Annotated in this window: 36 protein-coding genes; 2 read left to right on the top strand and 34 right to left on the bottom strand. The window is 47.8% G+C overall.

The features are described from left to right. A partial coding sequence (locus GXO76_03335; protein NOY76887.1) for a DNA alkylation repair protein occupies positions 1–536 on the top strand: 536 nt, incomplete at its 5' end. A 558-nt stretch (positions 537–1,094) separates the two neighbouring features. Here the strand turns inward: GXO76_03335 and GXO76_03330 are convergent. The 9 genes from GXO76_03330 to GXO76_03290 all read right to left on the bottom strand — a co-directional run bounded on the left by GXO76_03330 (position 1,095) and on the right by GXO76_03290 (position 14,785). Then, positions 1,095–3,350 (bottom strand): S8 family serine peptidase, encoded by a 2,256-nt coding sequence (locus tag GXO76_03330; protein NOY76886.1) that lies wholly within the window; start codon positions 3,348–3,350, stop codon positions 1,095–1,097. 9 nt (positions 3,351–3,359) lie between these two features. Further along, entirely contained in the window at positions 3,360–3,707 is a 348-nt protein-coding gene (locus tag GXO76_03325; GenBank protein ID NOY76885.1) for a hypothetical protein, read from the bottom strand. A 128-nt stretch (positions 3,708–3,835) separates the two neighbouring features. Next, positions 3,836–6,325, bottom strand: a complete 2,490-nt coding sequence (locus GXO76_03320) for an NTP transferase domain-containing protein (GenBank protein NOY76884.1) — start codon at positions 6,323–6,325, stop codon at positions 3,836–3,838. A gap of 41 nt (positions 6,326–6,366) precedes the next feature. Further along, entirely contained in the window at positions 6,367–6,831 is a 465-nt protein-coding gene (locus GXO76_03315) for an ATPase P (GenBank protein NOY76883.1), read from the bottom strand. Between the two features lie 426 nt (positions 6,832–7,257). After that, complete coding sequence (locus GXO76_03310; protein ID NOY76882.1) at positions 7,258–8,748, bottom strand: radical SAM protein; 1,491 nt, start codon at positions 8,746–8,748, stop codon at positions 7,258–7,260. A gap of 223 nt (positions 8,749–8,971) precedes the next feature. Next, on the bottom strand, positions 8,972–10,411 hold the full coding sequence (locus GXO76_03305) for a radical SAM protein (protein ID NOY76881.1): 1,440 nt from the start codon (positions 10,409–10,411) through the stop codon (positions 8,972–8,974). 72 nt (positions 10,412–10,483) lie between these two features. Further along, the gene (locus GXO76_03300) at positions 10,484–10,804 is read right to left on the bottom strand and encodes a hypothetical protein (protein ID NOY76880.1); all 321 of its coding nucleotides are present in this window, start codon (positions 10,802–10,804) and stop codon (positions 10,484–10,486) included. Positions 10,805–11,150: 346 nt separating this feature from the next. Continuing rightward, the gene (locus GXO76_03295; protein NOY76879.1) at positions 11,151–12,560 is read right to left on the bottom strand and encodes a sigma-54-dependent Fis family transcriptional regulator; all 1,410 of its coding nucleotides are present in this window, start codon (positions 12,558–12,560) and stop codon (positions 11,151–11,153) included. 83 nt (positions 12,561–12,643) lie between these two features. Further along, complete coding sequence (locus GXO76_03290; protein ID NOY76878.1) at positions 12,644–14,785, bottom strand: GHKL domain-containing protein; 2,142 nt, start codon at positions 14,783–14,785, stop codon at positions 12,644–12,646. Positions 14,786–15,213: 428 nt separating this feature from the next. Here GXO76_03290 and msrA point away from each other — a divergent pair, with 428 nt between their 5' ends. Further along, positions 15,214–15,732, top strand: coding sequence for a peptide-methionine (S)-S-oxide reductase MsrA (msrA, locus tag GXO76_03285; GenBank protein NOY76877.1), 519 nt, complete (start codon positions 15,214–15,216; stop codon positions 15,730–15,732). Between the two features lie 48 nt (positions 15,733–15,780). On the opposite strand, the gene GXO76_03280 is transcribed toward msrA, so the two are convergent. From GXO76_03280 to GXO76_03160, 25 genes are all read right to left on the bottom strand, one after another. Then, on the bottom strand, positions 15,781–16,689 hold the full coding sequence (locus tag GXO76_03280) for a hypothetical protein (protein NOY76876.1): 909 nt from the start codon (positions 16,687–16,689) through the stop codon (positions 15,781–15,783). 40 nt (positions 16,690–16,729) lie between these two features. Beyond that, on the bottom strand, positions 16,730–17,749 hold the full coding sequence (locus tag GXO76_03275) for an MCE family protein (GenBank protein ID NOY76875.1): 1,020 nt from the start codon (positions 17,747–17,749) through the stop codon (positions 16,730–16,732). Between the two features lie 167 nt (positions 17,750–17,916). Continuing rightward, positions 17,917–18,645 (bottom strand): ABC transporter ATP-binding protein, encoded by a 729-nt coding sequence (locus GXO76_03270; GenBank protein ID NOY76874.1) that lies wholly within the window; start codon positions 18,643–18,645, stop codon positions 17,917–17,919. 3 nt (positions 18,646–18,648) lie between these two features. Then, positions 18,649–19,470, bottom strand: a complete 822-nt coding sequence (locus GXO76_03265; protein ID NOY76873.1) for an ABC transporter permease — start codon at positions 19,468–19,470, stop codon at positions 18,649–18,651. Between the two features lie 178 nt (positions 19,471–19,648). Next, the gene (locus tag GXO76_03260) at positions 19,649–20,029 is read right to left on the bottom strand and encodes a phage holin family protein (GenBank protein NOY76872.1); all 381 of its coding nucleotides are present in this window, start codon (positions 20,027–20,029) and stop codon (positions 19,649–19,651) included. 197 nt (positions 20,030–20,226) lie between these two features. Then, on the bottom strand, positions 20,227–20,730 hold the full coding sequence (locus GXO76_03255; protein ID NOY76871.1) for a methylated-DNA--[protein]-cysteine S-methyltransferase: 504 nt from the start codon (positions 20,728–20,730) through the stop codon (positions 20,227–20,229). Positions 20,731–20,742: 12 nt separating this feature from the next. Continuing rightward, complete coding sequence (locus tag GXO76_03250) at positions 20,743–22,167, bottom strand: DUF2851 family protein (GenBank protein ID NOY76870.1); 1,425 nt, start codon at positions 22,165–22,167, stop codon at positions 20,743–20,745. Between the two features lies 1 nt (position 22,168). Continuing rightward, a complete protein-coding gene (locus GXO76_03245) occupies positions 22,169–23,305 on the bottom strand; it encodes a glycosyltransferase family 4 protein (protein NOY76869.1) in 1,137 nt (378 codons plus the stop codon). Between the two features lie 89 nt (positions 23,306–23,394). Next, on the bottom strand, positions 23,395–24,090 hold the full coding sequence (locus GXO76_03240) for a VTT domain-containing protein (GenBank protein NOY76868.1): 696 nt from the start codon (positions 24,088–24,090) through the stop codon (positions 23,395–23,397). Between the two features lie 245 nt (positions 24,091–24,335). Continuing rightward, complete coding sequence (locus GXO76_03235) at positions 24,336–25,070, bottom strand: cytochrome c biogenesis protein CcdA (protein NOY76867.1); 735 nt, start codon at positions 25,068–25,070, stop codon at positions 24,336–24,338. A gap of 35 nt (positions 25,071–25,105) precedes the next feature. After that, the gene (locus GXO76_03230; GenBank protein ID NOY76866.1) at positions 25,106–28,177 is read right to left on the bottom strand and encodes a BamA/TamA family outer membrane protein; all 3,072 of its coding nucleotides are present in this window, start codon (positions 28,175–28,177) and stop codon (positions 25,106–25,108) included. A gap of 20 nt (positions 28,178–28,197) precedes the next feature. Beyond that, entirely contained in the window at positions 28,198–28,725 is a 528-nt protein-coding gene (locus tag GXO76_03225; GenBank protein NOY76865.1) for a hypothetical protein, read from the bottom strand. A 63-nt stretch (positions 28,726–28,788) separates the two neighbouring features. Further along, positions 28,789–29,259, bottom strand: coding sequence for an SPOR domain-containing protein (locus tag GXO76_03220; protein NOY76864.1), 471 nt, complete (start codon positions 29,257–29,259; stop codon positions 28,789–28,791). A gap of 165 nt (positions 29,260–29,424) precedes the next feature. Continuing rightward, the gene (locus GXO76_03215) at positions 29,425–30,678 is read right to left on the bottom strand and encodes a SpoIID/LytB domain-containing protein (protein NOY76863.1); all 1,254 of its coding nucleotides are present in this window, start codon (positions 30,676–30,678) and stop codon (positions 29,425–29,427) included. 318 nt (positions 30,679–30,996) lie between these two features. After that, positions 30,997–31,647 carry an energy transducer TonB gene (locus tag GXO76_03210; GenBank protein ID NOY76862.1) on the bottom strand — a complete coding sequence of 217 codons (651 nt, stop codon included), beginning with the start codon at positions 31,645–31,647 and terminating at the stop codon, positions 30,997–30,999. A gap of 11 nt (positions 31,648–31,658) precedes the next feature. Then, the gene (locus GXO76_03205; GenBank protein ID NOY76861.1) at positions 31,659–32,171 is read right to left on the bottom strand and encodes a biopolymer transporter ExbD; all 513 of its coding nucleotides are present in this window, start codon (positions 32,169–32,171) and stop codon (positions 31,659–31,661) included. Between the two features lie 91 nt (positions 32,172–32,262). After that, positions 32,263–32,664 (bottom strand): biopolymer transporter ExbD, encoded by a 402-nt coding sequence (locus tag GXO76_03200; protein NOY76860.1) that lies wholly within the window; start codon positions 32,662–32,664, stop codon positions 32,263–32,265. A gap of 24 nt (positions 32,665–32,688) precedes the next feature. Further along, positions 32,689–33,312, bottom strand: coding sequence for a MotA/TolQ/ExbB proton channel family protein (locus tag GXO76_03195; protein ID NOY76859.1), 624 nt, complete (start codon positions 33,310–33,312; stop codon positions 32,689–32,691). 173 nt (positions 33,313–33,485) lie between these two features. Next, positions 33,486–35,069, bottom strand: a complete 1,584-nt coding sequence (locus GXO76_03190; protein NOY76858.1) for a S41 family peptidase — start codon at positions 35,067–35,069, stop codon at positions 33,486–33,488. Positions 35,070–35,081: 12 nt separating this feature from the next. Beyond that, positions 35,082–37,226, bottom strand: a complete 2,145-nt coding sequence (locus GXO76_03185) for a DUF1926 domain-containing protein (protein ID NOY76857.1) — start codon at positions 37,224–37,226, stop codon at positions 35,082–35,084. A gap of 175 nt (positions 37,227–37,401) precedes the next feature. Further along, a complete protein-coding gene (locus GXO76_03180) occupies positions 37,402–38,298 on the bottom strand; it encodes a PorV/PorQ family protein (protein ID NOY76856.1) in 897 nt (298 codons plus the stop codon). Between the two features lie 107 nt (positions 38,299–38,405). Then, positions 38,406–39,365 (bottom strand): hypothetical protein, encoded by a 960-nt coding sequence (locus GXO76_03175; GenBank protein NOY76855.1) that lies wholly within the window; start codon positions 39,363–39,365, stop codon positions 38,406–38,408. 34 nt (positions 39,366–39,399) lie between these two features. Then, entirely contained in the window at positions 39,400–40,836 is a 1,437-nt protein-coding gene (locus tag GXO76_03170; protein NOY76854.1) for a hypothetical protein, read from the bottom strand. Continuing rightward, the gene (locus tag GXO76_03165) at positions 40,833–41,996 is read right to left on the bottom strand and encodes a hypothetical protein (protein NOY76853.1); all 1,164 of its coding nucleotides are present in this window, start codon (positions 41,994–41,996) and stop codon (positions 40,833–40,835) included. The genes GXO76_03170 and GXO76_03165 overlap by 4 nt, the downstream gene beginning before the upstream one ends. Continuing rightward, positions 41,980–42,129: a hypothetical protein gene (locus tag GXO76_03160; protein NOY76852.1), complete on the bottom strand. Its 150-nt coding sequence runs from the start codon at positions 42,127–42,129 to the stop codon at positions 41,980–41,982. Before GXO76_03160 ends, GXO76_03165 begins: the two co-directional genes overlap by 17 nt. Between the last annotated feature and the right edge of the window lie 60 nt (positions 42,130–42,189).

Here is a 42,189-nt window from a genome sequence, read left to right as displayed (position 1 = left end):
TACAAAAACCCTTTTTTGCCAAAGACTATTTACCGCCTAAAAATAATTTAGAAAAGATTGTAAAAATCCTTTGGGAAAAGCCTGAAAGAGAATATCAATATTTTGCACAAGAATTAACGGAAAAATACAACAAACAGTTTGATAAAAACGACATTAAACTTTTTGAATTTATGATTACTCATAAATCGTGGTGGGACACAGTAGATTTTATTGCACCCAAATTGGTGGGTGAATATTTTAAAATTTATCCTGACCAAAGAAATACAAATATTGAGAAATGGATTGCTTCTGATAATATTTGGTTGCAAAGAACTTCAATTCTTTTTCAACTGAATTACGAAAATGAATTAGATACAGAGTTTTTAGCCTATATAATCAATTCCCTGCTTGGTTCAAAAGAGTTTTTTATCAATAAAGCTATCGGTTGGATTTTAAGGCAATACAGCAAGGTTAATTCCAATTGGGTTATAGAATTTACAAAACATACACAACTTGATAAATTGAGTTATAAGGAAGCCTTGCGTTTAATAAATTAGGCTCTACTGGAATTTTTGTGGATTTGTTTCCACGAAATCTAATCAATGAAATTCTTTGTCAGACAGAAAACAGGCATTTCTTACTTTCCCCTCCAGTAAAATTTCCTCGGACAACCCTCCCTGTTACTTCGAAAGCCTAAATTCAAAAGATGGTTCTATTGGCTTTTTTATGGAAAAGACACTCTCTTTGGAAATAGAACCGGGCCTTTTGAACCCACCCCCTGACTCTCCCTCCCTGATCTCAGGGAGGGGGCCGGAGGGAGGGTCGGAAATAGAATGCTTTTCGTGTTTCAAGAAAAAAGATTCACAAAAATTCCAGTAGAACCCTAAATTTTTCAAATACGCAATCTTCTGAAAGAATGGTTTTTTTTGCAGTCGCTTCGACTCCGCTCAGCGACCCGTAAAATCTCACATAACTCAGCGACCCGTAACATCTCACATAACTCAATGACCCGTAACATCCCACATAACGACCGGTAAACTTTCGCGTAACGATTGATTGATCGCGCCCTGAGCGAAGTTGAAAGGCTCAATGATCGTTGCAGCTTGTTACCTGTTCTACCGTACCAGCACCATTTTTTTGATCTGATGCACGTGTCCCGCAGTGAGTTCGTAAAAATAGATTCCCGAAGGCACGATCTGATCCTGTTCGTTTCGGCCGTTCCAAAAAATACGGTGCCTTCCTGCGGCCTGTTTTCCCGGCGTAAACATCCTTACGGTTTGCCCCAGAAGATTCACCATTCGAAGCCGAACCGTTCCTTCCCGCGGCAGGTCGTAAGAAATTACGGCCAGCTGTTGCCCAACAGCCGAAAACGGGTTGGGATACGCCTCCATCAGGTTCAGTTTTTCGGGAATAGCGGCTTGTTTTGGGTTCTGGACATTCGTGGCCAGAAAGGACATGACCCGAAACGCATTTACTTTACCATACCCCCAATCGTTGTTGGGAGGCGTTCCGGTGTAGGTATCGGATGAAGCCGTCTGTTTGAGAAAATTTTTAATCAGCGAAGCCGTTAATCCGGGGTCCTTTTCCAGCATGAGAGCCGCAACCCCCGCCACGTGAGGAGAGGCCATACTGGTGCCCTGTAAAACCAGATACTTTTCGCCGGGCAAAACCCTTTGCGGAGAGGTCGTCATCAGGTTGGCATCTGCAGACATAGCGGAGGCAATGACTTCACCGGGTGCCATAACATCCGGTTTGATGCGGCCGTCCCGGGTGGGTCCCCGGCTGGAAAACGGGGAGATGTCGCCTATGAGGGGTGCGTTGCTCACCTGGTACGTATTCCCGTCCTGGCTTGTCCACCGGGTTTTGGTGACAAATGACCCCACCGCAATCAGGGCATCGGATGTGGCCGGCATTCCAACACTACACCGGTTATCACCGCCGACAAAGGTTAGGCCGTTCATCGTCCCGGAGAAGGAATCAAATTCTCCGTTATCCCCGTAAACCCAGGCGTTGAGCGTACCGGTTCCCCGCGTTTTCAAGACCCAGGTAATGACATCCGACGTGAAATCATAGGATCCGTTGGCATTGGTAATTTCAATATACACGTGACGGAGTCCGTTAAACGGATTGTTGGTCTCTGTGGCATCAATGGTGTAAATACCGTAGGTTGTGCCGTTAGCAGAAAAGGTTCGATTGGCAATCCGCCCCCCCGGACTGACCCATGCACTGGATGTCAAGACGTTTAAATTCTCATCCAGACCTGCCAGAGCGACATCGATATTTCCGCCGGAATACCAAACATCCACATCCACGTCGTGTGTATCGTTGGAATAGGCCACAAACCCGGTGGCTCTTTCCTGGTTGGCAATTGAGTAGGAGACATGTACATTGATGTTCCCTTCATTGGAAGCCGCCGCCACAATAACCCGGCCTTTGCCTATTTTACTTGCCAGCATCTGCTCAGGGGTGGTGGTACCATCGTGGGGCCCTTGCTGAGTGGCCAGACTCAGATTTACCACAGCCGGTTTCCCCAGTGCCCCCGCACGCCGGAATACGTATTCGACCGCATCGATAATGTGATTAAAATCGAAATCCGTTTTCACCACAATAATATCGGCCTGAGGCGCGATTCCCACATATTTTTCATCGGGACGCCCATTCCCGGCGGCAATTCCCGTCACGTGGGTTCCGTGTCCCGAACTGCCGGGTCCGTCAATTTCCGTGCAGTTACCGGCATTGATTTGACTGGAGGTCCACTCGGTTCCATAATTGAAAAAGGCTGGTTTTGTTCCTGACGCGGTTTGGTCCCAAATATAAAGAATCCGCGTGGTGCCGTCGGCATTTTTGAACCCCGGATGGGACCAATCCACACCGGAATCCACAATTCCAATAATAACATCCTTCCCCTTGTATCCGCGTGAAAGCGGCGATTGCCCGTCGTGCACCCAATTGGCCTGAATCACCCGGGAACTTACATCCAGCACCGGACGCGCCGGCAAGTAGTGGGTGATGTAAGCAATATCATCCCATCCGGCAACATCTGCCACACGGTTTTCCGGAATGTATGCGGTTAAGAATTTTCCATCTTCCGATCCCACATCGCCCCCGATCGATTGGATTTTTGCCCGCAGAGAAGATTCATCCGTTTTGGTCAGAAGAAGGGAAATCCTTAAACCGTGTTCCGCTTTTTCCAATCCAAGGGCGCTGTAATCGGACACGGAAATATTTTTCTGTTCCAGACGATCCATCAACACTTTTACGTAAGGAGATACTTTTGAATTTTTGGATAACGTCCCCGCGAAAAGCGTGGTAAAACCAAAAAATAAAAAAATGGCCAGGGCTGTACCTCTTTTAAGACTCAGTATCATCATTCATCAACCTTATTTTGTGGGTTTTGCTTTGGGTGCCAATTGTAAGTAGCGTACTTCAGAAAGTGAGGCTATTTTTTCCAATTTTGATCTCGGAATGTCCGCCGTGAAAAACCGTCCGCTAATCGTTCCCACGCGTGCACCGGCCTTTTCCAGAACGGCTCGTAGCGAATCGGTGATTTCCGAAGAACACGTTCCGATGATGGGGATAGACGTCCCGGAAGACGATTCAATTGAGGCCGATTCCAAAAGATGCCTCAGGGCCGGATCATATTTTTTCGACATGTGTGCGTCCTTTTTGCACGAGAATGAAACGAGAACGGCCATTGCCATTGCGGCCACAACCAGTCTATTTTTCATGATTATTCCTTTTTTCGTCCGAAAAATACCTTTTCTTGAACCCGCGCGTTTCGGAGGCTCCCTTCCACTCCAACACCATCCGCCAACCTCCGGTTTTTTCGATTGGGACAGGCACCCGTGCAGCAGGGCTACACGTTTTGCCATTCCTGAATTTTGGCCTCATATTCCACAAGAAGGGCATCCACACGATCGCGGTTTTGGGCCTCTGCCGTGATGTGAAATTGCGGTGTTTCCTGATCCGGAACAACCAGTACCCACGCATCATCACAGATAATTTTTACGCCGTCAACCAGTTCTCTTTTTTGATGTTTGGTATCCTCAATCAGCCGCCTCATGACACGCCCTTTTAATTCCCAGCTGCAGGCGACTTCTTTACGTCCCATAATGGGCGGAGGAATGCTTTTTGCGAGGTCTCCCAGATGGATCTTGTTCAACGCCATTAATTCCAGAATTTTCGCCATCGAAAACATGGCATCTGCCGCAAAATGAAAATCCGAAAAAATAAATCCCCCGCGCGTACCGCCCACAAATTCTGCCTTCTCCTTTAAACTTGCCTCAATCATGGAACGGTGATCGGCACGGATTTTTATAACCTCCGTCCCGGAATCTTTTGCTATTCGATCGATGGCTGCGGGAGCATTTACCGGAATGGCAATTTTCTTCGGGTGGTAGGTTTGAAGGAACAATTTCGTCACCAGAAGCAGCAAATATTCATTGCTGAAATACTTTCCGTTTTCATCCACCGCCGTCAGACTTTCGGCATCCGCATCAATCAAAAACCCCACATCTGCTTTTAGAGAGGTGACGATATTCGAAAGCTGAAGCATCCCGTAGCGAAAATCCTCCCACCGCCGGTACACCCGATGGGCATCCAAATAGGCGTTCACCGAAATGACTTCGCAATCCATCGAGCCCAAAATCGACGGCAGAACCAGCCCAGACGCTCCGTAGGAATAATCGATAACAATTTTGTAGCGCGCCTGTTCGATGGCATCCGTGTTGATGTGTTTCAGGTAATCTTCCGTGTAGGATTCCATCACGCGCACGGGAAAATCCAACTTCCCCACTTCCCGAAAGGAGGCGCGCGGAAAATCCTCCTGCATAAACAATCGTTCAACGGATTTGGTCTTATTTACCGGCAAATCCTTTCCATCAAAATCGAAAAAGATAATATCCACTTTTCGCTCGTCCTTCGGGGATTGCCGGACATGAATGCCCCCCTGTTCTTTTCCCAGATGAAGCTGATAGCGCACAATCGGAATCGGAGCAATGCGGAGGTCATCCACGTGGACACCCGACGACATAAACCCGCAAATAAGCGACCGATTGATCATCCGGGCGCCTTCGGAGGAATCGCGGCTGGAAAGCACATGTTTCCCCTTGCCCAGGTAGGCCCCGTACGCTGCCCCCAATTTGGCGCCAAACTCCGGCGACATCTCCAGATTGATGATCCCGGTGACGCGGGAATTGGCAAAAAGCTCCCGAAGCCAGCGATCGCCCCAGATAAAACTGGACGTGAGTACGGCACCTTCTTCAATCTCCTTGTTCGGCCAGATTTTAATATTGGCTTTAAGCAGAGAACGGGCACCGATTTTGGAATGATCGCTTACGAATACATTTTCTTCAAGAATGGCCTCATTCTCGATGGTCGAATGATCCGCCACCACGTCCGCCAGAAGCGATGCATGGGGACCGACCGTTACATTTTCCCACAGGACGGTGTCGCGCACCTGAGCCCCGTCTCCGACGAAACTGTTGCTGCCGATAACCGAGCGGGAAACAAACGCCCCATCCCTGATTTCACAATTGTCGCCGATAATGGCGCCCTTTTCGATAACCGCTTTTTCGCCGATTTTGCAATTCTTACCAAACCAGTTTTCCCCGATTTTTGTACCGTTAATGGTTATCTTTACTTTCCCCTCCAACACATCCAATTGTGCCGTTTGGTACTGCTTCAAATCCCCCACATCCTGCCAGTAACCCTCGGCAATGTAGCCGTAGATGGGTTTTCCCTCCGACATCAAAAGGGGAAACAGATTCTTGCTGAAATCGAAATCCGATTTTTCCGGGATGTAATCCAGCACGCTTCGTTCCAGAATGTAAATGCCCGTGTTGACCGTATCGCTGAACACCTGCCCCCAGGTCGGTTTTTCCAGAAAACGCTCCACCCGTCCGGATTCATTCGTAATGACCACACCAAACGGCAAAGGATTGGTAACGCGGGTCAGAACCAGAGTGGCCAGACTTTTCTTTTCTTCATGAAAGCGAATGGCTTTTGAGAGATCAAAGTCGGTTAACACATCTCCGGAAATCACCAGAAAACGGTCGTCCAAGAACCATTCGGCATTTTTCACGCTTCCGGCCGTGCCGTAATCATCATTGGAGAGATTGTAATTCATTTCTACGCCGAAAGCAGAGCCATCCTTGAAATAGCTCCGGATTTTTTCGGGCTGGTAAAAGAGCAGAGAAATGATTCTTGTGAGCCCGTGTTTTTTGAGCAATTCAACGATGTGCTGCATCATTGGCTTGTTTGCAACCGGTACCATGGGTTTGGGAAGGTTGTTGGTCAGGGGTTTTAGCCGTGTGCCAAATCCGCCCGCCATGATGACTGCTTTCATGCGTCCTCCCGGAGATTCATTTTATGTCGATTTTTTGTTTTTTATGTGCGAAGTGTCGCCGTAATCCGTTTCGGATGAAGCAATAAATCCAGAGCATCCTCAATGCGCGAAGCGATAATATCCGCATTCAAAAGGGCAAGGGGATGCGTTCCTTCGGGCCCCAAAACAACGATGCCCAGAGCCGCCTCTTTTAACATGAGGTGATCATTAAAGCCGTTCCCAATTGCCACGGTCTGGTTACGACCCAATTCCCGAACAAAAACCAGTTTATCCAGATAGCCCTCCTGACTCACCTTTACAAACGATAAAGGCAGGTCCGATGCCTCACGCCGGGCTGTTCCAAATGTGTCGGCTGTCAACAGGTGAATTTTAAACAGAGGGGCAAGAGCCACCAACCGCTCACGCACGGAGCCGGGGATTTCCCCGTCCAAAGAGAGGGTCCCGTTCATATCCAGAACCAGATGGGTTAACTCAAGGGTTGGTTTTCCAGGGATTGCGATTGTCATTGTTTCACCTCGCGGGAAATGGGATTCTGTTTATAAAAAAGCTTCGAAAAAATCGGATTTTATTATTTAACTTTTTTCAACCCACCCCCAAGGGATGAGGATCAATAATAGAAAAACGTAACGTTATAACATATTTTTCAATTGATTGTAAAGTGACCCTATATTAATAGCAAATTAACTTTTGTCACAACTTGTTTAGCTTATTTTGTTGCGGGCAATTATCTGTGTCAGAAATCCTGATTTTTTCAAAGCTTCTTATTAAAATATTATTAAGATTCGGCAAAAATGCAAGTAAATTTTGGCACCTCTGAGAAGGCCCGAAAACGAAAAGGGAGTTCCGTTTCCGGAACTCCCTTTTCTTGAATCCCCCTGTTTTCATTCAGACCCTCCCATTTTGACTGAAATCCGGGAAAAAACAACCGGATTTTAGGCCACTTTGGGCATCTGCTCCTCCATTTGTTTTCTTCGCTTGACGGGTTCAATATAATCCTTTTCCCAGATGGGCCGGGTCAATTCGTCCACCTTTTTACCGTATTCAATCAAGCCCTTGCGGTAGCCCTCGTCTTCAAGGGCTTCGGCAGCATTCGGATCCAGGGGCTTGGCACCCGTTTTAATAATCGCCGAATAGGCCATCTTGTAATGATCACGAATCGGGCACGGCACAATGTAATTGCCAACCTTTTCCGCGGGACGCCGGTAGCCATAACTATCCTGCCAGTTCCGAATGGCCTTGAACAGCGGATGCATCAGCACATCGCTCAGATGGCCGCCATTTTGGTACAGTTCCTTCGCATCGGCCACGTAGTAGGGGAAGAACACACAGGGAGCGATGTGGCCGTTCCAGTCGATGTAAAAATAACCGCCGCTTCTTCCGGCCGAAATACAGCCGTTTGAAATCGGCCCGCCGTTCCAGAAATCCACCAGGAAAACATTCCGGTTGTAGATCATGTATTCTTCACGTTTGTACATTTCCAAACGCTGTTCGGGCGTAACCATCAAATCCAGCGTGAATTTTCGGCCAATGGGCATGTACTGGAACATCCATCCGTAAATGGCGCCCTGTTTTTCGAAATAGAAATCTACAAATTCGTCGCTCATCAGCACATCCACATTCTGCCGCGTTGCGGTGGCAGAAATTCCAAAGGGAACACCGGCATTCCGAAGATTTTCAAAAGCCTGCAGGATCTTCTTGAACACGCCTTTCCCCCGACGCTCGTCGGTTTCTTTTTCGAAGCCTTCCACTGAAATTGCCGGGGTCACATTTCCCAAATCAGCCAGTCGTTTTGCCACCTCCGGTGTGATTAGGGTACTGTTGGTGTACATCAGGAAATAGTTGTCGTTGAAATCTTCGAACAAGTCGAAAATGTCGTGTCCGTCATCCGTTTTGTACATGAGGGGTTCACCGCCGGAAATCACCGTAAAGTGAGACCCCCACTCGCGCCGTTTTTCTTCCATAATCCAGGTCAGAACGTCGTAATCCAGTTTTTCCCAGGACTTGGCATCGCTGCCGGCATAGCAGCCGATGCAGTTCAGGTTGCAGTGACGCGTGGGGCTGATGGTCAGAAAGGTCGGCGGATCGAACCCGTACTTTTCCCGAAAGGGTGCCTGCCGGTCACTTTCTCCAATAATCACATTTCCAACGAAATTGTTAATCACGGCATGGCGCACGGATGGTGAGATGCGCCCTTCTTCCAGGGCCTTGTCAACCGCCAGAAACAGGTTTTTCATTACCCGATAACGCAATTCCTGAACCTTATCCGGCCGGTCATCCGGATTCTCAATGATAAAGTTTTTGTACAACTGCCTTTCCCCCTGTTTTAAAATCCACTTTCTGAGAAGTTCCTGCCTCAAAATTGTATCCAAAAGCGCCACAGACGTGGATTTCCAAACGCGGTCGATTCTCATAAAATCCAACATTTCTTTTCCCTCCTTTTCTGTTATTTATCTGAAAAATGTGCATTTGTTTTCAATAGCCGCTGCCCACTCATTTTACGAATCTTCACGAATGCATTTTGTTAAAAATAAATTCGCACATTTTTTTACTCACGGTTTTCAGAACGAACTCAAATATTATGTACCCGCAAAGCACCCTTTTTTCAATGAACCACTAATCGATTTCCCCCTTTACTTCATTTCGCAATCAGGCTCGTCTTAATTGAAGGGCCTGTTTACCAGCCGATGGTTTGGTTAAATCGAATTTGCTTTTGCTTAGCGCTTTCATCACCCTCAGACCCGAGAAAATTTCGTCAAAATAGAACTTGAAATTTACGGGCTTTTTAAGCACATTCCAGATCAGGACAGGGATGTTTTTCCAGCGAAAATAGAGTTTTCGATAAGCCCGGATGGCCAGTTTCGGCAATTCCACGGGATCCAGATTCTCCAGTTTGATCACGCTGTGGATGCCGTCGTAATACCTCCAATCGTATGTGAGAATTAAATTCTTCGCCCGCAACTCTTCGAAAAGGCGTGTCCCCGGGTAGGGTGTCAGCACCGAAAATTGACAGGTTGCCGGGTCCAGTTCCCGGGCATAGCGGATGGTCTGTTTAATGGACTCTTTTGTGTCCTGTCGATCTCCCAAAACAAAACTCGCGTACACCCCAATACCGTTTTCCTTTAGAATTCTGACCGCTTCCTTTTGCTCGTCCACGGTAATCTTTTTCCCCCACCCGTCCAATATGGATTGATGGGCACTTTCCAGCCCCAAAAACATGGTGCGATTTCCGGCCTCTGCCATTTTTCTCACCATATCCGGATTTTTGACAATTGTGTCCACCCGGGAAAAACACCACCATCGAATGTCCCATTTGCGCCGCAGGATTTCACCGGCAAAATCCAGAACCCGGCGGGGATTGAGTGTAAAATTATCGTCAACAAACAAGAAGGATCGGTAGCCCTGGTGAATGAGGAGCGCCATTTCGTCAAGAATGGAATCAAGACTTCGTGTCCGCCACTTCAGGCCGCCAAATCGGGAAGCGGAACAGAAGGCACAATCAAACGGACAGCCCCGCGAGGTCACCATTGTGGTCATGGGGCGATTGTCGTAGGTTGAGAGATATTTGTTCTTCGGAAACAGATCGCGCCGGGGCAGAGGAATGGCATCCAGATCCTGAATAAACGGCGCGGACGGATTCCGGACACAGGTTCCATCGGCCTTGTAGGATATGCCCCTGACATGCGAAACATCGCCCGTGTGTTCCAGAGCATTCACCAGATCGCGAAGCACATATTCTCCTTCACCGCGAACCACAAAATCCACCACTCCGCTGTTAATCGCCTCACGGTCCTGGAAGGTGACATGGTACCCCCCCATCACCACAAGGGCGCCTTCTGCTTTTGCCCGTCGCGCCAGCTGCAGCGATTTTGGATACCGGGGTGTATCCGAAGAAATTCCCACCAGTTCATATTTTCCGAAATCGATTTGAGATTCCTTTTCCGGTTCGGCCATTAAATCAACCACATCCACCTGGTGCCCATCTTCCAGCAGCGATCCTGCCAGATAGGCTAACCCCAGGGGAAGAAGCTGAATCCCCAGCTGTCCGTAGAAATTTTTCGTAGGCGAATTCAGAAGCAACACCCGCATGACCCACTCACCTTCTTTCTTTAAAAAATGAGGGGATGGCCTTTTTCAGACAGACCATCCCCAAATAAGCCGTTACGCCGTTTTGTGCTGCATTTCCTTGCGTTCCGTCAGGCTCAAGAATCCTACCACAGCCACGATAATTCCAACAATCAGATCATTCCAGAAATTCGTGGTTGCTGCCGCCGGAAAAATAAACGCGGAAATGACAAACCAGATTCCGAGGATTCCGACTACCCAACCATTCCACATTTTGGTTAATGTGAAACCGGCGATAAACCATACGATCCCAAGAATGAGATCATTGATAATGTTTCCGGTTTTAGAACCGGTCAACACAAACGCGGCCACAATAGACCACAATCCCAAAATACCACTCAGCCAGCCTTGCCACATTTTTTAATCCCTCCTTTCCTCAATGAATTATTTCATTTAACCAACCATCTGTTTCTTTTATGTGCAATTGGAATGCCAGAGTTTACGTACAATCTAACCTATTGTTTTTTTGTATGTTGAAAAATGACTTGCCGCGTGTGGGAGGCGGAAGTGCGAATGGTTTATTCGCAGGTTGGATTGAGGAATGGGGGATAATGGTTTATAATTAAGTGATTAGATGTGCGAGTATTTTAATCGCAGGCCAACTGCAAATCCTAAAAAACAAGAACCGAGCGATTTGGCCGGCTCCCGGGCGAAGTCGAGGGAAGGGCGAAACACATCGGGGAAGCCCGCCGTCAATGCCTGTCTATTCTTTTATGGAAGGAAATGCAATCTTGTGGCGGCGAATCATGTTCTGAAGCTGCCGCCGATCCATTCCCACGGCGCGGGCCGTTCGGGAAATATTCCACTCATTGTCCTGAAGCGCATTTTCAAGAAAGCGTTTTTCGAGGGCCTGGATAACCTCCTGTTTCAACTTTTTCTTGGCAGCGAGCAATTCATCTTTTGTCTGCGGAATATCATGTCCCGATTCATGCCCACCGGCCCGAAGCTCCTCCGGAAGATGCTCCGGCCGGATTTCAGTCCCTTCCACAAATAAAACGGCGCGGTACACCACATTTTCCAGTTCGCGCACATTTCCCGGCCAGGGGTACTGCATCAACACCCGCTGAGCCTCCGGCGAAACAGAGGTCACGTCCTTTTTAAGCTCCTCCCGATACTTCCGCAGAAAATAATCCACCAGCACGGGGATGTCATCCGGCCGTTCTCTCAGTTCCGGCAAACTAATTTTAACCACATTTAACCGGTAGAACAGGTCTTCGCGAAACCCGCCTTCCCTGACAAGTTTCTGTAAGTCCCGGTTGGTAGCGGCGATGACCCGTACATCCACGTCGAGGGTTTGGGTTCCCCCCACCCGGCTGACCTGGTGGGTTTCCAGCACCCGCAGAAGTTTGGCCTGTAAATTGAGCGGCAGTTCGGCGATCTCATCCAGGAAAAAGGTGCCTCCATTGGCCAGTTCAAATTTCCCCTTTTTTTGATGAACCGCTCCTGTAAAGGCTCCCCTTTCGTGTCCGAAAAGTTCGCTTTCCAACAAATCCTGAGGAATGGCCGCGCAATTGACCGGTACAAACGGCCCGTCGGAGCGGTCGCTGAGCTGATGAATCATCTGAGCAATCAACTCCTTCCCCGTACCGCTTTTGCCCTGAATCAGCACGGTTGCCCCTGTGGGGGCCACATCCCGAACCCGCTTTAGAATAGCCTGCATCCGCGGATTGACGGTAATAAATTCCGGCAGCTTCATTCGAAGGGAACGGATGGTTTTTCGGAGTTCCCTGTTTTCGCGTCGAAGCGCACGAAACTGGAACGCCCTCTCCAGAACCATTTTCAGTTCTTTGATTTTCACCGGCTTTACCAGATAATCAAACGCCCCGATCTTCATGGCTTCCACGGCATTTTCCACCGTTCCAAAGGCCGTAACGAGGATAACCGGAATTTCGGGATCCTTCCGAATGGAGGCCTTCAGAATATCCATGCCCGACGCACCCGGCAAGCGGATATCCGACAGGATGGCATCAAATGACTCCTTCTGAATTTTTGAGAGGGCCTCGGTGCCATTTGAAACGGTGGTGACATCAAACTGGGATTGAAGGTTTATTTCCAGCAATCGCAGCAGCCGGGGTTCGTCTTCAACAATCAAAATGCTTTCTTTTTTGCTCATCGGACGGGTTCCTTGGTCTGAAAAACCGGAGCCTCTGAAATGGCTCGTATTTTAAGTGCCGCTACACCACGCGCGGAAACGGTCTATTCCATTTCTTTCGGATTCATTAATCGATTCTCATTCAGCGGTAAGTAGATTTTGAAAACGGTCCCTTCGGCGTTCGTATCAAATTCCACATTTCCCCCGTGTTCCTTTATAATACGTTTCACGATAGCCAACCCAATACCCGAACCCTTTTCTTTGGTTGTGAAGAAGGGATCAAACACTCTCTTTTGATCTTCAACGGCAATTCCCTTTCCCTGGTCCTCCACCTCGAGAGCCACCCACTTTTTCGAAATCGGCATCAGGCGAATAATCAACTCGCCGCCGCGGGACATCGCTTCCAATCCGTTAAGTCCCAGATTCAAAAGGGCCTGATACAATTGATCCGGATCCCCTTTGACCCAAATGGGCCGGGAACTTTTTTCGAGTCGCAGTACATGCCCCTTTTGTTGGGCTTCCCTTTCCAGCATTCGAAAAACCCGGCTCACCAGGGTCTGCAATTCCACGGGAACCCTGCGAATGGGCTGTGGTTTGGCAAATGTCAGGAAATCGGTCAAAATACGCGTGAGCCGATCGGTTTCCTGCAAGATAAACGTCAAAATCTCCTTTTGAGTTTCCGTCAGATGATCGGGTTGTTCCAGAAGCGTTTCCGCAGAGGTTTGAATGACGCCAAGAGGATTTCGGATTTCATGGGAAACGATGGCAATCATTCGTCCCAAAGCCGCCAATTTTTCGGCCTGAACCAGTTCCCGTTCTTTGGCCTGCACCTTTTGAATGGTTTGAACCCGCAAAATGGCCAATGAAATCTGGCTGGCAAAAATTTCCAGTAATTCAAGCCAATCTTCCGAGAATTTCCTTTGATTGGGAAAGAAGGACAGGAACACAAGACCCAGCACATTTTCTTCCCCAATCAACGGCAGAATAAGGGCTGTGTGGTTAAATGGCGGTTTTTCCCGTTCTTTTTGAGGAAGCAGACTGAGCAGCTCGTCGCGTCCGAGAAGCGCTTTTTTCTTCCGGATCCACTCAATCAGGGGATCGCTTTCGAAAAATTCAACCTTTTTCCGCCATCCGACAGCACACGCCGATCGATACCGCCCCATAGCCTGATCATCCGAAATGACAATCATCACCTTGGGAAACCCGATTTCCTTGGATAAAAAATCGGTTATTTTGCACGCCAGGTGGGTTTGGTCCAGGCAGCTCAACAATTCCCGCTGAAAGGAACTCATTCGCTCCCGCATCTGAAAGTATTCTTTAAAAAAGAATTGATCCAAAAATGTGCTGACCACCTTTTCCAGCGGACGCAGGAGGAAGACAAAAATAACAATGAGCCCGCCTTCGATCAGACTGGACGTGACCCCATAGGCCTCAGCCAGCATCTGGGCAATGTTTTTGATCAGAAGGATGTAAACGGACAGCAGCAGACTGGTTACAATAAAATACGTCAGACTTTTGGATATCAGCAGGCGAATGTTCAAGAGTTTGACCTTGAAAATGGCGGCCCCCAGAAACAGACTAATCAAAATGGTGTAAGAGCTTCCCAGGAAAAAGAACATTTTGCCGGTGGAAAAAAACAGCCGGGATAACCCCACCAGAATTCCAATCAAAAAAATAAGACCAACGCCGATAATAAGGTATTTTATTTTTAACTGTTCCCGGGCCGAAACCCTTTTGCGCAGGGCACGGGTCAGATTCAAAACCCCCCAGCCGTACCAAAGAAAGCTGTACGCAACAATCAGAGAAACCCGTACCAGCCCCAGCACGCTGCGAATGTTAAACGAATAGTAGCAAATATTGTCCAGTTCGGGTATGCGGTGAATTTCAATGTGTGTGCCCCAGATTGAAATCAGAAATAAAAACAGGGGAACCGTGTAAATGGGAATGAGTTCCAGTTTTTCCAGAATGGGCAAACGGATCCGACGGGGGAAAATCAGGCTGAAATGGAGAAAAAAGGCCGGGGACAAAAACATTCCGAACAGAATCAGGCGGATGCCCCAGAGGGTGATGGCATCTACCTTGCTAATAATCATGATGAATTCGCCCAGATTCCAGATGGCAAAGAAGAAAACAAAGAGGCCGAACAGGCGATTCACCAACCGATGTGGATTATAAAGAAAAACGAAAATGGCAAGTGTCAGATTTATGACAAATGCCAGACTCACCGGCAATGCAAAAATCGTCACGTTTCTGGTTCCGATGGTTACATTCGTTAATTGGCGATGGTGTTAATGGGCCATCATTTTGGATTCACGGTGAAACAACCGATTTAGGTTAACCCGTTAATAATTTAAGAAATACAAAAGAAGAAATCCAGTTTAAATAGCCGAAAGAGTTTTTAGGCGTGATGTGCTCTTTCCTTAAATTTCCTTTTTTTATATGAATGTATTGCATGCCGGATTCAATTTTATTAAATTAAACGCACACGTTAATGATGACAAATTGGATGAATTGGTCACCTATTTTTAAGATAGTCTTAAAACAGGTTTCTGATTAATAATCCTGTAAGAACCCATTTTATCGGGAGGATAACAAGACGAGCCAAAAACCTACCCCGCCGGATCAAACTGAAACCCATCATCAGGCAATTTTTGCGGGCGGCTGCTTCTGGTGCATGGACGCGGTTTTTCAACAGGTGCCCGGTGTGCTGTCAGTAACGTCCGGTTACACGGGCGGCGACAGGCCCAATCCGACCTATAAAGAGGTGTGCACGGGGGCAACGGGTCATTTTGAGGCGGTGTTGGTCCGTTACGACCCCGCGAAGGTATCCTATCAGGATTTACTGGAGGTCTACTGGAAACACATCGATCCAACAGACCCCGGGGGCCAATTTTACGATCGGGGACCTCAGTACACCACAGCTATTTTTTACATCAACGCGCAACAAAAGGAATTGGCAGAAGAATCCAGGCAGGCGCTGGCGGAATCCGGCATCTTTGAAAACCCCATTGTTACCCTGATTCTGCCCGCCCAAGAATTTTACCCCGCTGAAACGTACCATCAAAATTATTCCGGGAAAAACGCGGCCTCATTTGAGGCCTTTCATGTGGCATCGGGCAGTGAACCCTTTCTTGAAAAAATCTGGCAGAAGCACAGGGACTTCATCTTCTTCCCGAAGTCACGCAAACGCTGAATGAACATTGCGGGATCATCACGGAAAAAACACGATATTCAGCTGCCCCTAAATAAGCCAATGATGGCGTTTTTTCTTTTTCAGGGCTTTTTTGACTTCCGTAATCTTTTTCTCTGCCGTTTCCATTCCAATGCGGATCATGGTATCCGCATTTTTAAAATCGGCCCAGTGAATCCGGCCTAAATCGGGGTGGATGACAACGTGAGCCTGTTTCAATTGTTCCATGGTCAAATAATGACTGGTAATTTCGTCTGCCCGGAACATCAGTTCAAGCGCATTCCGAACATCGAGGTCCTCTTCAATCCCGGGACTCACATTGACCCCGATCACGAATGTGGCGCCCATTTCATGCGCTTCAACAACCGGAACCAGGCTGGTTACGCCCCCATCTACCAATTTCATGCCGTCCCAGGGAACCGGCGGAAATACGCCGGGGATGGTGCAGCTGGCCGCCACGGCCTTTCGAATCGGGCCCTCCGTCAAAAGAATCCTTTGTCCGGAGAGATAATCTACCGTGGCAGCGCCGAAAGGAATTTTGGTTTCGCGAATATCCGTATCTTCCAGCAGATACGAAAGAGCCTCTTCCAAAACATCGGCTTCGAAGAAGCTCATCCGAACAAAGGTCCGGGAAAGAATAAACTGCTGTTTTACAAAATATCCCACCCGCTTGAGGAGTTTTTGCCGCTCCCACTCTTTGGGCGGAACCATGAGATCCAATTTATTTTTTTTGATGAAATCCGTCCGCAGAAGCCCAAGCATTTTTTCTTCAACCGCGTCAATGCGTCCCAACTGGGCGTACATGGCCCCCGCAATCGAACCGGCGCTTGTTCCCGTAATAATCTGAATCGGAATATGATTGTCTTCCAGCACTCTGAGCACGCCCAGATGTGCAAATCCCTTGGCTCCACCGCCCCCAAGGGCCAAACCTACCTTTACCGGTTTTCCTAATCCAAACATGGTTCCGTTCCCTTTTTAAGAGATTGATTGTCGTGCTTCCCTATTTCCGCCGTTTCATCTCCTTTCGGAGAGATTCGCCTTTTTCTCGTGTCCTGGGCAAAAACCACCGCAAAAACCGATTGGATTCGACGCCGTACAGGGCATCACGCAAGGCCCAGTACATTTCCGGATCGTTTACCATCGCACCCAATGTGCCCTTGCCGGAGTCAATTTTTGCCGTAATATTTTTGAGTGACTGCAAAACATCTGCCAAATTCTTCGCAACGCTCTTCCCGTATTTCGGGTCATTCAGCAGCTTGCCGATCAGCGACTGGGAATTTTCCAGCTGTTTCGAGACCCGGTTTAAGCGTTCGCTGGTTTCCCGCAGATTTTCAACCGTTTTTGCCACATTGACGGTATCACTCAGCATGTACCCCAGGGCGCCTTTCCCTGCTTTGGCCTGAGCAAGAAGCACTTTCAAATCCCGGCTGGTCTTCTGCAAATTCGACAGGGTTTCCTGAAATTCCGGATTCGGCTGTGTGATAAGGTTTCCCAGAAGCCCCTTCCCTTCCGAGATGTTGGCAACGATCTTTTGCAAATTCTCGGCAATTGTGCCAATATTTTGAATGACCACATCACTGCTGCTCAGCACATCCTCATACCCAATTGATTTGGCTGCCCGAATGTACGATCCCGGAGGCAGGGGAGGGCTGGACGCGCTTCCCATCGACAGACTTACAAAACGCGTGGTGACCAAAGACAGCGAGCCGATCCGAGCCTCTGAATCCTCCCGAATCCGGTTGTGAATATCCTTCTGTACGCGAATCGTCACTTCGATACTCTGTTTGGACAGATCTTCCGGAAATTGAATGCGTTCCACATAGCCTACGTTGACCCCGTTCAGCATCACCGCGTCGCCCCGATGGAGCCCGTTAATATTGGAGAATAAAATCTTGTAGCGGACCTTTTCTCCGAACACCTTTTGCTGCTGACCCACTGAAAAAATGGCAATAATCAGAACAATAAAAGCCACCAAAATCAGGGCGCCCACACGAGACTCTCGAACAAATCGTCTATTCATGGAAACTCCTATTTATTTGATCCAACAGTTCTTGCCCGATAGCGGAGATTCCATTTCCTGAAAAAGCGAAATCACTTTTCCGCAGATGGAAATCCTTTAAAACAAAAAGAATTCGTTTAAGGTTCTGCAACACCCGTGCTTTCCTGCCGTTTCTAAAAATCACAAAGCTAACTTTCGATAAATTCTCTTACAATCGGATCATCTGTTGCACGGGTTTCCTCAACAGTGCCCACAAATCGGATTTTCCCCTTGTACAAAAGAGCAATTCGATCCCCAACGGTAAACGCACTTTTAATGTCGTGTGTGACCACAACCGATGTCACCCCAAGAATTTCTTGAAGATTCCGGATCATCTCATTTATTTTTTTTGCAATAATCGGATCCAGACCCGTTGTGGGTTCATCGTACAACAGCCCTTTGGGCTCGATCGCAAGGGCCCGCGCCAGGCTGACCCGCTTTTTCATCCCTCCGGACAAATCGGACGGCATCATATCCTCGGAGCCCTCAAGCCCCACCAATCGCAGCTTCTCTCGTACACGGACGGCGATTTCTTCTTCCGAAAAATGGGTGTGTTCCCGCAGCGCGTAGGCCACATTTTCGAAAACATCCAGGGAATCGAACAGCGCACCGCCCTGAAAAACCATTCCCACCTTTGTTCGCACAGGAATAAGCTGTTCTTCGGAAAAATCAGTAATGTCTTCTCCGTCCACCAGGATGCGTCCTTCGTCGGGTTTCAGGAGACCGTTGATGTGACGCAAAAGCACACTTTTTCCGGCACCGCTGCCGCCAAGAATAACAATGGTTTCTCCTTCTGCAATGGAGAGATTGATGCCTCTCAGCACCTCGTGTTCTCCAAAGCGCTTATGCAAATCCTCGAAAACAATAAAATCGTTCATCCATCAGCCGCCAATAAAAATTACAAAGAGTTTTGTCAGGAAGAAATCCGAAATCATAATCAGGATAAAACTGGCTACAACGGTATTCGTGGTCGAGTTTCCCACATCTTCGGCGCCGTGACGTACGCTGAAGCCGTTGTAGCACCCCACCATTGAAATAATAATGGCGAAAAAAACGGATTTGACGATGCCCACCGTAATATCCGAAATGGCCAGGGCGTTTATGGCCGGATTGATGTACTGGAAGGTGCTCATCCGCAGATTTAATTTGGCCACCACCAGACCGCCGACCATTCCCCAAAAATCACCCATTATTGTAAGAACGGGCATCATCACAAGCGTGGCCAAAAAGCGGGGAACCACCAATTTTTTTATGGGGCTGGCCCCAAGGGAGCGAATGGCATCAATCTGTTCGGTAACACTCATCGAGCCAATCACCGCCGTCATGCCCGACCCCACTCGTCCGCCAACCAGTAAACCGGTGAGAAGCGGGCCAAACTCTTTCACCAGGCCGGCTGCAACCGCTGCCCCCACAATAGCCCGTCCGGCAAAATTGGATCGGGAAAAGGCCACCTGCACCGTAATAACCATTCCGAGAAAAAAGAAGGTCAGCATCACAATGCCGTGAGATTTTACCCCCAGCTTTTCCAGATATTCCAGCACGGTATCCCATTCAAAAGGGCGGCGGAAACTAAAGCGAAGCGTGTCCCAAAAAAGATAGGCCAATCGCCCGGTGTGATCCTCATATTCGCGAACCTTCTCGCGAAAAAATCGCCAGGATTCCTTGACAGCCAGTGTTTCTTCTTTAAAAAATGTCAATTTCATAACCCGTAATCATTCTTTCTGCAAGCTCAATCCAACCTGCCCCAGGCGGACATCGCCGCGAAGGTACAAACAAAAAGACTGGGGGGATTCTTTCACCGGCAAACTGCCCCCTCATTATCACAAAAGGCTCATTCCTGCAGCGTCTTTTTCATGAGAGAAAAAGAGCACGGTTCAGCCGCTACTTGGACCGTCTGGCAGTGAGCGTCTCAATCTTTCCCTTATCGCTGATGAAAAGACTCAAAAGAAAGCTGATAATGCTCAGTAAAATAGCCCCAACGAAAGCGGCCCAGAAATTTTCAATGGTGAATCCGTTCACCACTTTGGCCGTCATGTAAATAAGAAAACCATTCACAACAAATGTAAACACCCCCAACGAAAGAATATTGATGGGAAGGGTAATCAAAATCAGAAAAGGACGCAGCACGGCGTTTAAAACGCCGATAACCAGTGCAGCCACAAACGGGGAAAGAATGCCCTGAAAATCCATTCCCTTAATAATCATCGCTGTCAAAATCAATGCCAGCGCATTTACAACCCAGCGAACCACAAAACCGCGCATTAGGATTCCTCCCTTTAACCAATCCACTCGTCATTTTATGACCTATTTGCCAAAGCCCAATCACAAAATGGGCTTATGGCCGCTCACCAACGTGCGGATTATTTAACGACTAAATACTTCTTTTTTAAAGATAAAAACTATTGACTGTACAGTCAAGCAATTTATGAACGCTGGAGAAAAGAAAGGAAAGAGACAAATTAAATCCGGCCTTCTATCCGCAAAAGCCGTATTTTTAGATCAATCCCCCCGGTATATCCGCCCAGACCTCCGCCTTTTCGCAGAACCCGATGGCAGGGAATAAGAATGGGAAACGGATTGCGCCGCATGACGCCTCCCACGGCCCGGGCGGCTTTGGGGTACCCGGCCTTCTCGGCCAGCCCCTGATACGAGATCGTTTCTCCAAAGGGAATTTTTTGCAACGTGCGTAAAACCCGTTTGTCAAAAGGAGAAGAAACGGCTGACCAATCCAGCGGCAGATCAAATTCTTTCCGACCGCCTTTCCAATACGACTGAATCTCTTCAAAATATGGACGGTTTCGGAGACTGTCTTCCTGGATTTTCTGATGGGTTTTTGCCTCCATTTCCCTCACCAATTGATTTTTGTCGGTTAATTGCAAAAAAATCCGATACACCCCGTTTTCTGTGGAAACGATGCCCACATTTCCCAGGCCATCCAAATAATAAATCCCATAAGTGACCATTTTATTTCCCTGTTAGATCTCAGACCCTTCCCGATTGATTTCCCGGGCCACTGCTTTTATGCACTCGGAACAGCGCCAGCTTCTGCAAAAATGCTTGAAAATGTGAATGAGACCCTGTTGACGCGCCGCCGAAACCACGACGGCCACTTTTTCTTTGTCCAGCGAAAGGATCTGTTCCTTCATCTGGCGAAGAATTTTGTTTTCCTGAAGCTTGGGTGAATGAAGATAGGTTTCTCTTATCCGCATGGCCAGTTCGCTATCGCCGGTTTCCTCGGCGAATGCGAGAAGCAGGGGGAAAATAACGTTCACCACAATTTCGTTGGCCCGTCCGTTTCCGATAAGGTGCTTTAAATGAAATTGGGGATGCGCCGTCTCTTCGCCCGCCAATTGATAATGGGTTTGCCAGTATCCCCGGGCCTCAACCACCAACAACTTTCGAATGTCCCTGGCCAATTTCCCGGGGGATGCTTTTTTATTCAAGAAGACATCCAACAGACGGGCATGAAACCCCCGGTCATGAAAAGCGACGACCAGATGCGCCATTGCCGCAATCCGAAGGGTGGGAAAGTTTGTGGGACGCAAGCGAAAAAACTGCCATTCATGCGCAGCCAGGGGCTCAAAATCGAATGTTTGCGAAAGGCGCTGCCACATTTTTTGTAATTTTCGCACATAGTCAGACGAAGACATTCGGTCTTCCCGTAAAAATCCAGCGGCCCCAAATAACAGCGACTGGGCCACCAGCTCCTGTTTTTCCGCGGCGTACGTACGAACAATTTCCCAGATGATTTCTACCGGCATTTTCAGGGACAGCTTCAGGAATTGCCGCTGATTTTTTGAATACCCCAGCGCTTCCATAATCCCCTGATAAATCAATTGATCATAATTGAAATAATTTAATTCCTCCTTGAACCGGTCTTTTTTAATCCGAAGCCGCTCCAACCCCCACTTGTCCAGCGCCACTGCAATTTCCGCCTTCTTCCGCTGCCCCAGCAGACAAACATTCGGGATTCGCTTCGTGCCAAACAATTCCCCTTCAATGGTAACCTGCAAACGCTCCAGAGACTCATCCAGGAAGTTCCCCAGAATCAGCGTGGGAATGATTCGGCCCGATTTTGTTCTGGCCGGTTTTGCGGTTTTGCTTTCCCACAGGACCGCATGAAGAATAACCTGTTCATATTTGGGGTCGATCTGATGTTTGTGGGTAAACCAATCGGCTTCCTGGGTGTGAATTTCGACGTCCCCGCGCTGCAACTGCCCATCGATTTTCAAAATAACTTCACGAAAATCAGGCCCGGCATCCACATTCCATTTGCCTTTGGAAATGATCTCAATCGGCTTGCCATCGGTCGTGCGAAGGTTTTCCTGCTTGAGATGACCACCATCCCAGATATGGTACAGAAAACTCTCTGCGATTTTCGATGTGTCGTGAACCAACATTTTAATTCAACACGTTTTGATAAAAATGGATGAGTTTCGCTGCCTCATTTTCCCACCGATAGCTTTTTCGTGCAATTTCAACACCCCGCTTGCTGATTTCTATGGAACCCTCCCGATCCCTTAACTGATGGACAATGGCCTCCACAAACGCATCCACATCTCCGGGAGGGACCAATTTCCCAAGGGAATATTTTTCAATAAACAAGCGATTCGACGGAAAATCGCTGGCAATGATGGGCATTCCGCTGGCCATATATTCCAACAATTTGGTCGGAATAAACATCTTTTCAAACTTGGGATTCTTCTCAAAAGGGATTAACCCGAGCTTCACCTGTTGGAGCCTTTGCCCAATGGATTCACTGGGAAGCACGCCATCATAAATAATGGTTTCTTCCAGTTGATTCCGGCGGATTTGCGCAAGCGCCTCTTTTTCAACAAAGGGATCACTAAACGGGCCAATCAAGAGCATCCGAAAATCGGGAATGATCGTCTTAATTTTTTTTGCAATACCGAGGAGAGTACGAACGCCTCTGGCCATGGATAATCCTCCGACGTAGGCGGCATGAATGGGACGATCTTCCCAGGGTTTTACCGGGTCGGGGAAAAAAGCCAAAATGGGATAGTTGTAAATCGGCAGGGTCTTGCAATGGGACCGCCTGAACCGCGCATCCTGATCCTCCACCACCGTAATCACCACTGTCAACCGCCGGGAAATAAAAACCTCTGCCTTATTTACGACAAAAGAAACCCATGATTTTATGCGGTCCGGAATCCAGTCTCTTGCAAAAGCGGTTGCCGCATAATTTTCGTGGGAATCGTAAATGACCGGCCGGCGTGTGCGCATTCGGAGTAAGAATCCGACGGGCAAAAGCTCCGGGTCGTGAAAATGGTAGGCATCCGCTTTTTCCGCCAAAGCCATTTTGTAGATTTTAAACAAGCTGGGCAATCGATCCGACTTGCGTTTAGGAGACGGACCAATCGCTTTTAGATAAACCCCCCGATCAACCCGGTCTCCGGAATCGTCATGAATCAACAAGACAACTTGAAACCCCGATTGGGAGAGAGAAACAGCTTCTTTATAGAAAATGCGGACATCATTGCTTCGGTGAACCGTACTCAGCATACAGATTTTTTTCATCAACTCTCACATAACTGTCTTTTCAAGAAAACCGTTTTTCAGAAATGGAATTTGTTTTCAATCGATTGTCACGCGTCTTTACAGAAACCTCAAAGCTGATCAGAGGCAGGCTGCCGTTTAAAATAAAGAATGCTTCGGCGCGCCACCTCAAACAACACGATTCCGCCAAGCAAAACCCAGACAAGCGTTTTTGCAAACGGAATTTGTTTTCCCAAATAGGCAATAATAAAGATTCTTGGAATGCGCCCGAGAAATGTGGCCGCAGCAAAACGCCATTTTGAATATTTTTGGGTAATGGCCATAATCCGAATAAAATCAAATGGTAACGGGAGAAAAGAAGCCACGAGGATACTGAAAAACGGGAATTTTTCAAAATAGCCGGCATATTTTTGGTAATGGCCATTTTTCCGGATGCGAGAAACTTTATCGAAACGGAGGAGGATGCTGAAAAAATTATATTCCATCAATCCGGAAATGGTCGCCCCGATACTGCCGAGGCCTGTAATTAAAAACGGGCTAAAATCGTGACTGATATAAATGACCAGGAGATAGGTAGGAAATGGAATAAAATTACAGGACACACTAAACACCAGAAAGAAAAAGAGCAATTCATTATAGTGGCCGGGTAACAGCTTTAAATAGTAAATCAGAAAACTGCCAAGAGCCAATCCGATGAAAAGAGCCCATTTAATAATGCTGATCTTTTTCTCTTCTTCCTCAGGAACATCAAAAGGAATAATTCCGTCGAGATAATTTGATGTATGTCCGCGTACACTGGTTTTCATAAACAAGCCTTTATAAAAATGCGGTTTAAATATAAAAAAGTTGCCCCTGAAATGCAAACAAAAATATTAAGAAACTGTAATTATTGGACGTAGCCGATAAAAAAGGGTCAGTTTTCGAGCTGACCCTTTCAAAATACGTCCCTATTTGCCACTGGCCAAACGACTCACTGTGACCCGTTCATTTCAGATCGTCGCATTAAAAAACAAATCGGATGAGTCCCTTTTTATGACGGTGTTTCCGTTGTTTAACCCACTTTTATCAGCCACGGAAACAATCGCACAAAAAGAGCGGACAACTGCGTAAACCAATTAAAGAAAAACATCACACCAATGGCAATCAAGAACAGTCCGCTGATCAATTCGACGGTCTTAAAATGTTTCTTTATGCCAGAGAATACCCGCAAAAACCAGTTCGTGGCAATGCCGGTCAGGAAAAACGGAACGCCCAGCCCCAGGGAGTACGCAACGAGCAAAAACACGCCCTTCATCACCGTATCCTGAACACTGGCCATGGCCAGAATGGCGGCCAGAATGGGCCCGATGCAGGGAGACCACCCGAAGGCGAAGGCCAGGCCCAGTGTGAACGTGCCCAGATAGCTAAGTTCCGACCCCGACGTGTGGAATCGTTTTTCGTAATTAAGAAAGGGTATTTGAAATACGCGGGCCGTGTGGAGACCAAAAATAATAATGATGACACCCGCAATTTTCATAATAATCCGCATATGGGTTAGAAGGAATTTGCCCATAAAGGTGGCTGTAGCACCCAGAAGAACGAATACGAGGGAAAATCCCAGAATGAAAACAATCGATTTAAGCATGACCAGCTTGACTTCGTCCGCGCCGCGATTCTCAGATGTCATATCCTGAAATGAAATTCCGGAAATAAACGACATGTAAGCCGGAACCAATGGAAGCACACAAGGTGACAAGAATGAAATAACTCCGCCCAGAAAAGCAGTCAGCAAGTTCAAATTCTCCATACGTACAAATTCCTCCTTCTTAAATTAGATCACATTTAGAATTCAGCACCTAACGAGACATAATATCGGGGCGAACGGCTTCTGGTGGCAATATTGGTTTTCCAGGCGGTGTCGAACCGCAGCAAGAAATAGCCCAGAAAAATGCGAACCCCAAAACCGTATCCTGCCAGCACGTCGTCCATTCTCACATTGCCAAGGGGGCTTTTGCTGAAAAAGCGAAAACTGCTGTCATTTTCCCAGGCACTTCCCATATCCCAGAAGAGCGTCCCCCGGATGTTCTGCAAGTAGAGGGGAGGGGTTCCCATGATAAAATATCGAATAAACGGAAAGCGCACCTCGAAGTTGGTCAAAAAGAAGCGGGTACCAATCTGCTCGTAATAATCATAGCCCCGCAGGGGTGTTTCGAATGATGAAAAATACACGTCATCGGCATTGTCAATTCGAAGTCCGCCCTTAAAGCGGAGGTTAATCCAATTGTCCATGCCGCCGAGGAAAAATTTTTGTGGATTTCTTCCGAACGATGCCCCCCCGGCCAGACGCCAGGCAAAGGTGTACCCCTTTTTCAGCCGGAAATACTTTCGGTAGTCCAGGCGAACCGTTTTAAAATCCATGCTGTGCGCCCAGCCCCCCGGACTGAATGTGAGGGAAAGATTCATCCGCATACCGTTATTGGGGCCCGTCCATCCCCAGAGGGCGGTATCCTTTACGTAGCTCAACCCGGATACCAGAACCCGCCGCTGGTAGAGTTTGACATCAAAATACAGGTCCCGGCGGTCAATCCCCAGAAAGGTCGTGCTGAAATCGAGCCTCTGGTAGCGATTAAAAGGATAGGACAGGTAAAAACTCCCGCCGTAATTCCGATCCCGAATAATCGTATTCCAACCGGTCACAAAAAAGTAGGCATAATGAAAGGCGCCTACGCCCACATCAATCCGGTGGGGCAAATAATAGTAGGCAAACTGGTAATCCGAATTGCGCAGGTCGTAAAAGAGATTGGAATAAATATCGATTCGATGGTTTCCGAGGATATCCGAGAGCGAAAGCACCGTCGATCCCTGAACCCCAAAAAACTGACTGTAACCGGCGTTTCCATACACCAGATCGGGTGTAAATTTAAGCCGGTACGGATGCTGCTTGTACGCGCCGGAGGCCAGTTTGTACTGTGTGGAATCCAGAAAAACATTCCGGGTATTTTTTCCCGCAGGCCGTTGAATATTGGCCCGTAAATTCCGGCCGAAAACAAAATGCCGAAAGTCATTTGCAGATCGCATTCCCAGTTTGGATTTGGGCTGCTCCTTGAGTTTCCGATAGGTAGATGCCAGAAGTATTTTTCCGGCCTTTACCTTTTTAATGAATTCCGTATCCTTTAAGTGAATATCCCCCGGCTTAATCGCGCCCGGGTTTTTCATCAGATAGATATCATACCCCCCGTTGTAGAATGTTGTAAACGCCAGCTCATCTCCCACCCATGATGGCTGGAAAACACCCGTCAGAACATTCGTAATCGGGTAAGTCGAATCGGTTTCGGTATTGTACACGAAAAAATTAAAAATACCATTCGCATCCGACACATACACAATTTTCTTTCCATCGGGCGACCAGGTGGGATTTTTTTCGGTAAACTTTGTTTTCGTGATGCGCTCAATCCGCCTGGATGGTAAATGCAAAACATAAATATCGTGATTGGAATAATTGTGATTCTGAATTTTGAAGCCTTTCGGCAAATCATCGGGACGAGTGTAGGGACCGCGGTCGCTTGTAAAAACCAGGGCTTTCCCATCGGGCGACCAGCGGGGTTCCAGATCGGAAAAAATGTCATTGGTAAGAGGCGTCAGTTTTCCCGTTTTCAGGGTGAGTTGGTACAAATCACTTTGTCCGTTTTTTATCCCTGAAAATACAATGGATTTCCCATCCGGCGACCAGGACGGTGCAAAAATTCCATCGAGATCGACCTTGTAGGTTTTTACGATTTTTCGTTTTCTCACGCTCGCAATGTGGAGTACATCTCTCGGGCCTCCCTTTGCAGAAAAAGCAATTCGTTTCCCGTCGGGCGACCAGGTAATCCCCGGTTTAAGCCAGTGCAGCTCTTCCAAATTCATGGTTCGCTGCCCTTTGACCACCCGACCCAGCATCTTCCCGTCAATGGCACTCATCACGTAAATATCAAAATAATCGGATTTATTCGAAAGGAAAGCGATCTTATCGCCCTTTGGAGAAAGAGAGGGACTGTTGTTGATAAAATTTTGATATTTCACGTGATCCGTCATTTTTTTAGCAAAATCATCCGGTTCCAGGCGATCTGCAATATCCGGCCAATACTGCTTTTTGACATATTTGTGCCACCGCTTCGAAAGGTCTTTTACACCGATCCCAATGGACTGCTTCAGGCCGCGGTCAATATTCTTGTTGATTTTTATCTTTCCGAGGATTTCTCCGATTTTCTCATTGCCGTATTTTTGAGCGATGTAATACAGTACATTTTGTCCCCCTTTGTAATTCATAAAACCATACATGGATTGAATGGGCGGCAAATAGCCGTTGATGGCTGCATCCCGGATGTACATGTCACTTTCCGTATCCCAGCGAAGGCTTTCATATTCAGCCAAACCTTCCGCCAGCCACAGGGGAATCTGGAAACGCATCATTCCCATCACAATGGACTGAACCCCGGCCCCGTAGATCATCTGCATGGAAACGGCATGGGTAAGCTCATGGTGAATGACATGGCGAAATTGTTCGTAATCCCCTTCAAACGGAATAACGACCCGGTTCTTGAAGAATTCCGTGAAGCCTCCTACCGACTCTTCCGGCAGTCCTGAAGAAACATTGGTCTGTTCAAAATCATTGTGGCTTTTGTAAACAATAATTTTCACACGGTCAACCAAATCGTACCGAAAATCATTTCGGAGCGATACGTAGCTGGATTCGGCTACATCCGCCACAAATTCGGCCAGCTTCTCGGCACCCGGGTAATAATAGACATCAAAATGCTCGGATTGCAGATATTCCCAGTGAAAATCGGTGTATTGGACCTTATTTTTCCCAAATTGACCGAAAGCAAGCGCGGGAAGTAATAAAACCAAAAAAACCGCTGATATGCGTTTCATAATACCTTCCTGATTTTTACTTAAAGATTGGATTCGTCCTTCCAGCGGACAATCCTCCACTTATGGTCATACGGGTTTTTGCGGAAACTAAAAACGGCGTTCCCGGTGATTCGAAAGTCTTCATCGCCGGTCATGAGTGTGAGGTCAAAACTCTTTGATAACTCGGCCGTAGATTCTTGAACGTTCGTGTAAACGGTAGAGTTCCAAACCAGATCAATGACATCAAACTGGCGAAAAAGCCTTCCAGTCGTTTTCAGATCCAGGTCACGTCCCCAGGATACAAACTGCCCGGACGTCCCAAGACTCGGATCAAAATAGACAAAGATAAAATTACTATCCAACAGATCGCTGTAAAGAAGCGAATCCTTAAAAACATACGCGTAACGAAAATTTTGCAGGACTTCTTCCGGCGTTTTTTGTTGAGTGACAATGAGTTGAGAATCACCCAATGCCTGAATTCTCGGCGCAAAGGGGTTTACACATCCCAGGACAAGAAAACCCAAAATAATAATAATCAAACCTACAATTTTTCGTGGAAGATGGTTCATAAAAAATTCTGAATTAATCCTGTATTTATTATGGCGTTAACTCAAATACGCACCGGTAGCATATTATTTTTCGTGAACAACCCAGGCATCGGGAAATTTTTTTACCCACGTGGAGGCCAGGGCCTTTTGTGCATCCTTTCGATTTCGAAAACGGCCCACCCAAACCGCCCAATATTTTCCGCGCTGCCGGATAAAAAACGCGGCCTGAGGGTATAGCTTTTTCATTGTCCGGACAAATCTTTTCGCCTGACGCGGCGTTGAAAGGGAAATAATCTGAATAAAATAGTTCCCCTGCACATGAGTCCGCCGTGTTTTCGATTCAGCCTGACTGTCCGACGAATCGGCCGGAGACCACTCTCCCTGAAGAATGTCAATGGGTTTCCTGAATTCCTGCTCAGAGGTGGTCAGTCCCTTTTCGAATTGCTCGTCTGATACATACCGCACCGGAGGCTGCAAACCCGCGCACCCCCCAGCGAGAATACCTGCAAGAATAATTAATGCAAGCGATGAAACCCACTTATTTTTTTGACGCATTGTGACTCTCCAATTCGCCAACGGCAATTGGCGTCAACGTAAAAAATATTTTATCGCTCATGCAAACACCTTCGGTGTTTTTCCAAACCCAACGATCACTGCTTTTAATACAAGACCCTTTATCCCCTTTTTGGATGCCACTCCCTTTTTTAAAGAAATAAGAGATTAATAGAGCTTTCGCAGTTCTACGCCCCGGTAATACTGCTTTAAAATCTGGTCGTACCGGAAACCCGCCTTTGCCATCCCCATGGCGCCCCACTGGCACAGTCCCACACCGTGGCCGTTTCCAGCGCCAACGGCCAGGATACCCTGAAGTCCCATTCTATCCCGGTACAAGATCAGACGAAACAGGGTGCTTCTTAGAACGGGCCGATCGACCGGGGTAAGAATCCAGCGAATTCGATTTCCGTGAATGATCTGTTTTCCATATTGAAAAACAATCAGTAAATCCTTTACTCTTCCGGAAGGAAACCGGCTGAGCACCTTTAGGTCTTTCAGATGTCCCCAGCGTGGCCGGTACATTTTTCGATCGGAAAGATTCTTTACAAGCAGGGAATCCAACTCGCCGGAGGACCAGAACTCCAACCACCGATAATGCGGGGAATCCCGGCAAAAGGCCCCTTCTCCAAAATCATCAGCAACGCCCTTCAGATAGGGCGCATAAAGCTGCGGCCACACATCCCGGCCGGGTTCCGTCCGGCCGCCGCAGGTGGAAGAATAAAAGGCGTGAATGGGTTTCCCGTGAAAAACGGCAATCTCTCCCGTGGTGGCTTCTACCGCGCGAGTGGTCCACCGGGATTCCGCATCGGCACCCCCGTAAACCTGGTCCGAAACGGTGGCCTGTAAAACGGGTGGATTTCCATTTTTTGTGTTTTGCATTTTTTCAAAGGCGTACGTTCGGGCAGCAACGGCTTGCGCTTTAAGGGCCTCTAATATTTGCCGGTTTCCCTCTCCAATCTCGGCAGGGACAACCCCTTTCAAATACGATTCCAGATCAAGTTCATTGGTAACACGCAGGTTGCCGGTTTTCGTAATGGAAATACACAGGCCTCCGCGGTAATGTTTGCTCCGAAGGGCAAACAGATGCTTCCCTTCTGACCACAATTGAATGGAATCGGACCGTGTTTCAAAACGAGTTTGCCCGTTTTCTAAAACAAGACCCGCTTCTTCCGACGGCCTGATCGTTAGCGGGCTATGTTTGGCGTGCAGCTTAAACAGAAGATTTTCTGATTGGCGAATCTGAATGGTCCCCTTAAAGGAGATCTGAACCTCCGGTGCATCCCGAATCAACAAAACGTGCAGCCGGGGAACGGCATTCCGATTGACCGGCTGGGGAGTTAGCCCCGCGCAGCCAACTAAAAGCATAAGGCCCGCAATAAAAGCCCCTGCCAAAGAATATTTTTTCCGATTAACTGTCATTTTTTAGTTGGGGGAATATGGGTTTATCCTCAAAGAGCATGCGGCCAGCCCCGAAACAGACTACGTCAACCAGGCAACGCGGCCCATCCACAAATAAAAATAGTCTGGCATTGTGATCCAAATATTTTTTCCCGGAATTCAAGGTATGTTTTGATAGTTTTAAAAACACTAAAATATATAAATTCTTGACCGCAAATGCTATTCTTATTTTAATCAGTTAAGCTGATACGATTTTGCAGGGCGCTCATACCTCCAAAACAAAAAGGGCAGTATTCCTTCCGGGATACTGCCCTTAATTGTGTCTTTCGAACCGATTGATTATCCAGAATTTTTCAATTTGAAGATCACCGGAATACTCACCCAGACCTTTACCGGTTTATCTCGCTGCATAGCCGGTTTCCATCGGGTTTTGCGAATGGCTGAAATCGCTGCTTCGTCACACCCGTTGTTCCCGAGTGATTTCAAAACTTTTGTTTTGATGACCCGGCCTTTTTCATCAATCAGAACCTGAATAATCACCGTTCCTTCTACACCCGCCTTGCGCGCAATTTCAGGATATTTCAGGTTTTTCTGAATGGCGCCGAATCCGCCAATGGGTTCCGGGGGACTATCGTAAGCCACAAAAATAGGCGTTTCCGATTCCTCTTCCGGCGGTGGAGGCGGTGGAGGCGGTTCCTCATTAAAATCGATATTGGTACTCTCAATCGTCACGTCTTCGGGAACATCCTCATCTTCTGTCGGAACAGGCACAGCCGGACGTTCCGGTGGAGGCGGACGATTAATTTGCTCAGTAGGCGGAATTTCCTCTGCCTTAATGATGACCTTTTCCGCCTTTGGTAATTCTCGCTTCGACTGAAATCGCTTAAATCCTTGAAAAGCAACAATAAGTAGTAAAAGCGAAATGACCAAACCAAGCTCAAGCCTCTTTTTATAGTCGAGCTTGAATTTAAGGCGTTCGCTAATTTCCATGATTAATCACCTCATGATTCTCCATATTTTGTTGAATAATTGATGCGCAAAGCATTTGCTTTTCGCAATTCTTGTTGCACATCCATCACAATCCCCATATCCGAATCCTTATCGATTTTCATGGAGACAATAATACGCGGATTTTCAACAAGTTTATTATAAACAATATTTTTTACGGCTCCTAATTCAACCAGTTTATCATCAATCGAAATACGGCCCTTTTTATCAATCCAGATATGAAGCACATTTCGTTTGCCGGGCAATTTCTCAATCTTATGAGCCGTCGGAAGATTTACAGGCAGCCCGGTATATTGTTTCATTACAGTCGAAACCATAAAAAACAGCAACAACATAAAGACAATATCCGGCATCGAAGCCGTTGGAATCTGAGAAGAAGCCTTCTGTTTTTTCTTAAACTTTATTTTTTCAGGAGGATTGTACACCGCTCCTTTCGAAGAGGCTTCTGACGGACCACCTGTTTCTCCTGTAGGTTTTTCATTGTGCTTATCAGAATTATCTGACATTTATTTATTCTCCTGCTAAAGTAAACATCTTTTTTTGTCATATTGTTCCCTGTAGGCGGGAAACTGAAAATCCCGAGCCGAGTGAAAAACGTTACGTTTCCGGTTCGGCTATTGAAATTCTGGTCGCTCCTCCTGCCTTGATCTTATCCAGCACCTTTATGTAGGTACCATATTTTGTACCCCGTTGAGTCTTGATGGATACGATCAATTTGGGATTTTGCATAATTTTCTGTTTGATAATATCCTTAATGGCTGGAATCTGTACCAATTGATTATCAATCAGAACCTCGCCCTGTTCATTAATCAGCACATTCGTGATATTTTTTTCACGAACCTTTATTTCCTGACCGATGGGAGGCAAGGTCAATCCAATTCCTTTATCCACATCAATTGTAGTTGTAACCAGAAAAAATGCTAACAATAAAAATGCAATATCGGCAAGAGAGGATGTTGGGACTTCAGCTGTTCGTTCTCTTTCCTTTTCTAAAAGCATGATTTAAATCCCTCTCGCTTAGAATTATTTCAAACCAAGTTTATCTTCACGTTCCAAAAGGGCGTCGATAAACTCTGTTGAGCTTTCTTCCATATCAACAATGATGTGGTCAATTCTATCCACAAAATAGTTATGGAAAAACTGAATCGTAATAGCGACGATTAGACCAAATAATGTAGTCAACAAGGCGACGGAAATACCATTTGCCACAATTGCCGGAGAAATGTCATTGGCTGCAGCAATGGCGTCAAATGCCTGCACCATTCCTTGTACCGTTCCGGTAAAACCAAGCATTGGGGCAATGCTAATAACCGTGGCCAGCCAGATTAACCCTTTTTCCAAAAAGGACATTTCAATAGCGCCGGCGTTCATAATGGCCTTTTCGACCTGATCGATACCGCGATTTGACCGTAACAAGCCTGCATGGAAAATGGATGCAATGGGACCTCGCGTGTTTTCACACACTTCCATCGCTTTTGGAATGCCGCCTTCATCCAGGGCTCCTCGAATCTTTTCCATGAATTTTCGTGTATTGATGGATGCACGGGACAGTGTCCAGAATCGCTCAATTACAACCGCCAATCCAAAAACGAAGAAAAATAAAATTGGCCACATAAAGGCGCCGCCTCTGACAAAATATTCTACCATGATGTGTTACACTCCTTAAGTTGGTACAAGTCTCCATATTTACATTTAGATAATACGTGAAAAATAATAATTAATTTTTTGTAAAAAGTCAACACCTTTTTTATATATTTTTACAAATAAGACTATTTACAAATTATTTTGTTCCAAAAATTTTTGAATTTGCCGCCGAAGGCTTATTTTTTGAGACCCGTTTCCAGCGATGCCAATTTCTCGGCCAGAGGAAATGCACGCAAGGCTTCTTTCACCTGAGGATCATTTTTGACTGAAATGCGATAATAGGCTTGCGTTCCCCACAAGTTGCGGGCGATCTCCGCCTTGATTTCGCGTTGAATAAATTTCCGATCCTTTAAAAACTCCCGTTTATTTATGTAAATATTTTTATCTTCCAAAAAGGTTAAAAACTTCTGGAGCTCATAGGCATCCACATCAAACAAGGCATTATACGTTTCAAATGAACGATAATGACTTTTCAGGTAGTGGCTTTCGGTGACGGCAAATTCAAAAAATGCCTGTTTTGATAAAAGAAGTGAGGTTGTGCTGGTAATTTTGGGTGTTTTTATGAGGATATCCGGACGGATTCCGCCCCCTCCGTAAACTTTTCGACCCGAAAATGTGGTGTACACCTTCTTTAGCGCATAAGGATTTTGTCTGGTATCGTCAGCTGTTTGATTGTAATAGCTGTACAGGTCTTTTGAGTAGGGTCGTTGAATGAGGCGCCCGCTGGGGGTGTAGTACCGGGCAATGGTGACTCGAATGGCCGAACCATCTTTTAATGGAATTTGATTCTGAACGAGCCCCTTTCCAAAACTCGTCTCCCCCACAATCACCCCCCGATCCCAATCCTGCAACGCACCGGCCACAATTTCTGCTGCAGAAGCGGTCCCGTGATTGATTAAAATAACCAGCGGGAAATTGGGGTGCGTGTCCCGATCAGTAGAATAATAATCCTCATTGGCCGATTGAATGCGCCCGCGCGTGTAAACAATTCGTTTTCCGCCGGGCAGAAATTTATCGGCCACCTTTACCGCCTGTTCCAGATAGCCGCCCGGATTGTAACGCATGTCCAGAATCAGCTTCTTCATTCCCGCCAGTTCCAGATCGACCAATGCCTTTTGGAATTCTTCATTGGTTGTTTTTGAAAAGCGCGACAGGTAAATGTACCCAACCCCCTGTTCCAGCATAAAATGGGTTCGAACGCTCAATACCGGAATTTCAGCCCGCGTCAGCGTAAATGTAATCGGCGTTGACAGCGTTTCCCGCCGAATGGTCAGGCGGACGGTGGTTCCGGGCGGCCCGCGGAGCTTTCGGCGAAGCTCTTCATCGGTCAAACCGTAAGTCGATTCACCATCAATTTCTGCGATGGTATCACCCGGCCGAATGCCTAATCTATCAGCAGGCGTGTCCGGAATGGGTGAAATCACAACAGGCAAGCGATTTTGAACCACATATTCGATACCCACGCCGGTGTATTCGCCCGAGTATTCCTCGTTAAGCTCCTTCAACTGCTCGGGAGGAATAAATACGGAGTGGGGATCCAGTTCTTCCAACATCCCGCGGATCCCGGAATTCACCAGAACCTGCGGACTCACATCGTCCACGTAGAATTCCCGGATGGCATTAAAGGCCATGATGAAGCGCCGGATCTGGTCAAATGTGGTGGTGGTGGACAAAAGAATTTGTCCGCCAAACTGATACAGGAAGAGACCCGTTACAAGCAGAACAAGGAAAAAACGCTTTTTTGATGCCGTTTTTTTCATCCGTTCAATCGATTAAAGGGAGACTATTTTATTCACAAAATGCAGGGATTTTTTTTGTCCCGGCTTCAGCTCAAATCTCCATGTGGGCACCACGGCAGAGCTTTGATAGACCTTTTCGAATCCCGCCTCGGAAAGTGAAACGGTTTCGATGGGAAAGCGCCACAGTGTAGCCGGTTGATCAAATAAAAACTGAATACCAAGTTTGAGCCACTCATCTTTTAGCCAAAGTTCGGAAACCTCGGGGGTTTCCCCCACACTGGCCAGAAAATTCTCTTCCAGGGTGACTCCCGGAATCTCGTAATAGCGATCGGGACTTTTCCCGGCCATCAACGCAAAATTCCATTCCACCCCAAAAAACAGGGGCACTGTGCGATCGGATTTGTTTTCAATGGAATAGGTCACATCCAGGACGGATTGATCAGCCGCGACCCAAATCTTTTTCTGAACCCGAACAGGCGTCAGGACGCCTTCAACCCAAACACCGCCATCCCGAGTAAGGACGACCAGCAGTTTCCCGTCTTTGTGTTGGGTTCGAACCGTGTAGGGTTGATTGACAAAATCCCCGTCCTCACCATATTTAACCGCCATAAGCTGTTCAACGGTTGTATTCGGATTAAAAAAATGATCGATCAAGCTGTGGTGCTTGTACCAATCGTAATTCAGCAGCTTTTCAAGTCCTTCTTCTTTGGTGACCACCAAATCGTGAATGGAAGCGACCTCATCCCCGGAGTCGGAGGGTGAATTTTGAGCGGCTTCGGTGAGTTTGCGATGGTACGCTTCTTCGTGGCGGCTCATGGTATCCAGTAAATTGATGGCCTTTTGACGAAGGTCGTATTCAAACAATTGCCCGCCAATCTGAGGATCAAAATAAAGGTTGGCGAGCGGCGTTTCGACCAAAAGCTCATCGTAGCCGTTACCGTCGAAATCCCTTTTGAGCACCCGAATCGTTTCCGCGGACGATAACACCCGATCGGCAAGGACCTCTGCCCGAATCAAATTCCGATAAATGGCAAAACGCAGATGGGCCAGGTACAAGCCGCCAAATACGCCATGCCAGTAGGGGCAGTTACACTGGCCTGCCCAGAGCTGATCCAGCGCCTTTTTGGAATCCGATTTTGAGAGTGCGTCTTTTGCCCGCCACACCTTTTCACTCACGTAGAGCATTTTTTTGTGCATATTATTGGATTCCGGATATTTCGCCAGAAAATTCCGCCAGAATCCGCCGCGAACAAAAATTCCGTACGGTTCGAAAAGATTTTGAAGTTTCAAAACATCTTCAAAATCCTCCAGATCGCGCGTGGCCTGAGCCGGAAGGGCCCATTCCATCATTTCGCGGTACGACGCCGTGGGCAAATATACCCGTCCCAGGGGTTTGATCTGGTCAACGGCCTCGCTAAAATGAATCATCCGGATCCAATCCAGATTCTTTTCCAGTTCCGTAAAGAAGGCATCCAGCCAACCCTTCTCGTAGACATGGTCGTAGGTTCCCGGCCACACGCCAAATTTTTCTCCGTCATCCGCAAAAATGGCCATTTTCGACCCATCTTCCGTGGCAAGGCTGCGCAGAAAATCCATCGTGACGTCAACCTCTTTAAATGGAATAGCGTAACGCAATTTTTCACTAATCGGAAAAATGTTGAGCGTCGTTCCCTGTTCCTCCGTCACATAGTAGCCGGTCAGTTCTTCCTCCCGAAGACCCGCATATTTAAAATGGCTGTCATCGACAATGGTGTAGGTAACCCCTGCCTCTTTTAAAACCTTGGGCAGATGGGGTTCCCAGATCCGCTCTGCCAACCACAGCCCCTTTGCGGAATAGCCGGTTTGTTTCTTGAGTGTTTTCGTCAGTTTTAGAATTTGCCCTTTTTTGTCCGCATCCGGAATGGAAATTAAAATCGGCTCGTAATACGCTCCGGTCATCATTTCTACCTGCCCCGACCGGACCATTTTCCGGAGACGATTCACGTAATCCGGGTGATGCTCCAAAATCCACTCAAAAAGAATACCCGAATAATGCATGGCCAGTCGAATTCTTGGATGGGCCTCCAGAACATCCAAAAAGGGTAAATAAGCCCGCTGATACGCATCTTCAAAAACAAAATCAAAATTTCCAACCGGTTGATGATCATGAACCCCAAAAACAAGCGTAACCGTCTTCACTCTTACTCCTTACCTCACGTCATTCGCCAAAGGCGGATTTCATTTCAACACTTAGTATTTTCTCTGTTCTTCCAGTACCCGCTTTTTTCCAGATGGTACAACACAAGACCTCAAAATTCCGTTCTGTTCCACCCCAAAAACCGTTGCCCGCCAAACGCCATCGAAACGGCTATGCTTACAAGTAAAATGTTAACGATACGCGGTGCCCCGGGTCAAGGCCCAAATTAAGAGGTACAAAACCGTAATCGATCTGCCAGTTGTGCCCTCTGAAACCCGCCCCGGCATGCCAGCTCTTGATTTCGTAATTCGTCTGGTACCCCGCTCGCAGCGACAATTGATGAAACAGCCTGTATTCAACACCAAAATTTAAGTGATTTTTGCTCGAAAATCCAATAAAATAATCAGATGCAAAAAGCCAGTTCCCTTCCAGAATTTTTCCGGGAATGCGGTAAGCCACGCCCAAGCGCATTTGCTCCGGAAGTTTCATTGTCTCATCGTAGATTGGCGTCATTTTTCCCAGGTTTTGAATGACTGCGGCAAGCACCAATCCCTGCACGGGGGTTCGCATTTGCGTCCCTGCATCCAGGGCGATTCCCCAGCTCTGATTGATAAAAATCTTGTAGTACAGATATTTGACAGCCACACCTACATCAAGCCAGGAGCGCACCGATTTGGACGCACCCACACCGGTTATAAAGGAGCTTTCACCGACGGTTGCCAGAGGGGTTCGCGACGGTCCCTCCCGGTATTCGATCCCTCCGACATTGGTCAGGCTGACAAAGGCACCCACGTGAAAATTTCGGATCGGCCAGGCAATAGCCACAAAATCGCTCCGAATATTCAGAATCCACTGATTGTGGGCCATGTCAATCTGCACATCCGAAACCTGATTTAAACCGGCAGGATTCCAGTACAGGGCCACCGGCGTCGAGGTTACCGCAGAATAGGCTTCACCCATTCCGGCTGCCTGGCCGCCCACTTCCAGGGCCAGACCCGAAATTCCCGTTTGGGCACGCCCTGTGGAAACCAGCAAGGCAAACACCAGCAAAAATGCACCGAGTTTCACTTTCAAGATACGTCTCCTCCTCTATTCGACAGATTTGAATTTTTACACGGCAGCCCCGCCAAACCCCGAGTCCGCAATGATTCAACAGGCCGTTTCCGGTACCGGCCCGGCATTTACAATTCGATCATCCACGATACAAACTGATCCCCCCAGGGCAGAACGGGGTTGGCATCGTAGGCGTAGGCTACTTGAGAATTCAGCCGCCAGATTTTCAGATTGATTCCCAGACCAAAGGTCAAGTGATCGGCCTTAAAGCCCACCCGTCCGACCAATCGATTTTGGTAGCTGTACTCTGCACCCGAATAAAACCGCCAGCCCTGTTCAAAATTATAATGCGATTCCATTGAAATCAAAAAATTCTTCCCAAATACGTAAGAGCCACCCAGTCGGAGAATTTTTGGAAAATTATCAACCGTTGTGGTCCCCCGTTCCCAGACGTGTTCGGTGTTCCACGAATATTTTGATCGGACATCCTGGAGAACCGCTCCCAAAAAGAGGCGATCTACAGGGTGCACCATAACACCAAAATCGAGTCCCATCCCGCGCGTGGACAGGGCCGAATTGTCCTCTTTCACCTTCGGCAAACGCGTGTACAAAACCTTCGCACTAAATCCGATGCCCACACGATTCAGCGGCCGAATGGCAAATGAAAATAGAAAGGCATTTTCGGAGCTTGAAAAGCTTCCCTGCGGTTTTCCGTTGGAATCCCGGCCGTCAATGTTGGAAACGCCGCTATTCACCCACCCGAGGGAGAAACCCGCATCAAAGGATGTGCGGGAATCCGCCGATTTCCGGTCCGTTGGCGGATGCAGATGCGTGGCAAATCCCACGTAATTGTGTGTCCGGTCCAGCGAAAGAATGCCTCCGGAAAAGGCCACCTGAGGATTCTCCAGAAACGGCAGTCCGCCGGGATTGTAGAATCCGGCGAAGGCGCTCTGAGGGACTGCCGTAAACGCATTTCCCATCCCGATGGCCCGGGCACCCAGCCCCATTCGCAGGAAGGAACCCGCATATCCACCGGCATCGTACGCAAAAACCGACGTAGCAAAAAGAAAAAGGAAACCCGACAGCATTACAGCGTATTTTTTCAACAGTACACTCCTTTTTTCAATTGAGAACCATTACCTTTCCCCACACCGGATCGAGTCCCGAGCGCTCAATCTTATAAAAATACACCCCGTTGGCCACCGGATTTCCGGCATCGTTGGTTCCGTCCCAGACTTCGTCGTACTCCCCTGCTGCCGGGCGCATTTTCCCGGAAACCACCGTTTTCACGAGATCCATTGAAAAATCGTAAATTCTTACCGAAACCGTTGCGGGTTTTGGCAGATAATAATGAAACCGCACGTGGCCGTTTCCGTTGATCACATTCTGGCGCAGGGGTGAAAACGGATTCGGGTAGGCGTATGTTTCCCCGGCACCCTTTTGCCCCAACGGTTCAAAGGTTCGAAAAATTTTCCAGGTACGACCGTTGTCCGCCGTGCGAACCAACCCATCGTTGCTTCCGCCCCAGAGAACGTGCCCGTCGGAGATGCCGGCCGAATAGAATTCGGTTGTCAGTAACGCGACACCCGTTTGAGAATCTACAACCGGCGGAAAATGGGCCCAGGTTTGTCCCCCATCGGCCGATTTGAACAGGCCGCTGTCGGTGGCCACGTAAACGACGGAATCGTCAAAGGCAAAATTGTGGGCAAAATTTCCCTTCAGGGTGGTGTGCCAGGTGTAGCCAAAATCGTCGCTCCAGGACACCGCCCGGAATTCCGTGGAATCGACGGCCGGAATGGTGGCCGCCCAGATGACGTCCCGATTCCCAAGCCTCTGGTGGGCCAGTGCCACCACAAAATTTCCGGAAATGGGGTGCTCCTCATTGGTGTGGTTAAAATTGACCCAGGTTTTCCCTCCATCCAGACTCCGATTAATTCCGGCGGCGGTTCCCACCCAGAGGGAATTGCCCACCGTAATCACCGAAAAGGCCCGATGGTTCAGATGCGCCAGAGGATCAAAAAAGAAGGAATCCGGGGGGTTGTCGACCCAGGTTTGTCCCCAATCTTCGGATTTCTTCAGGCCTCCACCGTAGCTGGCAATCCAGATTGTGGAATGCAAAATCGCAATGTCAAACGTGACGTTTTGAACCGGCGTTGTCCCCGGCTGGGGGATGTGCGTCCAGGTTAGTCCCCCATCAGCGGACCAGCTCAATCCCCCGCCTGCCGGAAGCCGTCCGGCATCTTTTGTCAGGGAATCAAATGCCGTGGCCACCCAGATGGTATCCCCGGCCAGAGTAAAGGCCGAAACGCCGCCGCGCCCCAATCCATCGGCGTGCCCAAAATTTTGCCAGGTTTCGCCGTCGTCTGTTGTCTTGGAAAGACCCGCACCGGTACCCAGCCACACCGCATTTTGATTCACAAGAATATCCGTAATACTGTTTCCGGAAATCCGGGAACTTTGAGACGCCTTTCCCAAATCCCAGGAGCCCTTCTGTAAAACCTGAGAAGACACCGGCATCGAAAAAACAAACATCACCAGGAGGAAAACAATTTTTTTCATGGAACCACCGTAATTATATGAACAATCGGTTGACTGACTGCCCCGGAATAATCGACCGCATAAAATACAAATCGGTAATTTCCGGTTGCATTTTGAGTGGAAATTGAAATTCCAAGGGAATAGATGCCATCGTGGGCGGTGGCATCGCCGCCCTGACCATCATCCCGCATGAAAAAGGGATTTCCGCTGGAGGGCGTTCCATCGGGTTTGTAGGTGTTAAAATACACCTGGCTCACATCGGCCAGTCCCTGTGGATCCGTCACCCTTACGGACAGGACAAAATGTTGTCCCGACGACCGGGAAACCGTGTCGGGTGCGGAAAGTTCCGACAGCACCGGGGGATCGTTGTGAACGATCTTGAAAACGTGTACCATTCGGATGACAGCCTCGCTTGACCCGCCGGATTTGTCCAGCGCCGTCAGACGAAAAATGTACTCTCCCTGCTTGTTTTTGAAGATTAAAATGGGCAGCTGCCCCTCAATCTGCCCGGTGCCGGACGCACCCGTGTAAAAAAGTGTGTCTTGCCACACGGGACTGACTCCCTGAGCCGGAAATACCTGAACACCCAAACCCAGCAAATCAGCCTCCCCATCGGGGTCGGTTAGTGCGGCCGAAAGTGTCAGGACCGAATCCACGGCCAGATTCACACTGTCGGGGAGGGTAATTGAGATAATTTTCGGCAGGGCATTCATTTTCCCCGAATGAACAAGAATCGTATCCCTGGCAGGAGAACTCACGTGCCCTTCTTGGTCCTCAGCCGCCACCTGCAGAAAGACCCGTGTTCCGTGCCCGGCAAAATCCTTCCCGGAAAATACACCGGTAAATTGCCCGTCTCCGGGGATGATGTCCCCGTCAGTCCCGTCATCGTTAAAATGACCGGAAGCAAAGGCACCCGAAGAATCCAGAAGCGTAAAGGTGACGGTTTTCAAATCGGACACGCCCTGAGGGTCCCAGGCATTCACACGAATGGTAATCATCTCATTCGATTCCGTGTACACCTTTTCCGGGGCCTGAATGGATTGAACGACCGGTTCGACCGATGTCGGCTGGGTGCTTGTTTCGTGACAGCCGGCGAAAAAAACAAGTGAGACGGAAAAGATCAAAACAACTCGCAGAAATTTTAAAATCATGTGTTCAAAGCCCTCAAATTTTATATGCATTATTTTTAACCAGGATTTCATCCCTTGCTTCCGCAAGTTGCAGAATTTTGTCCAGATTCTTCAGGACATCCGGTAATCCCGGGAAAATCAGATCGGCTTCACGAAGATACTCGGCATTCAAAGTGGATTCCACTGCGACACAAAACAGGCCGGCTTTTTTAGCAGACTCAATGCCAAAAGGCGCATTCTCAAC

It is taken from the genome of Calditrichota bacterium, from assembly GCA_013151735.1.
Taxonomy (GTDB): domain Bacteria; phylum Zhuqueibacterota; class JdFR-76; order JdFR-76; family BMS3Abin05; genus BMS3Abin05.
The sequence above is the reverse complement of the archived record's forward strand: the minus strand, read 5'-3'. Positions and strand labels throughout refer to the sequence as shown.

Bases quoted from the DNA above. Each gene is read 5' to 3' on its own strand.
- GXO76_03330 (NOY76886.1), bottom strand. From the start codon at position 3,350: ATGATGATACTGAGTCTTAAAAGAGGTACAGCCCTGGCCATTTTTTTA.
- GXO76_03325 (NOY76885.1), bottom strand. From the start codon at position 3,707: ATGAAAAATAGACTGGTTGTGGCCGCAATGGCAATGGCCGTTCTCGTT.
- GXO76_03320 (NOY76884.1), bottom strand. From the start codon at position 6,325: ATGAAAGCAGTCATCATGGCGGGCGGATTTGGCACACGGCTAAAACCC.
- GXO76_03315 (NOY76883.1), bottom strand. From the start codon at position 6,831: ATGACAATCGCAATCCCTGGAAAACCAACCCTTGAGTTAACCCATCTG.
- GXO76_03310 (NOY76882.1), bottom strand. From the start codon at position 8,748: ATGTTGGATTTTATGAGAATCGACCGCGTTTGGAAATCCACGTCTGTG.
- GXO76_03305 (NOY76881.1), bottom strand. From the start codon at position 10,411: ATGCGGGTGTTGCTTCTGAATTCGCCTACGAAAAATTTCTACGGACAG.
- GXO76_03300 (NOY76880.1), bottom strand. From the start codon at position 10,804: ATGTGGCAAGGCTGGCTGAGTGGTATTTTGGGATTGTGGTCTATTGTG.
- GXO76_03295 (NOY76879.1), bottom strand. From the start codon at position 12,560: ATGAGCAAAAAAGAAAGCATTTTGATTGTTGAAGACGAACCCCGGCTG.
- msrA (NOY76877.1), top strand. From the start codon at position 15,214: ATGGACGCGGTTTTTCAACAGGTGCCCGGTGTGCTGTCAGTAACGTCC.
- GXO76_03280 (NOY76876.1), bottom strand. From the start codon at position 16,689: ATGTTTGGATTAGGAAAACCGGTAAAGGTAGGTTTGGCCCTTGGGGGC.
- GXO76_03275 (NOY76875.1), bottom strand. From the start codon at position 17,749: ATGAATAGACGATTTGTTCGAGAGTCTCGTGTGGGCGCCCTGATTTTG.
- GXO76_03270 (NOY76874.1), bottom strand. From the start codon at position 18,645: ATGAACGATTTTATTGTTTTCGAGGATTTGCATAAGCGCTTTGGAGAA.
- GXO76_03265 (NOY76873.1), bottom strand. From the start codon at position 19,470: ATGAAATTGACATTTTTTAAAGAAGAAACACTGGCTGTCAAGGAATCC.
- GXO76_03260 (NOY76872.1), bottom strand. From the start codon at position 20,029: ATGCGCGGTTTTGTGGTTCGCTGGGTTGTAAATGCGCTGGCATTGATT.
- GXO76_03255 (NOY76871.1), bottom strand. From the start codon at position 20,730: ATGGTCACTTATGGGATTTATTATTTGGATGGCCTGGGAAATGTGGGC.
- GXO76_03250 (NOY76870.1), bottom strand. From the start codon at position 22,167: ATGTTGGTTCACGACACATCGAAAATCGCAGAGAGTTTTCTGTACCAT.
- GXO76_03245 (NOY76869.1), bottom strand. From the start codon at position 23,305: ATGAAAAAAATCTGTATGCTGAGTACGGTTCACCGAAGCAATGATGTC.
- GXO76_03240 (NOY76868.1), bottom strand. From the start codon at position 24,090: ATGAAAACCAGTGTACGCGGACATACATCAAATTATCTCGACGGAATT.
- GXO76_03235 (NOY76867.1), bottom strand. From the start codon at position 25,070: ATGGAGAATTTGAACTTGCTGACTGCTTTTCTGGGCGGAGTTATTTCA.
- GXO76_03230 (NOY76866.1), bottom strand. From the start codon at position 28,177: ATGAAACGCATATCAGCGGTTTTTTTGGTTTTATTACTTCCCGCGCTT.
- GXO76_03225 (NOY76865.1), bottom strand. From the start codon at position 28,725: ATGAACCATCTTCCACGAAAAATTGTAGGTTTGATTATTATTATTTTG.
- GXO76_03220 (NOY76864.1), bottom strand. From the start codon at position 29,259: ATGCGTCAAAAAAATAAGTGGGTTTCATCGCTTGCATTAATTATTCTT.
- GXO76_03215 (NOY76863.1), bottom strand. From the start codon at position 30,678: ATGACAGTTAATCGGAAAAAATATTCTTTGGCAGGGGCTTTTATTGCG.
- GXO76_03210 (NOY76862.1), bottom strand. From the start codon at position 31,647: ATGGAAATTAGCGAACGCCTTAAATTCAAGCTCGACTATAAAAAGAGG.
- GXO76_03205 (NOY76861.1), bottom strand. From the start codon at position 32,171: ATGTCAGATAATTCTGATAAGCACAATGAAAAACCTACAGGAGAAACA.
- GXO76_03200 (NOY76860.1), bottom strand. From the start codon at position 32,664: ATGCTTTTAGAAAAGGAAAGAGAACGAACAGCTGAAGTCCCAACATCC.
- GXO76_03195 (NOY76859.1), bottom strand. From the start codon at position 33,312: ATGGTAGAATATTTTGTCAGAGGCGGCGCCTTTATGTGGCCAATTTTA.
- GXO76_03190 (NOY76858.1), bottom strand. From the start codon at position 35,069: ATGAAAAAAACGGCATCAAAAAAGCGTTTTTTCCTTGTTCTGCTTGTA.
- GXO76_03175 (NOY76855.1), bottom strand. From the start codon at position 39,365: ATGCTGTCGGGTTTCCTTTTTCTTTTTGCTACGTCGGTTTTTGCGTAC.
- GXO76_03170 (NOY76854.1), bottom strand. From the start codon at position 40,836: ATGAAAAAAATTGTTTTCCTCCTGGTGATGTTTGTTTTTTCGATGCCG.
- GXO76_03165 (NOY76853.1), bottom strand. From the start codon at position 41,996: ATGCATATAAAATTTGAGGGCTTTGAACACATGATTTTAAAATTTCTG.